At 68.2% G+C, this 54,846-nt stretch carries 57 protein-coding genes (2 of these 57 only partly in view); 34 read left to right on the plus strand and 23 right to left on the minus strand.

The window, feature by feature from the left end; genetic code table 11:
* The 3 genes from ACFPJ1_RS30535 to ACFPJ1_RS30545 all read left to right on the plus strand — a co-directional run.
* Window positions 1-162 carry the 3' portion of a GuaB3 family IMP dehydrogenase-related protein gene (locus tag ACFPJ1_RS30535; RefSeq protein WP_132190709.1) on the plus strand. Its footprint begins 945 nt before the window's first position, so only the last 162 of its 1,107 coding nucleotides appear in the window; its start codon lies beyond the left edge, outside the window; the stop codon is at window positions 160-162.
* The gene (locus tag ACFPJ1_RS30540) at window positions 159-884 is read left to right on the plus strand and encodes an acyl-CoA thioester hydrolase/BAAT C-terminal domain-containing protein (protein ID WP_380109136.1); all 726 of its coding nucleotides are present in this window, start codon (window positions 159-161) and stop codon (window positions 882-884) included. The genes ACFPJ1_RS30535 and ACFPJ1_RS30540 overlap by 4 nt, the downstream gene beginning before the upstream one ends.
* A 75-nt stretch (window positions 885-959) precedes the next feature.
* Complete coding sequence (locus ACFPJ1_RS30545) at window positions 960-1,361, plus strand: hypothetical protein (RefSeq protein WP_380109139.1); 402 nt, start codon at window positions 960-962, stop codon at window positions 1,359-1,361.
* On the opposite strand, the gene ACFPJ1_RS30550 is transcribed toward ACFPJ1_RS30545, so the two are convergent.
* Together ACFPJ1_RS30550 and ACFPJ1_RS30555 are read right to left on the minus strand one after the other, a co-directional pair.
* Window positions 1,358-2,275, minus strand: a complete 918-nt coding sequence (locus ACFPJ1_RS30550) for a TIGR03086 family metal-binding protein (RefSeq protein ID WP_380109141.1) — start codon at window positions 2,273-2,275, stop codon at window positions 1,358-1,360. The genes ACFPJ1_RS30545 and ACFPJ1_RS30550 overlap by 4 nt on opposite strands.
* A gap of 68 nt (window positions 2,276-2,343) precedes the next feature.
* The gene (locus ACFPJ1_RS30555; protein WP_380109142.1) at window positions 2,344-3,789 is read right to left on the minus strand and encodes a tetratricopeptide repeat protein; all 1,446 of its coding nucleotides are present in this window, start codon (window positions 3,787-3,789) and stop codon (window positions 2,344-2,346) included.
* A gap of 138 nt (window positions 3,790-3,927) precedes the next feature.
* Between ACFPJ1_RS30555 and ACFPJ1_RS30560 the strand changes: the two genes are divergently transcribed.
* The 12 genes from ACFPJ1_RS30560 to ACFPJ1_RS30615 all read left to right on the plus strand — a co-directional run bounded on the left by ACFPJ1_RS30560 (window position 3,928) and on the right by ACFPJ1_RS30615 (window position 15,976).
* Window positions 3,928-5,520, plus strand: a complete 1,593-nt coding sequence (locus ACFPJ1_RS30560; RefSeq protein WP_380109144.1) for a succinic semialdehyde dehydrogenase — start codon at window positions 3,928-3,930, stop codon at window positions 5,518-5,520.
* Entirely contained in the window at window positions 5,517-7,238 is a 1,722-nt protein-coding gene (locus tag ACFPJ1_RS30565) for a GMC oxidoreductase (protein WP_380109145.1), read from the plus strand. The genes ACFPJ1_RS30560 and ACFPJ1_RS30565 overlap by 4 nt, the downstream gene beginning before the upstream one ends.
* 583 nt (window positions 7,239-7,821) lie before the next feature.
* Window positions 7,822-8,817: a biotin synthase BioB gene (gene bioB / locus ACFPJ1_RS30570; RefSeq protein WP_380109146.1), complete on the plus strand. Its 996-nt coding sequence runs from the start codon at window positions 7,822-7,824 to the stop codon at window positions 8,815-8,817.
* A gap of 2 nt (window positions 8,818-8,819) precedes the next feature.
* A complete protein-coding gene (bsaP, locus tag ACFPJ1_RS30575; RefSeq protein ID WP_380109148.1) occupies window positions 8,820-9,008 on the plus strand; it encodes a biotin synthase auxiliary protein BsaP in 189 nt (62 codons plus the stop codon).
* Window positions 9,008-10,315 carry an adenosylmethionine--8-amino-7-oxononanoate transaminase gene (locus ACFPJ1_RS30580; protein ID WP_380109150.1) on the plus strand — a complete coding sequence of 436 codons (1,308 nt, stop codon included), beginning with the start codon at window positions 9,008-9,010 and terminating at the stop codon, window positions 10,313-10,315. The genes bsaP and ACFPJ1_RS30580 overlap by 1 nt, the downstream gene beginning before the upstream one ends.
* The gene (locus ACFPJ1_RS30585) at window positions 10,315-11,436 is read left to right on the plus strand and encodes an 8-amino-7-oxononanoate synthase (RefSeq protein ID WP_380109152.1); all 1,122 of its coding nucleotides are present in this window, start codon (window positions 10,315-10,317) and stop codon (window positions 11,434-11,436) included. The genes ACFPJ1_RS30580 and ACFPJ1_RS30585 overlap by 1 nt, the downstream gene beginning before the upstream one ends.
* Window positions 11,433-12,110 (plus strand): dethiobiotin synthase, encoded by a 678-nt coding sequence (bioD, locus tag ACFPJ1_RS30590; RefSeq protein WP_380109154.1) that lies wholly within the window; start codon window positions 11,433-11,435, stop codon window positions 12,108-12,110. Before ACFPJ1_RS30585 ends, bioD begins: the two co-directional genes overlap by 4 nt.
* Window positions 12,110-13,204 (plus strand): cytochrome P450 family protein, encoded by a 1,095-nt coding sequence (locus ACFPJ1_RS30595; protein WP_380109156.1) that lies wholly within the window; start codon window positions 12,110-12,112, stop codon window positions 13,202-13,204. The genes bioD and ACFPJ1_RS30595 overlap by 1 nt, the downstream gene beginning before the upstream one ends.
* Window positions 13,205-13,233: 29 nt before the next feature.
* Complete coding sequence (locus tag ACFPJ1_RS30600) at window positions 13,234-13,614, plus strand: VOC family protein (protein ID WP_380109158.1); 381 nt, start codon at window positions 13,234-13,236, stop codon at window positions 13,612-13,614.
* A gap of 22 nt (window positions 13,615-13,636) precedes the next feature.
* Entirely contained in the window at window positions 13,637-15,193 is a 1,557-nt protein-coding gene (gene guaA / locus ACFPJ1_RS30605; protein WP_380109160.1) for a glutamine-hydrolyzing GMP synthase, read from the plus strand.
* Between the two features lie 73 nt (window positions 15,194-15,266).
* Complete coding sequence (locus ACFPJ1_RS30610) at window positions 15,267-15,521, plus strand: amphi-Trp domain-containing protein (protein WP_380109163.1); 255 nt, start codon at window positions 15,267-15,269, stop codon at window positions 15,519-15,521.
* 116 nt (window positions 15,522-15,637) lie between these two features.
* The gene (locus ACFPJ1_RS30615) at window positions 15,638-15,976 is read left to right on the plus strand and encodes a TraR/DksA family transcriptional regulator (protein WP_380109165.1); all 339 of its coding nucleotides are present in this window, start codon (window positions 15,638-15,640) and stop codon (window positions 15,974-15,976) included.
* A 3-nt stretch (window positions 15,977-15,979) separates the two neighbouring features.
* On the opposite strand, the gene ACFPJ1_RS30620 is transcribed toward ACFPJ1_RS30615, so the two are convergent.
* The gene (locus ACFPJ1_RS30620) at window positions 15,980-18,634 is read right to left on the minus strand and encodes a hypothetical protein (RefSeq protein ID WP_380109167.1); all 2,655 of its coding nucleotides are present in this window, start codon (window positions 18,632-18,634) and stop codon (window positions 15,980-15,982) included.
* Window positions 18,631-20,418, minus strand: coding sequence for an HSP90 family protein (locus ACFPJ1_RS30625; protein WP_380109169.1), 1,788 nt, complete (start codon window positions 20,416-20,418; stop codon window positions 18,631-18,633). The genes ACFPJ1_RS30620 and ACFPJ1_RS30625 overlap by 4 nt, the downstream gene beginning before the upstream one ends.
* A 199-nt stretch (window positions 20,419-20,617) precedes the next feature.
* Between ACFPJ1_RS30625 and ACFPJ1_RS30630 the strand changes: the two genes are divergently transcribed.
* Window positions 20,618-20,809: a polysaccharide deacetylase family protein gene (locus ACFPJ1_RS30630; protein WP_380109171.1), complete on the plus strand. Its 192-nt coding sequence runs from the start codon at window positions 20,618-20,620 to the stop codon at window positions 20,807-20,809.
* Window positions 20,810-20,824: 15 nt separating this feature from the next.
* A complete protein-coding gene (locus ACFPJ1_RS30635) occupies window positions 20,825-21,499 on the plus strand; it encodes a polysaccharide deacetylase family protein (protein ID WP_380109174.1) in 675 nt (224 codons plus the stop codon).
* On the opposite strand, the gene ACFPJ1_RS30640 is transcribed toward ACFPJ1_RS30635, so the two are convergent.
* A complete protein-coding gene (locus tag ACFPJ1_RS30640) occupies window positions 21,471-22,127 on the minus strand; it encodes an alpha/beta fold hydrolase (protein ID WP_380109175.1) in 657 nt (218 codons plus the stop codon). The two genes, ACFPJ1_RS30635 and ACFPJ1_RS30640, sit on opposite strands and share 29 nt — an antisense overlap.
* A 269-nt stretch (window positions 22,128-22,396) precedes the next feature.
* Here ACFPJ1_RS30640 and ACFPJ1_RS30645 point away from each other — a divergent pair, with 269 nt between their 5' ends.
* Window positions 22,397-23,263, plus strand: coding sequence for an endonuclease/exonuclease/phosphatase family protein (locus ACFPJ1_RS30645; RefSeq protein WP_380109177.1), 867 nt, complete (start codon window positions 22,397-22,399; stop codon window positions 23,261-23,263).
* Between the two features lie 122 nt (window positions 23,264-23,385).
* Here the strand turns inward: ACFPJ1_RS30645 and ACFPJ1_RS30650 are convergent, their stop codons facing one another.
* Window positions 23,386-24,174, minus strand: coding sequence for a TetR/AcrR family transcriptional regulator (locus tag ACFPJ1_RS30650; protein WP_380109179.1), 789 nt, complete (start codon window positions 24,172-24,174; stop codon window positions 23,386-23,388).
* Window positions 24,175-24,309: 135 nt separating this feature from the next.
* Between ACFPJ1_RS30650 and ACFPJ1_RS30655 the strand changes: the two genes are divergently transcribed.
* Both ACFPJ1_RS30655 and ACFPJ1_RS30660 read left to right on the plus strand, forming a co-directional pair.
* Window positions 24,310-25,143, plus strand: a complete 834-nt coding sequence (locus ACFPJ1_RS30655) for an NmrA family NAD(P)-binding protein (RefSeq protein WP_380109182.1) — start codon at window positions 24,310-24,312, stop codon at window positions 25,141-25,143.
* 60 nt (window positions 25,144-25,203) lie between these two features.
* Window positions 25,204-26,409 carry an Rv2578c family radical SAM protein gene (locus tag ACFPJ1_RS30660; RefSeq protein WP_380109184.1) on the plus strand — a complete coding sequence of 402 codons (1,206 nt, stop codon included), beginning with the start codon at window positions 25,204-25,206 and terminating at the stop codon, window positions 26,407-26,409.
* A gap of 25 nt (window positions 26,410-26,434) precedes the next feature.
* Here ACFPJ1_RS30660 and map read toward each other — a convergent pair whose 3' ends face one another.
* A complete protein-coding gene (map, locus tag ACFPJ1_RS30665) occupies window positions 26,435-27,202 on the minus strand; it encodes a type I methionyl aminopeptidase (RefSeq protein ID WP_380109186.1) in 768 nt (255 codons plus the stop codon).
* 53 nt (window positions 27,203-27,255) lie between these two features.
* Here map and ACFPJ1_RS30670 point away from each other — a divergent pair, with 53 nt between their 5' ends.
* From ACFPJ1_RS30670 to ACFPJ1_RS30680, 3 genes are all read left to right on the plus strand, one after another.
* Window positions 27,256-27,534 (plus strand): helix-turn-helix domain-containing protein, encoded by a 279-nt coding sequence (locus ACFPJ1_RS30670; RefSeq protein WP_380109188.1) that lies wholly within the window; start codon window positions 27,256-27,258, stop codon window positions 27,532-27,534.
* Window positions 27,535-27,620: 86 nt separating this feature from the next.
* Window positions 27,621-28,769 (plus strand): CapA family protein, encoded by a 1,149-nt coding sequence (locus ACFPJ1_RS30675; RefSeq protein ID WP_380109190.1) that lies wholly within the window; start codon window positions 27,621-27,623, stop codon window positions 28,767-28,769.
* Between the two features lie 101 nt (window positions 28,770-28,870).
* Window positions 28,871-29,428, plus strand: coding sequence for an rRNA adenine N-6-methyltransferase family protein (locus ACFPJ1_RS30680; RefSeq protein ID WP_380109192.1), 558 nt, complete (start codon window positions 28,871-28,873; stop codon window positions 29,426-29,428).
* Between the two features lie 1,125 nt (window positions 29,429-30,553).
* Here ACFPJ1_RS30680 and ACFPJ1_RS30685 read toward each other — a convergent pair.
* Window positions 30,554-32,290, minus strand: a complete 1,737-nt coding sequence (locus ACFPJ1_RS30685) for an ABC transporter ATP-binding protein (protein WP_380109193.1) — start codon at window positions 32,288-32,290, stop codon at window positions 30,554-30,556.
* Window positions 32,287-34,008 (minus strand): ABC transporter ATP-binding protein, encoded by a 1,722-nt coding sequence (locus ACFPJ1_RS30690; RefSeq protein WP_380109196.1) that lies wholly within the window; start codon window positions 34,006-34,008, stop codon window positions 32,287-32,289. Before ACFPJ1_RS30690 ends, ACFPJ1_RS30685 begins: the two co-directional genes overlap by 4 nt.
* Before the next feature lie 184 nt (window positions 34,009-34,192).
* On the opposite strand from ACFPJ1_RS30690, the gene ACFPJ1_RS30695 reads away from it, so the two are divergent.
* Window positions 34,193-35,158 carry a glycerophosphodiester phosphodiesterase gene (locus ACFPJ1_RS30695; protein WP_380109197.1) on the plus strand — a complete coding sequence of 322 codons (966 nt, stop codon included), beginning with the start codon at window positions 34,193-34,195 and terminating at the stop codon, window positions 35,156-35,158.
* On the opposite strand, the gene ACFPJ1_RS30700 is transcribed toward ACFPJ1_RS30695, so the two are convergent.
* Both ACFPJ1_RS30700 and ACFPJ1_RS30705 read right to left on the minus strand, forming a co-directional pair.
* Complete coding sequence (locus ACFPJ1_RS30700) at window positions 35,155-36,432, minus strand: M48 family metalloprotease (protein ID WP_380109199.1); 1,278 nt, start codon at window positions 36,430-36,432, stop codon at window positions 35,155-35,157. The genes ACFPJ1_RS30695 and ACFPJ1_RS30700 overlap by 4 nt on opposite strands.
* A gap of 172 nt (window positions 36,433-36,604) precedes the next feature.
* On the minus strand, window positions 36,605-36,925 hold the full coding sequence (locus ACFPJ1_RS30705; protein ID WP_241995717.1) for a PspC domain-containing protein: 321 nt from the start codon (window positions 36,923-36,925) through the stop codon (window positions 36,605-36,607).
* Between the two features lie 151 nt (window positions 36,926-37,076).
* On the opposite strand from ACFPJ1_RS30705, the gene ACFPJ1_RS30710 reads away from it, so the two are divergent.
* Window positions 37,077-37,418 carry an MmcQ/YjbR family DNA-binding protein gene (locus ACFPJ1_RS30710; protein WP_380109201.1) on the plus strand — a complete coding sequence of 114 codons (342 nt, stop codon included), beginning with the start codon at window positions 37,077-37,079 and terminating at the stop codon, window positions 37,416-37,418.
* A 9-nt stretch (window positions 37,419-37,427) separates the two neighbouring features.
* On the opposite strand, the gene ACFPJ1_RS30715 is transcribed toward ACFPJ1_RS30710, so the two are convergent.
* From ACFPJ1_RS30715 to ACFPJ1_RS30725, 3 genes are read right to left on the minus strand one after another with little or no spacing between them, the layout of a single operon-like run.
* Window positions 37,428-37,655: an alpha/beta hydrolase family protein gene (locus ACFPJ1_RS30715; RefSeq protein ID WP_380109380.1), complete on the minus strand. Its 228-nt coding sequence runs from the start codon at window positions 37,653-37,655 to the stop codon at window positions 37,428-37,430.
* Window positions 37,649-38,254 (minus strand): alpha/beta hydrolase fold domain-containing protein, encoded by a 606-nt coding sequence (locus ACFPJ1_RS30720; protein ID WP_380109203.1) that lies wholly within the window; start codon window positions 38,252-38,254, stop codon window positions 37,649-37,651. The genes ACFPJ1_RS30715 and ACFPJ1_RS30720 overlap by 7 nt, the downstream gene beginning before the upstream one ends.
* On the minus strand, window positions 38,251-39,150 hold the full coding sequence (locus ACFPJ1_RS30725; protein ID WP_380109205.1) for a GlxA family transcriptional regulator: 900 nt from the start codon (window positions 39,148-39,150) through the stop codon (window positions 38,251-38,253). The genes ACFPJ1_RS30720 and ACFPJ1_RS30725 overlap by 4 nt, the downstream gene beginning before the upstream one ends.
* A 98-nt stretch (window positions 39,151-39,248) precedes the next feature.
* On the opposite strand from ACFPJ1_RS30725, the gene ACFPJ1_RS30730 reads away from it, so the two are divergent.
* Window positions 39,249-39,677 (plus strand): Rid family hydrolase, encoded by a 429-nt coding sequence (locus ACFPJ1_RS30730; protein WP_380109206.1) that lies wholly within the window; start codon window positions 39,249-39,251, stop codon window positions 39,675-39,677.
* Here the strand turns inward: ACFPJ1_RS30730 and ACFPJ1_RS30735 are convergent.
* Complete coding sequence (locus tag ACFPJ1_RS30735; RefSeq protein ID WP_380109207.1) at window positions 39,655-40,236, minus strand: GNAT family N-acetyltransferase; 582 nt, start codon at window positions 40,234-40,236, stop codon at window positions 39,655-39,657. The genes ACFPJ1_RS30730 and ACFPJ1_RS30735 overlap by 23 nt on opposite strands.
* A gap of 259 nt (window positions 40,237-40,495) precedes the next feature.
* Here ACFPJ1_RS30735 and groL point away from each other — a divergent pair, with 259 nt between their 5' ends.
* Both groL and ACFPJ1_RS30745 read left to right on the plus strand, forming a co-directional pair.
* Complete coding sequence (gene groL, locus ACFPJ1_RS30740) at window positions 40,496-42,121, plus strand: chaperonin GroEL (protein WP_132298513.1); 1,626 nt, start codon at window positions 40,496-40,498, stop codon at window positions 42,119-42,121.
* 306 nt (window positions 42,122-42,427) lie between these two features.
* Complete coding sequence (locus ACFPJ1_RS30745; RefSeq protein WP_380109208.1) at window positions 42,428-42,886, plus strand: dihydrofolate reductase family protein; 459 nt, start codon at window positions 42,428-42,430, stop codon at window positions 42,884-42,886.
* 302 nt (window positions 42,887-43,188) lie between these two features.
* Here the strand turns inward: ACFPJ1_RS30745 and mraY are convergent, their stop codons facing one another.
* From mraY to ACFPJ1_RS30760, 3 genes are all read right to left on the minus strand, one after another.
* Window positions 43,189-44,274: a phospho-N-acetylmuramoyl-pentapeptide-transferase gene (gene mraY / locus ACFPJ1_RS30750; RefSeq protein ID WP_380109383.1), complete on the minus strand. Its 1,086-nt coding sequence runs from the start codon at window positions 44,272-44,274 to the stop codon at window positions 43,189-43,191.
* A gap of 600 nt (window positions 44,275-44,874) precedes the next feature.
* Window positions 44,875-45,018, minus strand: a complete 144-nt coding sequence (locus ACFPJ1_RS30755; protein WP_380109210.1) for a hypothetical protein — start codon at window positions 45,016-45,018, stop codon at window positions 44,875-44,877.
* 30 nt (window positions 45,019-45,048) lie between these two features.
* Entirely contained in the window at window positions 45,049-45,633 is a 585-nt protein-coding gene (locus ACFPJ1_RS30760; RefSeq protein WP_380109212.1) for a dihydrofolate reductase family protein, read from the minus strand.
* Window positions 45,634-45,862: 229 nt separating this feature from the next.
* Between ACFPJ1_RS30760 and ACFPJ1_RS30765 the strand changes: the two genes are divergently transcribed.
* On the plus strand, window positions 45,863-46,768 hold the full coding sequence (locus tag ACFPJ1_RS30765; protein ID WP_380109213.1) for an aminoglycoside phosphotransferase family protein: 906 nt from the start codon (window positions 45,863-45,865) through the stop codon (window positions 46,766-46,768).
* Between the two features lie 178 nt (window positions 46,769-46,946).
* On the opposite strand, the gene ACFPJ1_RS30770 is transcribed toward ACFPJ1_RS30765, so the two are convergent.
* Window positions 46,947-47,918, minus strand: coding sequence for an NAD(P)-dependent alcohol dehydrogenase (locus ACFPJ1_RS30770; protein ID WP_380109214.1), 972 nt, complete (start codon window positions 47,916-47,918; stop codon window positions 46,947-46,949).
* On the opposite strand from ACFPJ1_RS30770, the gene ACFPJ1_RS30775 reads away from it, so the two are divergent.
* Both ACFPJ1_RS30775 and ACFPJ1_RS30780 read left to right on the plus strand, forming a co-directional pair.
* The gene (locus ACFPJ1_RS30775) at window positions 47,814-48,062 is read left to right on the plus strand and encodes a hypothetical protein (RefSeq protein ID WP_380109384.1); all 249 of its coding nucleotides are present in this window, start codon (window positions 47,814-47,816) and stop codon (window positions 48,060-48,062) included. The two genes, ACFPJ1_RS30770 and ACFPJ1_RS30775, sit on opposite strands and share 105 nt — an antisense overlap.
* Window positions 48,063-48,129: 67 nt before the next feature.
* On the plus strand, window positions 48,130-48,834 hold the full coding sequence (locus ACFPJ1_RS30780) for a hypothetical protein (protein ID WP_380109215.1): 705 nt from the start codon (window positions 48,130-48,132) through the stop codon (window positions 48,832-48,834).
* A 27-nt stretch (window positions 48,835-48,861) separates the two neighbouring features.
* Here ACFPJ1_RS30780 and ACFPJ1_RS30785 read toward each other — a convergent pair whose 3' ends face one another.
* Entirely contained in the window at window positions 48,862-49,758 is an 897-nt protein-coding gene (locus tag ACFPJ1_RS30785) for a LysR family transcriptional regulator (RefSeq protein ID WP_380109217.1), read from the minus strand.
* Between the two features lie 74 nt (window positions 49,759-49,832).
* On the opposite strand from ACFPJ1_RS30785, the gene dapA reads away from it, so the two are divergent.
* On the plus strand, window positions 49,833-50,741 hold the full coding sequence (gene dapA / locus ACFPJ1_RS30790; protein WP_380109218.1) for a 4-hydroxy-tetrahydrodipicolinate synthase: 909 nt from the start codon (window positions 49,833-49,835) through the stop codon (window positions 50,739-50,741).
* 8 nt (window positions 50,742-50,749) lie between these two features.
* On the opposite strand, the gene ACFPJ1_RS30795 is transcribed toward dapA, so the two are convergent.
* Entirely contained in the window at window positions 50,750-51,313 is a 564-nt protein-coding gene (locus tag ACFPJ1_RS30795) for a DinB family protein (protein WP_380109220.1), read from the minus strand.
* A 250-nt stretch (window positions 51,314-51,563) separates the two neighbouring features.
* Between ACFPJ1_RS30795 and ACFPJ1_RS30800 the strand changes: the two genes are divergently transcribed.
* Window positions 51,564-52,496: a GNAT family N-acetyltransferase gene (locus ACFPJ1_RS30800; RefSeq protein WP_380109222.1), complete on the plus strand. Its 933-nt coding sequence runs from the start codon at window positions 51,564-51,566 to the stop codon at window positions 52,494-52,496.
* A gap of 171 nt (window positions 52,497-52,667) precedes the next feature.
* Window positions 52,668-53,114, plus strand: coding sequence for a hypothetical protein (locus tag ACFPJ1_RS30805; RefSeq protein ID WP_380109223.1), 447 nt, complete (start codon window positions 52,668-52,670; stop codon window positions 53,112-53,114).
* On the opposite strand, the gene ACFPJ1_RS30810 is transcribed toward ACFPJ1_RS30805, so the two are convergent.
* Both ACFPJ1_RS30810 and ACFPJ1_RS30815 read right to left on the minus strand, forming a co-directional pair.
* Window positions 53,115-54,341 carry an epoxide hydrolase family protein gene (locus tag ACFPJ1_RS30810; protein ID WP_380109224.1) on the minus strand — a complete coding sequence of 409 codons (1,227 nt, stop codon included), beginning with the start codon at window positions 54,339-54,341 and terminating at the stop codon, window positions 53,115-53,117.
* Between the two features lie 49 nt (window positions 54,342-54,390).
* A protein-coding gene (locus tag ACFPJ1_RS30815) for an FHA domain-containing protein (RefSeq protein ID WP_380109226.1) crosses the window boundary here: on the minus strand, window positions 54,391-54,846 show its 3' portion. Its footprint extends 261 nt past the window's final position; the window shows 456 of its 717 coding nt (coding positions 262-717); the start codon falls outside the window, past its right edge; it ends in the stop codon at window positions 54,391-54,393.

Below are 54,846 nucleotides of genomic sequence, written 5' to 3' on the forward strand. Positions count from 1 at the left end.
GTCGAGGTCGGCGTGACCGGCACGATGGAGCAGATCCTGTTCGGCCCGTCCTGGGTGCCGGACGGCACGATGAACCTGGTCGGCGCGCTCAAGCGAGCGATGGCGACCACCGGCTACACGGAGCTGAAGGAGTTCCAGCGGGTCGAGGTCGTCGTCGGGTGACCACCGGCGTCCTGCTGCTGCACGGCTCGAGCGGCAAACCCGACCTGGATCGGGTGCAGGTGCTGGAAGCCCAGGGGTACGACGTGATCGCGCCGCAGTGGTTCGGCGACCGGATCAGCGAGATCCCGCTGGAGTCCTTCCCACTGGACGAACTGGCGGCGCGCAACGACCGGCTGGTCACCATGGGCATGTCGCGTGGTGCCGAGGCGGCGCTGCTGCTCGGGACCCTGGATCCGCGGGTCGACGCGGTGGTCGCGATCGCTCCCAGTGCGTATGGGTGGGGCTGGATCGAGAACGGCGTCCAGACCTCGCCGTGGACCTGGCAAGGTGAGCCGCTCCCGTTCGTTCCGTTCGACCTCGACTGGAAGCCCGACGACGACCCGCCGAGCTATGTCGGAATGTACCGCTCATCAATGAAGAAGTTTCCCGACGAGGTCGAGCCGGCGCGGATCCCGGCCGAGCGGTTCACCGGTGAGCTGCTGCTGCTCGCGGGCGGCGACGACAGGCTCTGGCCATCGGTAGAGTTCGCGCAGGAGATCGCCCTCCGCCGCGGCGGGCTCACCCAGGTGCTGATCTCGGGCGAGGCCGGCCACCGCCTGATCTTCCCCGGCGAAGAGCCGAAGACCACCGGACAGCGGATGGCCCGCGGCGGCACCGAAGAGGCCGACCGAGCCTTCGGCGCCGAAGCCTGGCCGCACGTCCTCCGCGTTCTCGAGAGCTGAAAGACACCTCCCGGAGGAAGGCACGACACCTGCGGCAGGTGCTCGGGGTTTGAGGGGTTCTGGAAGGATTGCGACATGGGATTGTTCAGCCGGAACAGCAGCAAGGACACCGACAACGTTGCCCTCGCCGCCGCGCGGGCCCGACTCTCCACCGAGGATGTCGACCAGGTTCGCTTCCTGATCACCACCAAGAAGAACCTCTTCGCGGTCAAGCTGGTGCACGAGCGGACCGGCCTCGACCTCAAGCACGCGAAGGACCTGGTCGACGAGATCAGGCTCGGCCGCTACGTGCCGCCCGTGACCGACACGCCCGTCGTCCGCAGGCCGGGCGCCAACCTCGCCGAGCGCACCCGCGCACTCAAGGCCGCCGGTGAGCTTCACCAAGCGACCGCCCTGGTCGTCAGCGAGACCGGCATGACCGAACTCGAGGCCGGCCTCTTCGTCGGCGCCCTGAAAAGCGAAGCCCAGGACTCCTAGCCCTTCACGTAGGACAGCTTCTCGGCGATCTTCCCGTCGCGCAGCTGGATCACGTCGACCCCGCGCACGTGGCCGCGGCCGCCGTCCGCTTCGCGCCAGGAGAACCTCCACCGGACGACGGCCCGGTCACCCAGCACGGCCGACTCCTCGGTCTCGAACAACGCATCCGGAGTCTCGTCGAACAACTTCTGCCACTGCTCCCGTACTGCGTCCGCTCCCTCGAAGCGAGCCCCGTCCGGAGCCGGCGAGGTGGACTCGAACACGCAGTCGTCCGTCATCTGCGCCATGATCGCGTCGACATCCCCGCGCCCGAAGGCATCGCCGAGTGCGGCGATCGCCGCATGCGCCGGAGTCCAGGCCGGATCCCGCCCGAAGGCGCCGAGCAGCGAGTCCGCGGGATCCGAGAACCCGTTCACCCGATCGGCGATCGCGCCCCCGCCGCGGTAGAGATCCTCGCGCTCCTCGAACCACTGAGCGATCCCGTCCACCACCTTGGGATCCATCCGGGCGTCCGCACCGATCGCGACCGCCAGATCCCAGCCGTGGATGAGATGGTCCGCTGCCAGTTGATAGACGTACTCCGCCGCCTGCTCCTCGCCGTACGACAGTTGCACGGTGCCACCCCGCAGTACGGGCTCGGTGATCGCGTTCTGCGCGGCGCGTGCGGCGTGCGCGGCAGCGGCGGCCGGGTCGTCGCCGAGCAGGTCACCTTCGAGCGAGTCGCCGACGTCCTCGATGGTCCGGCCGGCCATCAGCGGCACGGTCCAGCGCTCCTCGCCGACGACGTGGTTCACCAGCATCCGCACGTCCCACTCGGCGCACGGCGTCGGGTCGTCCCACTGATCGGGCTCGACCGCGGCGACATGGCGGACGAAGTCCTCGCTGGCCCGTCTGTGCAGCTCTACTACATCCATCACAACCGCCCCCTCGCCGTCAGACTGCGCCTGCCGGGGAGTGGCCGTCAATGGGGTCCGGACCCGCCCTACGTCTGCAGCTGCTGGGCCGCCTCGTGGGCATGCTGGGAGGCGGTGAAGTCGCCGGTCGCGGCGAGCAGGTCGCCGTGGTGCCGGTAGCAGGCGCCGGCCAGGTCCTTCACCTCGAGATCGGTCATCGTGAACGGGATCAGCGCCGTGGCCACGTCGGCGCTCCAGCCGGCCAGGTCGAGCGCCATGTCGGTCTGCCCGACCGCGTGGTAGGCCTCGGAGATGTCCAGCAGCACCTGCGCCCAGACCGGCGCGTAGGAGCTCGTCTCGTACCGCATCCGGTGCGACTCGCGCTCCGACGAGATCGCGAACAGGTAGTGCGCCTCGAGCCCGAGCGTCAGCGCGGTCTCCGCGTCGTGCTCTAGCATCGGCCGGACCAGCTCGGCCAGCTCGGTGGCCCGGACCGCGGCCGACTCGGGATCGGTACGGCCGGAGACGGTGGCCAGCGTCATCCCGGGTGCGGGCTCGCTCAGCGCCAGCAGCCGATGGTACTGCTCGTACGGCCCGAGCTTGATCTCGGCGGTCTCCAGCGCGGTGGTCAGCGACGGCGGGATGCCGCGGTCGATCTCCTCGGTGACCAGCGCGGCGGTCGCCGGATCGGTCGCGAACGCGGTCCGCAGACAGTTCTCGCCCTCGATGACCCGGCCGACGACGCCCAGGTGCTTGCCCTTGCGGGTCAGTGCGGAGACGAGCGTGCGCAGGTCGGTCGCGGACTCGGAGTCGGCCAGCGTGTCAGCGGTGTTGAGCCCGATCTCGTCCGCCTCGAGCGCCAGGTCGAGCCGTCCCTCGGCGGCGTGCACGTCGGCTGAGACCGCGGTGGCCGAGCAGAGGTAGCGCGCGTACGACAGGGACTGTGGGCTCGCGTTGATCTGGTCGGCGAGCTGGAGGAACAACTGGGTGGCCGCGTCCGCGGAGGCGACGGCCAGGTCGGGGTCGCCGTACCGGCGCAGGATGAGCGCGTTCATCGCCAGCACCCGGGCGAAGTCGGGCTGGTGCAGCACGCCGTCGTCGCCGCCGACCAGTTGGCCGTAGGCGATCACCGCGCCGTCCATCTCCAGTACCGCGGTCGCGCCGTAGCCGCGGTGTGCCTGGGTCATCGCGCGCCGCGCGCGGACATCGGCCAGGAAGGAGGCGGCATCCAGCTCGCCCGCGTCGCTGAGCTCGGTGTAGCCGAGTTGGGCCTCGTGCAGGGCGGCAAGCGCTTCCTCGTGACGACCCGACGCATTCAGGGAGCCGGCCAGCTCATACTGCGTCGCCGCCATCAGGTGCCTGGCCTCGTAGTGGTCCGGGCGATCCCCGGCTCGCTCCCTGGCCAGCTCGATCACACGCTGCTGGTACGGCCCGGCCTCGTCGGCTCGACCCTCTTCGATCAGCACCTGGGCTGTCTGCAGAGCCTCGCCGAGCTCATCCTCAGGAGGCGTCCAGAGCCCCCCGCTGTCCACCATCTTTACAACCCACCCCTTCACACGCTCAGTCGCTCACCTTAGCGCTATCTTTACCGAACTCGCTCGTGATCCGGGCCGGGACATCAGTGCCGTGGCCAAGTACTGACACGAGCTGTTACCGACAGGTAGCCTGGGTGAATGAGCGAGCAGACCTCGATTCCTGCTGACCCCGAGCTCGACCCGACCGCGTCGTACGCGACCGACCAGTCGGTCATCCGCCGCCTGGCCGGTCTGTTGCGCGCGTCGGCGGGCACTCGGACGACCTACGCGCCCGCGACCGGCCAGCCGATCGCGGAGCTGCCCCTGTCCAGCCCGGAAGACGTACTCGCCGCGGTCCGGTCGGCGCGTCGCGCCCAGCGCGGCTGGAAGAACGTCTCGCTTGCCGATCGAGCCGCCATCCTGCTGCGCTACCACGACCTGGTGCTGGACCATCGGCACGAGCTGATGGACCTCGTCATCGTCGAGTCCGGCAAGGCGCGCAAGCAGGCGTTCGAGGAAGTCGCGCACGTCGCCATGACCGCCCGGTACTACGGTCGCAAGGCCGCCGAGCTGCTCGAGCCGCAGCGCAGATCCGGCATGTTCCCGCTCCTCACCCGGGCCGAGCAGCGGTTCGTGCCTAAAGGTGTCGTCGGCATCATCTCGCCCTGGAACTACCCGCTCAGCATGGCGATGGCCGACGGTCTCCCGGCGGTGCTGGCCGGCAATACCGTGGTCCACAAGCCCGACAGCCAGACCCCGCTGACCGGGCTCCGGGCGCTCGAGCTGCTTTACGAGGCAGGGCTGCCCCGGGACGCCTGGGTGCCGGTGAACGGCGACGGCCCGACGGTCGGCGGCGCGATCATCCAGAACACCGACTACGTCTGCTTCACCGGCTCCACCAAGACCGGCCGCCTGATCGCTCAGCAGGCCGGCGAGCGCTTGATCGGCTGCAGCCTGGAGCTCGGCGGCAAGAACCCGATGCTCGTACTCCGGGACGCCGACGTGCACCGGGCTGCCGAGGGAGCTGTCCGGGCGTGCTTCAACAGCGCAGGCCAGCTGTGCGTCTCGATGGAGCGGCTGTACGTCGCGGACCAGATCTACGACACGTTCGTCACGGCCTTCCTCGATCGGGTGAAGCGGATGAAGATCTCGGCCGGGACCGGCTGGGACGTGGACATGGGCTCGCTGGTCTCCAAGGCCCAGCTCGAGACCGTGACCCGTCACGTCGAGAACGCCCGGGTCAAGGGGGCCGTCGTCCTCGCCGGCGGCAAGCCCCGGCCGGACATCGGGCCGCTCTTCTACGAGCCGACCGTGCTGTCCGGGGTGACGCCGGAGATGGAGTGCTTCGACGCCGAGACCTTCGGGCCGGTCGTCTCGATCTACCGCTTCTCGGACGAGGCCGAGGCAGTCGAGCGCGCCAACGAGGGCGAGTACGGGCTGAACGCGAGTGTCTGGACGCGGGACGCTCGCCGGGGTCGTGCCGTCGCGGCCCAGCTGGTGGCCGGCTCGGTCAACGTGAACGAGGCCTACGGCGCGACCTTCGGCTCTCTCGACACCCCGATGGGCGGCATGCGCGCCTCCGGGCTCGGTCGCCGCCAGGGCGTCGAAGGCATCCGCCGGTACGTCGACCCGCAGGCGATCGCGACCCAGCGCCTCCTCCCGATCGCCGCCTCGCACGGCATCAAGGACGAGACCTACGCGGAGTTCATGACCGGAGCCCTGCGGGTCTTGAAGAAGCTGGGGCGTGCATGAGGTTCGACCACGACGTCGTGATCATCGGCTCGGGCTTTGGCGGCAGTGTCAGTGCGCTTCGCCTGGTGGAGAAGGGATATGACGTCGCGGTGCTGGAGGCCGGCGCCCGCTTCGAGGACGCCGGGTTCGCGAAGAACTCCTGGGACAAGAACAAGTTCCTCTTCGCCCCGAAGCTCGGCTGGTACGGCATCCAGCGGATCAGCGCGCTGCGCGACGTGATCATCCTGTCCGGCGCCGGAGTCGGCGGCGGCAGCCTCGTCTACGCCAACACCCTGTACGAACCGTTGCCCGCGTTCTACTCCGACCGCCAGTGGGCCCACATCACCGACTGGAAGGCCGAGCTCGCCCCGTACTACGACCAGGCGAAACGCATGCTCGGGGTCACCACGTACCCCGGGTTCACGCCGGCCGACGAGGTGATGAAGCAGGTCGCGGACGACCTCGGCGTGGGCGACACGTTCCACCCGACGCCCGTCGGGGTGTTCTTCGGCGAACCGGGGGTCGAGGTGGACGACCCGTACTTCGGTGGCGCCGGCCCCCGCCGTACCGGCTGTATCGACTGCGGCGAGTGCATGACCGGCTGCCGCCACAACGCGAAGAACACGCTCACCAAGAACTACCTGTACCTCGCGGAGAAGGCGGGCGCCGAGGTCTACCCGATGACCACGGTGACCTCGGTCGAGCCGCTGCCGGGCGGCGGGTACGCGATCGAGACGCGGCGGACCTCGAACCGGAAGCAGACGCGCAGATTCACTGCCCAGCAAGTGATTTTCGCCGCCTCGGCGCTCGGCACCGCCAAGCTCCTGCACCGGCTCCGGGACGAGGGCAAGCTGCCGAACCTGTCCGACCGGCTCGGCGTGCTGACCCGGACCAACTCAGAATCGTTGCTCGGGGCAATCGCCAGGGATCGGTCGGTGGACTACACCCGCGGCGTCGCGATCACCTCGTCGTTCCACCCGGACGAGATCACCCACATCGAACCGGTCCGGTACGGGCGGGGCAGCAACGCGATGTCGCTGCTGCAGACCGTGCTGACCGACGGCGACGGGGACAAGCCGCGCTGGCGGACCTGGCTGCGCGAGCTGGGGGTGCAGCGCAAGAGCCTGCGCCGCCTGTACGACCTGAAGCACTGGTCCGAGCGGACCGTGATCGCGCTGGTGATGCAGACCGCGGACAACTCGATCACCACCTTCGGCAAGCGGGACCGGCTCGGCCGCTGGCGCTTGACCTCGAAGCAGGGCCACGGAGCGCCGAACCCGTCCTGGATCCCGGTCGCCAACGAGGTCGTCCGCCGGATGGCCAAGATCATGGGCGGTACGCCGGGCGGCACCATCGGCGAGCCCTTCAACGTGCCGATGACGGCGCACTTCATCGGCGGCTGCGCGATCGGGGACTCGGTGGAGACCGGCGTGGTGGATCCGTACCACCGGGTGTACGGGTACGAGGGGCTGCACATCTTGGACGGCTCGGCGATCTCGGCCAACCTGGGCGTCAACCCGTCCTTGACGATCACCGCGCAGGCCGAGCGGGCCCTGTCGTTCTGGCCGAACAAGGATGAGGAAGACGCCCGGCCGGCCCTCGGATCGGAGTACCGGAGAGTGGCACCGGTCACACCGGTGAAGCCGGTGGTGCCTGCGGAGGCTCCCGGAGCCCTTCGGCTGCCGATCGTTCAGATCACCAACCGCACGACCGCGAAGCAGGCTGTGACGGAACCGTGACGCAATGACAACAATGTCCCGTGACCAGTGATGGTCAGGGGACAGGAATAGCCTGGAGTGAAAATGAGAAAGCCTCAGGCAATGGCCTGAGGCTCCAATTACTTCCAGGGCTGTGTTCAACCTTGGCCAGACTGTGTTGATCTTCCTCCAGAAAAGGGAGCAGGTCCCTCGGGAACGTTTCCGCCCAAATCGTTTCCCGAGGGACCCACTCAAGCCGGGGTGAGGCGCCCGGCGCTTTGGGATCGGGTCACCAACCATAGCTGGCGACCCGAGCTCATATGCCTCACTCTACTACCGATTCGAGGCATTTCTACCTGCAGAGAGTGGTCGTAACCACTCTGCGTGCCGATCGTAATGTGCGACCTTTCAGTCGCTCCTCGTTACCGGGAAGCGGTGTTCTTGCGATCACCCGCCTCTGCACACATCAACGAGAGGTCTCACAGAAGGTCACGAGGTTCCGCAGATTTGTTTTCCCGGGTCCCTGAGGCAGTTCGGCGACGGGTGTTCCAGGTGACGCCCCTCGCAGTGCGGGGCGGGCCGGCTGCCTTACTGTGGGCCGACCGTTCGATGAGGCAGGAGAACCATGAACGACATCCTCGAGGTGGCGCGTGAGCAGGTCCTGGAACGAGGCATCGGCCTCTCCCAGGAGCAGCTGATCGAGGTCCTGCGATCGCCGGACGAGCAACTGGACGACCTGCTCGCCCTCGCGCACGAAGTACGGGTCAAGTGGTGCGGCGAGGAGGTCGAGGTCGAGGGCATCATCTCGCTGAAGACCGGCGGCTGCCCCGAGGACTGCCACTTCTGCTCCCAGTCCGGCCAGTTCACCTCCCCGGTCCGTTCGGTCTGGCTGAACATCCCGGAGCTGGTCGAGGCCGCGAAGGAGACCGCCAAGACCGGCGCGACGGAGTTCTGCATCGTCGCCGCCGTCCGCGGCCCGGACGACCGGCTGATGTCCCAGGTGAAGGCCGGCATCGAGGCGATCAACGCCGAGGTCGACATCAACATCGCCTGCTCGCTCGGCATGCTCACCCAAGAGCAGGTCGACGAGCTCAAGGCGATGGGCGTGCACCGCTACAACCACAATCTCGAGTCCGCCCGCTCGTACTTCGGTGACGTCGTCACCACGCACTCCTTCGAGGAACGCTGGGAGACCTGCGTGATGGTGCGCGAGTCCGGGATGGAGCTGTGCTGCGGTGGTCTGGTCGGCATGGGCGAGTCCCTGGAGCAGCGGGCCGAGCTCGCCGCCCAGCTGGCCGAGCTGGAGCCGCACGAGGTCCCGCTGAACTTCCTCAACCCGCGTCCGGGCACGCCCTTCGGCGACATGGAGATCATGGCCGGCAAGGACGCGCTGCGGACCATCGCCGCGTTCCGGCTGGCGATGCCCCGGACCGTACTGCGCTACGCGGGCGGGCGTGAGCTCACGCTGGGCGACCTCGGCACCCGCGAGGGGTTGCTCGGCGGCATCAACGCGGTCATCGTCGGGAACTACCTGACCACGTTGGGCCGCCCGGCGACCGCGGACCTGGATCTGCTGGCCGACCTCAAGATGCCGGTCAAGGAACTCCAGAAGACGCTGTGACCGTGACTACCGTTCTCTACTGCGGCCACTGCGGCCGCGAGTTGGCCGACGGCAGCCACGACGACTGCCGCCAGGCCCTGACGCTGGAACCACCCCGGTACTGCGACCAGTGCCGGCGGCGGATGGTCGTCCAGGTGCACCCGATGGGCTGGACGGCCCGGTGCTCCGCGCACGGCGAGGTCACGTCGTGATGGACAGCTCCGACCTACTCGCGCGCGACTCCGAGTTGCTCTGGCACCCGTACTCGTCGCTGACCTCGCCCGCACCTGCCCGGCTGGTCCGCGGGACTTCTGGGACGCGGCTGAGCCTCGACGACGGTGCCGGGGGACAGGTCGACGCGATCGACGCGATGTCGTCGTGGTGGTGCATGATCCACGGCTACCGGCACCCGGTGCTGGACGATGCCCTGCACCGGCAGATCGACGACTTCAGCCATGTGATGTTCGGCGGCCTGACCCACGAACCCGCCGTACGGCTGGGTGAGCGGTTGGTCGAGGTTGCTCCGGACTCGCTGCGGCACGTCTTCTTCTGCGACTCCGGATCCGTCTCGGTCGAGGTCGCGATCAAGCTGGCCCTGCAGTACCAGGTGTCCCGCGGTCGCACCGGCCGGACCAGGATGCTCACCGTCCGCGGCGGGTACCACGGCGACACGTTCGCGCCGATGAGCGTGTGCGACCCGGTGAACGGGATGCACACACTTTTCACCGGAGCACTGAAGGAGCAACTGTTCGGACCGCGGCCCCCGGCCGGGTACGAACGGACCGCGGACGACCCCGAGCTCGCCTCCTGGATGACCGTGATGAGCGCACTCGCCGACGAGTTCGCGCACGAGATCGCCGCGATCATCGTCGAGCCGATCCTGCAGGGCACCGGCGGGATGTACCCGTACAGCCCGGACGCGTTGAAGTTCCTCCGCGCGCTCGCCGACCAGCACGGCCTTCTGCTGATCCTGGACGAGATCGCGACCGGTTTCGGCCGGACGGGGACGATGTTCGCCTCCGAGCACGCGGGGATCGAGCCGGATATCCTCTGCGTCGGCAAGGCTCTCACCGGCGGATACATGTCGATGGCCGCGATGCTCTGTACGTCGGAAGTCGGCGAGGTGGTCTCCAACGGTCCGGGTGGTGCGCTGATGCACGGGCCGACCTTCATGGCGAACCCGTTGGCGTGTGCCGTCGCCCTGGCCAGCCTGGACCTGCTGCTCTCGCAGGACTGGGGCGAGGGGATCGCCAGGATCTCCGCGGGTCTGGCCGCCGGGTTGAAGCCGGCGGCGGATCTGCCCGGGGTGAAGGACGTCCGGGTGCTCGGCGCGGTCGGCGTCGTCCAGCTCGACCACCCGGTCGACGTACCGCGGATGACCGATGCCGTGTTGAGCCGCGGGGTCTGGGTGCGCCCGTTCCGCGATCTCGTCTACACGATGCCGCCGTACATCTGCACCGACGAGGACATCGCCGCGATCGGCGCCGCGATCACCGGTGCCATTGCCGAGGGCAACTGATGCTCGAGGACTGGCTCGCTCCGAAGGCAGCGGCGTTGGAGTCGCGCGGGCTGACTCGCCGGCTCCGGCCGCGCGTCTCCGGGGAAGTGGTCGTCGATCTGGCCAGCAACGACTATCTCGGGCTGGCCCGCGACCCGCGTGTGGTCGAGGCGGCTGTCGACGCAGTACGCGAGTGGGGTGCGAGCGCGACGGCATCCCGGCTTGTGACCGGGACGACCGCTTTGCACGCCGAACTGGAATCTGCGCTCGCTGAGTACGTCGGTCAGGAGGCGGGTCTTGCCTTCTCCTCCGGCTACCTCGCCAACCTCGGCGTGATCACGGCACTCGGCGGACCCGGAACGCTCCTGGTCTCCGACGACCACGTGCACGCCTCGATGGTTGATGCCTGCCGGTTGTCGCGCTCCCGGGTCGAGGTCACGCCGCACAACGACGTCGAGGCCGTCGCCAAGGCGCTTGCCGAACGCAACGAACCGCATGCCGTCGTCCTGGTCGAGTCCGTCTACAGCGTGCTCGGTGACGCGGCGCCGCTGACCGAATTGGCGGCGCTGGCTCTCGCGCACGACGCCGTGTTGCTGGTGGACGAGGCGCATGGGTTGGGTGTCACCGGCAATGGTCGCGGTTCGGTCGCGGCCGCCGGACTGGCCGGCGCCGAGCACGTGATCGTGACCATGACGCTGTCGAAAGCGCTCGCGAGTCAGGGCGGTGTCGTGCTCGGTCCGGCTCTTCTGCGTGACCATCTGATCAACCGCGCCAGGGCTTTCATCTTCGACACCGGCCTCAACCCCGCAGCCTGCGGCGCCGCGCTGGCGGCGTTGCGGATCCTGATCGGGGAGCCTTCGCGTCCGGAGGCCATCCACATCACTGCCGCCCGGCTCGCTGCTGCCTGCGGCGTCACCACGTCAAGTGGTCCCGTCGTTTCGGTTCCGATGCCTGGCCCACGCGAGGCTGTCCGGGCCGCCGATCTCTGCCTGGCGAACGGCGTACGGGTGGGCAGCTTCCGTCCACCTTCCGTGCCCGACGGCATCAGCCGCCTCCGCCTCACCGCCCATGCGGGGCTCTCCACACCCGACCTCGACCGTGCGTGCGAGGTCATCACCACCGCAATCCGGGAAGCCTCATGAGCCGCGTCCTCCTCATCACCGGCACCGACACCGGCGTAGGCAAGACAGTGGTCACCGCCGCACTCGCGTCCCGCGCTGCATCCTCGGGCACTGTCGCCGTCGTGAAGCCGGCGCAGACAGGGGTGACTGCTGACGAGGCCGGGGATCTCGACGAGGTTCGTCGGCTGACTGGGGTCACGGACCTGCACGAGGGCGTCCGGCTGCTCGACCCGCTGGCGCCGACGACGGCCGGCCGTCGCCAACGGCTCGCGCTACCGAGCGTCGAAGCCCACGCGAAGACCATCGAAGACCTGGCAGCCGCCCGCGATCTGGTGCTGGTCGAAGGCGCAGGCGGGCTACTGGTCGGGCTGGATGAAGACGGCAGCGACTTGGCCGATCTCGCGGCGCACCTCGAGACCGAGTTCGCCTTCGTCGTGGTCGCCCGGGCCGGCCTCGGCACCCTGAACCACGCGGGCCTGACCGTCGAAGCCCTCCGTACGCGGGGTCTGCCGATCGCCGGACTCGTGATCGGCTCCTGGCCCGCCGAACCGGATCTCGCCGAGCGGTGCAACCTCGACGACCTCCCGGCCACGACCGGAGCACCGGTGATCGGTTGCCTTCCCGCCGGGGCAGGAGCGCTGGATCAGGCGGCGTTCACAGCGGCGGCGCCTGGCTGGTTCTTCGAGGAGTTCTGATGTCTGGCTGTCCCGCCCGGTACGACGAGACGCTCGGCATGTGGGTGCTCGACGAGCCGGACGAGGTCCGAGAGGTGTTGCTCGATCCGGAGACCTTCCGGCCGGACAACGCCGTACTGGCTCATACCGCGTTGAGCGTGAAGGCGTTGCGGGTGCTGCAAGGGGCCGGGTTCGCGCTGCCGTCGACGTTGGCGAACAACGCCGGGCCTTCGCATCGGCCGATCCGTGCCGCTGTCGCCCGGTTCTTCAGCCCGGCGCGGGTCGCTGCTGTGGAGCCCCTTGCGCGCCGGCTGGTCGCTGAGAGAGTCACCCTGGCGGAGGCTGGGTTGCGGTCGGGCGCGGTGGATCTCGTCGAGGTGGTCGCTGCGGAGCCGCCTGCGCTGGTGTTGCTGGACCTGCTCAAGCTGCGCGACGTCGACGTACCGGCTTTGAAGGCGTGGAGCCGGGAGTCGCTGGAGTTGTTCTGGGGCTGGCCGGACGAGGATCGGCAGTTGGAGCTCGCGCACAGCGCCGCGGAGTTCTACACGTGGTTGCGTCGGCGGGTGCTCACGGCTCGGCGGCGGCCGGGGGACGACCTGTTCGGCGTACTGGTCGGGTTGGGGTTGAGTGATGAGGAGGTGTGTGCGGTCGCCTACTTCCTGCTCATCGCCGGGCAGGAGACGACGACCCAGCTGATCTCGACGACCTTCCGCCGGCTGATCGGTCAGCCTCTAGACGATGCGGCCGCTGTGGTCGAAGCCATCCTGCGGGAGTCGTCGTCGGTGCCGACCTGGCGACGGATCACGGCTGCGCCCGTGTCTGTCGGTGAGGTCGAGTTGCCCGCGGGTCAGCCGGTGCTGCTCGGGCTGACCGGGCACGGCGGTCCGGCGGATCTCGCCTTCGGGCTGGGGATTCACCGTTGCCTCGGCGCGGGTCTGGCCCGCCTGGAGGCCCGTGTCGCTGTCGAATGCGCCGGGCCCCTGCTGAGCGCAGTACAAGCTGTTGAGGCTGATCCGCCGATGATCGACCTGCTGTCCTTCCGAGCCCCGAAGCGGCTGCTGGTGACACTGCCTGGTGGGCAGGCCCTGATCAGGACTAACGTCGATCGAGACTGACTGTCTGCATCAGTGGGAGGCTGATTGCGATGACCGGACGCGTGGTGCATTTCGAGATTCCATACGACGACGGAGATCGGGCGCGAGCGTTCTACGCGGAGTCGTTCGGGTGGGAGATCCACCTCATGCCCGAGTTGCAGTACACGACGGTGTCGACGGGGCCGGTGACCGAGCAGGGGATGCCTGCCGAGCCCGGCTACCTCAATGGTGGCATGTTCGACCGCTCCAACGGGCCGACGAACAGCCCGGTGGTCACTGTCGAGGTCGACGACATCGACGCGGCACTGGAGAATGTCGAGCGACACGGCGGCAAGGCGGTGGTCGGCAGGACGGCAGTCGGCGAGATGGGTTTCAGTGCCTACTTCGCCGACCCGGAGGGCAACGTCCTGGGCTTGTGGCAAAGCCGCTGAGCTGCACCGATACGCTTTGTCGGTGACTGTTGCTGAGCATGACCTCGTACTCGTCGTCGACTTCGGTGCGCAGTACGCGCAGCTGATCGCCCGCCGGGTGCGCGAGGCGAAGGTGTACTCCGAGATCGTGCCGCACTCGATGCCGGTCGAGGAGATGCTCGCGCGGAACCCGAAGGCGATCATCCTGTCCGGCGGACCGCAGTCCGTGTACGCCGAGGGTGCGCCGAGGGTCGACTCCGGGCTGTTCGAGGCGGGGGTCCCGGCGTTCGGCATCTGCTACGGGTTCCAGGCGATGGCGCAGACGCTCGGCGGCGACGTACGGCGGACCGGGCTGCGCGAGTTCGGCCGGACCCCGGTCACTGTGAGCGAGTCGGGCACGCTGCTGGCCGGCATCCCCGAGGACCTGAACGTCTGGATGTCCCACGGAGACGCGGTGCACGCGCCGCCGGCCGGCTTCGCAGTACTGGCTGCTTCGTCGGGTGCGCCGGTTGCTGCTTTCGAGGACCTGGATCGGCGGCTGGCCGGTGTCCAGTGGCACCCGGAGGTGCTGCACTCGCAGGCCGGCCAGGCGGTGCTCGAGCACTTCCTCTACGACATCGCGGGTTGCACCGGCGACTGGACGACCACCAACGTCGTCGACGAGCAGGTCGAGCTCATCCGTCAGCAGGTCGGCGACAAGCAGGTGCTCTGCGCGCTGTCGGGTGGCGTCGACTCCGCGGTCGCGGCGGCCCTGGTGCACAAGGCGATCGGCGACCAGCTGACCTGCGTGTACGTCGACCACGGTCTGCAGCGCTCGGGCGAGTCCGAGCAGGTCGAGAAGGACTACGTCGCCGCGACCGGGATCCGGCTCGAGGTCGTCGAGGCCGAGGACCAGTTCCTGACCGCGCTGGCCGGCGTCACCGACCCGGAGCAGAAGCGCAAGATCATCGGCCGCGAGTTCATCCGCACCTTCGAGGCGACCGCGCGGCAACTCGATGCCGAGCGGCACATCGAGTTCCTGGTGCAGGGAACGCTCTATCCCGACGTGGTCGAGTCCGGCGGCGGCACCGGCACCGCGAACATCAAGTCCCACCACAACGTCGGCGGTCTGCCGGACGACCTCGAGTTCGACCTGATCGAGCCGCTGCGGACCCTCTTCAAGGACGAGGTCCGCGAGCTCGGCCTGGCCCTCGGACTGCCCGAGGCGATGGTCTACCGGCACCCGTTCCCCGGTCCCGGCCTCGGCATCCGGATCGTCGGCGAGGTCACCAAGGAGCGCCTCGACATCCTCCGCGCCGCCGACCTGATCGCCCGCACCGAGATCACCGCGGCCGGTCTGGACCGCGACATCTGGCAGTTCCCGGTCGTCCTGCTGGCCGACGTCCGCTCGGTCGGCGTCCAGGGCGACGGCCGCACGTACGGCCACCCGATCGTCCTGCGCCCCGTCACCAGCGAGGACGCCATGACCGCCGACTGGGCCCGCCTCCCCTACGACGTCCTCGAAAAGATCTCCACCCGCATCACCAACGAGGTGGACGAGATCAACCGAGTAACCCTCGACATCACCAGCAAGCCCCCCGGCACCATCGAGTGGGAGTAACCACTCCGACCCGCCACTGACTAGTCCGCTGTGGAGGTCGCCGTCTCCCGGTGGGGTCTGTGACGATTGCGGCATGACGACTGACAGGGATGTTGAGGTTGAGTATCCGCTGACGGAGTTCGTGGCCAAGCTTCGGCGGTTGGCGGATGCGTTGGAGAGCGGGAAGCCGTTCCGGATCCAGGTGCAGAACAAGCGGTTCACCGTGCCGCGGAGCGCGCAGTGGAGTGTCGAGCACGAGGCTGAGCACGGCGAGGTGGAGGTCGAGTTCCAGTTGAAGTGGAAGGTGGCGGACGCCCCGGACAAGCCGGAGCACGACGACGAGGTCTGATCCGAGGTCCGTACCGGATGACGGTTCAGCCATAATCCGGTACGACGCTCGCCCAGAACCTGGTACGCCGACCTACCTTGGGAGGGGAGTCCCGGAACGCGGAGCAGGTGTGGCTGATGGATGAGCAGGTGCAGGACGTGCTGGCGGCCGAGCGGGAGACCACGGCCGAGAGGCTGGCCGCGCTGGAGCGGGACCTCGAGGGAATCGTCGAGTCGGGCCGGCTGGTCGCCACCGATGACGAGCATGATCCCGAGGGGGCGACGATCGCGTTCGAGCGGTCGCAGACGGGCGCGTTCATCGAGGACGCGCGCAAGCACCTGGCGGATCTCGACAGTGCGCTGGAGCGGATCGCCACAGGGGAGTACGGGATCTGCGAGAAGTGCGCGCAGCCGATCGCGGCCGAGCGTCTGATGGTCCGCCCGACCGCGAAGACCTGCATCAACTGCGCCGTCTGAGGTCTACGACGTCAGCCGGGCTTCCAGGGCTTCGGCCTCGGTCGGGCGGTCGAGGCCGCGGAGGCGGTCGGCCAGGAGGTAGCCGGCCCGGTGCCACTGGTCGTGGCCGGTCGGAAGGCTGGCGAAGATCTCCTGCAGCATCTGGTCGTCGGTGGTGCCGTGCTCGGCGATCAACAGCCGCGCGTTGAGGTGCTGGCCTTCAAAGCCACCACGCTCGTACGACTCCGCCGCCTGCCGCGCGTAGTCCACGGCAGCAGGGATCTCGCCCCGCTGCATGGCCAGCATCGCGAGGTCCCAGTGGACTCCGGCCTGCTGGAACAGCACGGTCTCGTCTGCCGACGGCAACGAGTCGAGCACAGGGCGCACCCGGTCGAGGAGTTGCGGGATCAGGTCGAAGTCCCCGGAGTAGCGGGCTGATTGCGCCGCAAGCCGCACAGCCTGGACGTACTCGATCGGCATTTCGGCCGTCTCGAAGTGCTCGGCCGCGGCCAGGAAGACGTCCACGGCCTCCTTGTCCCGATCAAGCCGTTCGAGGAGCAGGCCCTCGTCCTGTCGCGTCATCCCGAGCCAGTGCGGATGCGCCTCCTCGGGAGCGTCGGCCAGCAACGCACGCACCTGCGCCAGCGCCGGCTCCAACTCCCCGAGCGCCCGATAGGCGTCAACCAGCACCCCGCGTACGTCGATCCGGATGCTCGCGAGTTCGGGCGCTCCCACCGCGGCGAGTGCCTCCTCGGCAGTCTCCGCCGACTCGAGCGGGCGGCCGGTGAGGAGATAGGCGCGAGCGAGTTCGAGCCGGCAGATCGCCACGTGGATCTCGGCATCTGGAGTACCCGCCGCCAGCGCGATCGCCTCCTCGAGGTCATCCACCGCCTCGGCCGGACGGTCCAGGGCGTTCCGGATCCAGCCACGTTGGCGGAAGGCGTACGACCGGGGGAGCTCGTGCTTCGTCGCGGTTCCCGCGCCGGCCGCCTCTTCGGCATCCTCCAGCCGCTCGAACTGCAGGAACAGGCTGCACTGCAGGATGCCCGCGCCGGCCTTGAGCTCATCCTCGGTGTCGGCCGAAGCGCGCAGCGCCGTCGCCTCGGTCAGCGCCTCCTCAGCGCGCCCGGCCTCCGCCAGCATGGCGGCCAGCGAGTACTGCCAGCCACCTCGCCGCCGCGGTTCGTCGTTCGCGATCAGCCAGCGGAGAGGCTCCTCACCCGTGGCGAGAGCTTCCTCGATCTGCCCTTGCTCGCAAAGGATCCGGGAGATCCGGCCGCGGTCGCGCAGCAGGCGGACCTCCTCGCCCAGCTCGGCGTACAGGCCGAGCGCCTCGCGCCAGGACTCCAGCGCCACCTCGTGCTCGTCCTTGGAGGCGAGGCCGCGGCCGTCGAGCAGCCTGGCCTGGTCGAGCTTGCTGCGCCCGGCCTCGGGGACTTCCTGCTCGAACGCCTGCCAGTCGGCAACGGCCTCGTCGCGGCGATCGTTCTGCCAGTGCTCCTCCGCCCGATCGAGCCAACCACTGCCGGTCGGAGCCGGCCCGTCGGAGACGGCCGCGGGCTCTTGAGTTTGCTGGACGGCCTGCCGACGAGCGTGGGTCCGCCGCGCGGTCTCGGACAGCGGCAGGTAGTCGATCCACGGCTCGGCGGTCAGCGTCGCCCGAACCATCTCAGTACGGAAGCCCGTCCCGTTGCGGTCGTCGAAGCGCGCCGCCAGTTCCAGAGCTCGCGCTGCCAGGTCCTCGGCCAGCTGGGCGGACGGCGCGTCATCCGCCTTCGGCTGCCGGATCATCAGGTCAACCTTGCTCAGGGCAAGCGATGCCGCGGCCGCGAACTCCAGCTCGGCCAGGGGACTCGGCGGATCCTCGAGATCGCCGAGGTGCCGTTCCACCAGCTCGACGGCCCTGGTCTCGTTGCCGGTCCGGGCCAGGAAGACGATGTGGTCGGCGTAGGAACCCAGCTCGCCAGGCTCGGCCCGCTGGATCCGGTAGGCCCGGCGATGCGCGTCCACCGCCTCGGAGTACATGCCCTCGGCAACATAAGCCGGCAGCAGCGCGGTCAGCATCTGCTGCGGCTGCTCGTTGCAGGTCAGCTGCCCGTCCAGTACGCCGACCGCCAGCGCGACCGCCTCGGCGGTCTGGCCGATCCGGGTCAGGTGCCGCACCTTCGAGGTCGGGTCGCAGCCGACGCAGTCCGACAGGTCGTCCCGCGGCGCGGTCGACCACAGCCGGAAGTGCTCGGCGGCCGCGTCCGCGTCACCGATGTGGTTGGCGACGAGCCAGCGGTGCTGGTGCACGGCGTGCATGCTGTGGCCGCCGACGCGCCAACGCCGCTCCATATCGTCCAGTACGCCGTACGTCTGCGCCAGCGGGACCTCGGGGAACCGGGTCAGCGTGCTCGGCGCGTACTTGAAGCACCAGTGGAACGTGTGCGAGTGCTGCTGGTACTTCCCCGGATCGGCGTCCCAGTCCGCCACGCAGCGCGCGAACGGCACCAGCGACTTCCGCGGCTCACCGCCCATCACGTACGCCGTGACGAGTTGCAGGCGGGCGTAGAACGCCAGGTCCTCGTCCTCACCGGCATCCGCGCGGCGGACCACGTCCTCCAGCAGGGCCGAGCGGGCCTTGCCGTACGGCGTGCTCTCGGCGCGGTGGAGTCGTTCCAGCAGGTCGTCGCTCATCGGGTCGGATCCTCCTGGTTGCGGTCGTTCAGGGTGGGCACGGCCTGGTCTAGCAGGCCGAGGAAGGACCGGTTCACCAGCGCCGAATCCGCCGGGCCGATCGGGTGGTACCCGAGCATCAACGCGTGCCCGTACAGGCCTTCCACCGCCAGCCGGGCCAGTTCGGGATCACCGAGGCCGGCCATCCGCCGTACCAGCGGGCTGCGGTGGTTGAGCACGAGCTGCGGCCGGCTGTCGTCGTGAGTGTCGAGCGCGCCGAGTACCTCGGACCACAGCGCGTCCGCCTTGCTCTTCGTACTGCGGAGCTCGGCGGCGAACTGGGCGGACCGGTCGACCAGGTAGATCGCGGGGAGGTTGGCCGGGTCGAACGCGCGGACCACCACCTCGCAACCGACCGCATCCAGAGCCTCCTGGGCCAGCCGGACGAACGGCCTGAGCTGGAGCTCGGTCTCCGGGTCCAGGCTGTCGAAGCTGGTGCTGAGCTCGGTCGGGTCGAACCTGCTGGTGACGAGGTCGGGAACCACCTCGGGCAGCCGCTCGATCAGCTCGCTGTCGTAGGTGTACCCGCCGTTCACGACGGTGATCTGCTGGGCCGCGGCGACCGCCGCCAGCTGGCGGAACTCCTCGATCGTCGCGACGTAACGGATCTCGCCGTGCCGCTCCTGCAGTTCGGCGGCGGTCATCCGGCCGTGGTTCGTCTCGAACCGGAGCCAGCGGTGGACCAGCCGGAGCATCTCGTCGTCGTGCAGGGCCAACGCCTTCACGCCGAGTTGGTGGATGCCGAGGAAGCGGTCGAGCTTCTGCGGATCCGTGCTGCCGAGGCGCACCAGCCAGCCGCGGAGCTGGGCGCCCAGGGCGTCCCGGGTGGCCTCGAGGTTGCCGTCGTCGAAGAGCGCCTCGCGGCTCGCGGTCGGGCGGAGCTCGGAGGTATCGATCACGGCCCGGACGAAGAACGCCCAGTCCGGAAGGAGGCCCTCGACGCCTTCGGCGAGCAGCATGCGCTTGAGGTAGACGCGGTGGGTGGCGCGCTCGGCGGGATTCGCCGGGAACGGCAGTACGAACGCGACGCCGTTCAACCCGGCGGCCGGGATGCTCAGCGGGATCACGTCGAACGGGGTGAATCCCAGCTTGTCCTGCGCGTAGCCGACCAGCTCGGCGCGTTGCGCAGTACCGGTGCCTTCCCAAGGTGCGCGGCCGTCGGTGACGCGCTCGCCGTTGACGCGGATCTCGAGCGGGAGCAGGGCGCCGAAGAGCCGCACCAGCTCGACGACAGTGGCCTGCTTGAACCACTGCTCGGCTCCACGTCTCGCCTTGAGGGTGACGGTAGTGCCGACCTCTGTCGTGGGTTCTGCCTCGGTGATGGTGTAGCGGCCGTCCGCAGTACCGATCCAGAGCGTGGTGGGGCCGCCGGCGGGGTGCGTGACCACCTCGATCTCCTCGGCCACCATGAACGCCGACAGCAACCCGATCCCGAACTGCCCGAGGAATTCCGTCCGCGCGAACCCGATCTCGTCCCGCTTCGAGCTCCGCCCGATGGTGGCGAGCAACTCCCGCACCTCATCAGGCCGCAACCCGATCCCGCGGTCGGTGATGCTCAAGCGTTTGTCGTCGATCTGGACGTCGATCCGCGCGGGTGCGTCCGGCTCGTGCGCCTGGCGTGCGGTGATCGCATCCACCGCGTTCTGCAGCAGTTCCCGCAGATAGACCCGCGGACTGCTGTACAGGTGATTGCTCAGCAGATCGACGATCCCGTGCAGATCAACCTGAAAATTCTCGCTACCCATCCCAGCCCTCTCTCAACACCCCCCGGCGCGCTGGCCCACGGTACTAGTACTCCGGTCCGCACGCCGCTCCACGCCAGGTGAGCTGGCCTGATGCACTCCCAGCACGAACATCTGAGGCCGTCCCTCCATCGGGGGTTGACCTTCACATTCATGTGAAGGTTTCAGGATGAGTCTTACCGCTCACGACTGAGGAGAACTGATGGAGAACACGCTTTACGAGTACTCGCCGATCACGGACCGCGCGCCGATCCACTGGCCCGATGGCAAGCGGGTCGCCTTCTACGTCGGCCTGAACATCGAGCACTTCCACGTGGACAAGCCGTCCACCACCATCTACGAGGGCACCGCCTCGCTTCTTCCGGACGCGCTCAACTACGGATGGCGCGACTAGGGCGTACGCGCCGGGGTGTGGCGGCTCATCGAGGCCCTGGACCGGCACGGAATCCGTGCCAGCGTCCTGCTCAACTCTGAGGTCGCCGAGTGCTACCCGCAGATCATCGAGGCCGGACACCGGCGGGACTGGGCGTGGCTCGCTCATGGCAGGACCAACTCCGTGCTCCACACCGACCTCGACGTCGAGGCCGAGCGCAAGGAACTCCTCGACATCGTGGACACGATCGAGAAGGCCACCGGCCAGCGGCCCCGCGGCTGGATGGGGCCAGGGCTCACGGAGACGTTCAACACGCCCAGGCTCCTCAGCGAGCTGGGTCTTCAGTACGTGCTGGATTGGACGAGCGACGATCAGCCCTTCCCGCTGTCCGTCCCCGGAATGCTGAGCGTGCCCTACACGGTGGAGTTGAACGACCTGGGCATCTTCGGCTTCAAGGGCCTCACCGGGCCGCAGTTTCTGCAGATGTTCACCGATCACCTCGATCAGTTGGTGGCGGACTCCGGCGACAGCGGACGAGTCATGGCGCTCGCCCTGCACCCGTTCGTCATCGGTCAGCCGTTCCGCCACAAGTACCTCGACCAGGCGCTCGCCTACGCGGCCAACCACAGCGACGTCTGGTTGACGACGAGTGACGAGATCGCCGACCACTACGCGCGGACCGTCAGTGCTTCTGGTCGAGAAATGCGGTGAGTGTCGCCACGAATTCCGTCGGCGCCTCTCGGTGGACGCCGTGGCCAACCGGGATCTCCTGGAAGGTGCCGCGGGGGATCCGGTCGGCCATCGCACGCATCTGTTCCTGCGGGAAAGGACTGGTAGGACCGCCGCCGACGACCAGTGCGAGAGCTCGGATTGCGACGAGCTCGTCGAGCCAGCCTGGATCGGGGGCGTTGACCTGCCCGACGAGAGCGACCCGTGCGGCCCAGTCGTACTCGATCGGGCCGTCCGGGCGCTCCGGGACCGGCCGGTACTGCGGGAACGGTGGCGGTGGCTCGACGAGCACGAGTGGACCGGCGCGGTCCGGGCGCCGGGCGGCGTGCAGGTAGGTCGCGACCGCGCCCATCGAATGACCGACCAGGATCGGCGCGGTGAGGTCGTGCGCATCGAGGAACTCGCCCAGATCCGCGGCCAGCAGCTCGAATGTGTAGGCGTCGGCGGGTCCGGTCCGACCGTGGCCGCGCTGGTCAGGCACGTACACCCGCCACTTTTCGGCAAGCGCGCCGACGACCCAATCGAACGACGACCCATCCGACGTCAACCCGTGCAACAACACCAACGGCTCTGCGCCGACCGGCCCGTGACTTCGGAACTCGAGTCGCATGGCCCGCATCCTGCCACGCACAAAGACGACCGGGCCCCCACCATGCAGTGGCCCTGGCGTGGGAGGGTCTGCAGGTGTCCTTCGATGTCTACTTCCAGCGGCGCGGTCATGGTGACGAAGAGTGCTGGTGGCCGTACGGTTTGGGTACAGCACGAGGCCTGGGGAGTAATTGATGGCGCTGACGGTGGGGACTTTCAATCTCAACAACCTGTTCGACCGGTGGAACTTCGCCGGGGCCGGTGGAGGTGCTGGCGGCGGGGACGAGCACGGTGCCGGCGACTTACACCTTCGATGACGAGCATCGGCGGCGGTTGCAACTCGACGGGCGCGGCAAGTTGCTGGTGTCGAAGCCGGCCGAGGACACGAACCGGATCGCCGAGCGGTTGCTCGGGGCGGATGTGGACGTGTGGATCGTGCAGGAGGTCGAGAACGTCGACGTACTGCGGGAGTTCAACCGCGAGCACCTGAACGGGTCCTACCAGCACGTGATGGTGATCGACGGCAACGACTCGACCCGGTTCATCGACATCGGGATCCTGTCGCGGCGGCCGCTCGGTGGGGTGACGAGCTACCAGCGCACGTTCCACCCGGACGACTCGTCCCGGCCGATCTTCTCCCGCGACCTGGTCGAGGCGGAGATCCTGGACTCCAAGGGCCGGAAGGTGCTGACCGTGTTCGGGACGCACCTGAAGTCGAAGTTCGTCGACTTCACCGTGCCGAACCCGGTCGAGGCCGCGGCCGCCGCGGAACTCCTGCGCCGGCGACAGGCCGAGACGATCGTCCGGATCATCGCGAACCGGACCAGCACCCGCCAGCGGTACCTGCTGTGCGGCGACATGAACGACACCCCGGACTCGTCGGCGCTGGTGGCGTACGAGCAGGCCGGGCTGGTCAACGCGCTGCTGACGCCGACCGAGGTGGGGATGGTGAAGACGACGGTCGACCTGCCCGCGAGCCCGGCGTGGACGTCGACCTTCAAGGAGTCCGGCCAGCCGCGCACGTTCGATCTGATCGACCAGATCTGGCTGTCACCCGGGCTGGCGCCGAGGCTGACCGGCGCGTTCATCGGCCGCCGCCGCAAACTGGCCCGCGACGGTACTGACCACGACCCGGCCTGGATCTCCCTCGACATCTGAGCATCCAGGCGAGCGCCTACAGTTCTGGAGTGGAGCTCTACGAGTCGATCGGTCAGCTCGAAAGTGCCTCCAACGCCCGCAGTAATGTCGCCAGCCGGCAGGCCACGCTCAGCGAGTAAACCTCAGCGTTCGTTCGCCGTGAGGGCCTCGATGCCGTCGAGCAGGCGGTCCAGGCCGAAGCGGTAGGACTCGTCTGCGGCCTCACGGGTGCCGTCGCCGTACCCGTTCGCGTTCCAGATCGCCGTCATGGTGGGGTGCCGCTCGACGTCGAAGTACGTCTCCCACAGGTCGTTCCGCTCGTGCCACCAGGCGTCGTTGCTCTGCCCGGTGGTGCGCTCCACCTGTTCGCTCTCGGCCTCCAGCCCGGCCGCGGAGTCGACGTACGTCGTGATCGCCAGCGCGGCGGTGTTCGTCTGACGCGCGGGCAGTCCCAGTACTGCGCACGCGGACAGCAGGTACTCCCGGCCGGCGAGCATGCCGGGACCGACGGGCGGGCGGATCGTGGAGATTCGCGCGAGCCAGGGGTGCCGGTGGAACATCGCGCGGGTCTGCTCGGAGTACAGCTCGATCTGGTCGCGCCAATCGGCCGGGCGTGGTTCGCCGGGGCCGGGAAGTTCGCGTCCGCCGAGGACCTGGTCGACCATCAGATCGAGCAGCTCATCCTTGGACGGCACGTACGTGTAGAGCGTCATCGTGCCGACCCCGAGCTCCTTCGCCACCCCGTTCATCGAGGCGGCGGCAAGACCTTGCGCGTCGGCCAGCGCGATGGCCGCGGTGACCACCGCGTCCAGGTCCAGGGTCGGCTTGCGCCCCAACCTGGGCGGGACCTCCTCAGCCGTTCGCTCGCGGTGATTCCGCCAGAGCAACGCGAGCGTCCGCCCTGCCGGCCCCCCACCACTGCGCTCCACCATCCCAAACCTCCCCGCCATGCGCGCCGTCCAGCCGATCGACGAGTCGTGCACTGTCGTCGCCGAACTTTCTCATAGGCGCTGCGAGGCTATTCTCGTATACCCTACGAAAACTGGACCGGAGTGGAGGAGGGGCTGATGACGATCCTGGTGACCGGGGCGACGGGCAGCGTCGGGCGGCTGCTGGTCGATGAGTTGGTGGCGGCGGGTGCGCCGGTGCGGGCACTGACGGCGAACCCGGTGAAGGCGACCCTGCCAGGCGGAGTCGAAGTGGCCGAGGGGTATCTGGGGCGTCCGGCGACGCTGCCCGCCGCGTTGGCCGGGGTGGACACGGTGTATCTGGCGCCGCTGCCCGCGTATGTGGACGACTTCGTCGCCGCTGCGCAGGGGGCCGGCGTACGGCGGGTCGTCGTGCTGTCGGGGGAGCCCGCGGAGTACGAGGCGCAGGGGGATCCCGCGGCGTGGCACTACTACAAGGTGGAACGGGCGATCGAGGATGCCGGGTTCGAGTGGGTGCATCTGAGGCCGGGGCAGTTCATGAACAACACGCTCGACTGGGCCGGCTCGATCAAGGCGGAGGGGATCGTCCGGGCGCCTTATCCGGCGGCCGTGCAGACTCCGATCGACCTGGCGGACATCGCGGCAGTGGCCCGCGTGGTCCTGCTCGACGAGAGTTACACCGGGCGGAAGTTGACCATGAGCGGGCCCGAGGCGATCACCCAGCCCGAGGAGGTCGCGGCGATCGGCGCGGCGATCGGGCGGGAGTTGAAGTTCGAGGAGTTGACCCACGCGCAGGCGCTGGAACTCTGGACGCCGGTGATGGGGCCGGAGTCGGCCGAGTGGTTGCTGGACGGGTTCCGGATGATGTCGGAGTTCCGGATGACGCCCGAGACGACCGTGCTGGACGTGACGGGGCGCCCGGCGACGACGTACCGGGAGTGGGTCGAGGCCAATGCGGACGCATTCCGCTGACCGGACGGCCCGGCGGTGGGCGAGTTGAAAGCCCGGCGAACATGTGTTCGACTATAGTCCATGCGATGGGCCGGGCAGCGAATCGAAGCGGAGACACCGGGGACGTTGCCGGGCCTGGGGTCGATCGCCGGGCTGGTCCGGAGTGTGACCACGCCGGAATTCCAGGGGATCACTTTCCACGAGGTGCTGGCGCGCTCCGCGCTGAACTCGGTGCCGGGGACGGGGTTGCCGTTCAACTGGACGATCAACCCGTACCGCGGCTGCACCCATGCCTGCCGGTACTGCTTCGCCCGGCCGACCCACCGGTACCTCGAACTGGACCAGGGACTCGACTTCGACCAGCAGATCGTGGTGAAGACGAACGTCGCGGACGTACTGCGGCGCGAACTGGCCCGGCCGTCATGGCGTGGTGAACAGGTTGCCCTGGGCACCAATACGGATCCGTACCAGCGGGCCGAGGGGCGCTACCGGCTGATGCCCGGCATCATCGAGGCGCTGGCCGCCTCCGGTACTCCGCTGTCGATCCTGACCAAGGGGACTCTGCTCAGGCGCGACCTGGATCTGCTGGTGGCCGCGGCCGAGCAGGTCCCGGTCGGGCTCGGGGTGTCGCTCGCGCTCGCCGACGAGGAGCTCCGGCGGCTGGTCGAGCCGGGGGTTCCGTCGGTGCGCGGGCGGCTGGAGCTGATCCGCGCGATCCGCGAGGCGGGGTTGCCGTGCGGCGTGATGGTCGCCCCGGTGCTCCCGTGGCTGACGGACTCGTCGGAGCAGCTCGACCACCTCTTCGGCGAGCTCGCCGCGGCGGGCGCCACCGGAGTCACCACGCTGGTCCTGCATCTGCGGCCCGGCGTGAAGGAGTGGTTCATGTCCTGGCTCGCGCAGGAACGCCCCGACCTGGTGAGCCGCTACGACCAGCTCTACTCGCACGGCACCAACGCCCTGCCCAGCTTCCGCAACGCCTTCGAGGACAAGGTCCGCCCACTCCTCGACAAGCATGGCTTCGGCCGAGCCTCCCGCCACCGATCGAGCTCCGCCTCGGAGTCCCGGTCCACCACGGCGATGGGTGCCGGCATCCGCTCGACCAACGGCGTCGTCGAAGCCTCCGGCCCAGGCTCAGACTCCGGCTGGGGTGAACCAGACCCTTCCGACGACCGCTTCCGAGGCCCGAACCGCCGGCCCGACCGCGGCCGCTCTGGCGGCAGGTCCCGCCACCCAGCAGCCCCCGTCCCGGCCGCCACCCCAGGCCCAGAACAGCAGCCGCTCTTCTAGCGCCAGTCATCTGGTGGCCTGCGGCTCAGCGGGCGGTGAGGATTTCTGGGCCGTGGTCGGTGATGGCGACGGTGTGTTCGGCGTGGGCACCGCGGGTGTGGTCGGCGGAGCGGAGGGTCCAGCCGTCCTCGTCGATGACGTAGACGGTGCCGGGGCCCTGCCAGAACCACGGCTCGATCGCGATCACGTGGCCGGGACGGAGCTTGAGGCCGCGGCCCGGCTGGCCGCCGTTGGGAATGTGAGGGTCCTCGTGCATCCGGCGGCCGATCCCGTGGCCGCCGAAGTCCAGGTTGGTGCCGACGCCGGCGGCATGTCCGACAGCGCCGATCGCGGCGCCGACGTCACCCAGTCGTCCGCCGGGGACAGCCGCGGCGATCCCGGCCGCGAGCGCCTTCTCCGTGGTAGCGATCAACTCGAGGTCCTCGGCCCGCGGCGTACCGACGACGAAGCTCATGGCCGAGTCCGCGCACCACCCCTCGACCGAGGCGCCGCAGTCGACGTTCAGCAGGTCGCCGTCCGCCAGCCTTACGTCGCTCGGCAGTCCGTGCAGCACCGCGTCGTTGACCGACGTGCAGATGACTCCGCTGAACGGGCTGGTCGCGAAGCCGGGCTGATACCCCTCGAACAGCGAGACCGCCCCGGCCGTCCGCAGTACGTCGCGGGCGACCTCATCCAGTTCGCGCAGAGAGACGCCGACGGCAGCCTCTTTCTTGACCGCGGTGAGCGCGGCGGCGACCACCTGGCCGGCGGTGCGCATCTGCTCGATCTCCGCCGCCGTCTTCAGTTCCACCATCTTCTGAGTCCTCAACTTCGCGTGATAGTTATACCGGTACTATTATCACGCTCATGGTTCGACCACCGCTCTCCAGTTGGGACCGCGAACGCGGACGGCAACTCGGCGCCCTGCTGCGCGAGGCCCGCGGCGAGCGGAGCATGGTCGACGTCGCCGCCGCCTGCGGGGTGTCCGTCGACACCCTCCGCAAGATCGAGACCGGCCGGATCCCGACCCCCGCGCTGTTCACCGTCGCGGCCGTCGCCGCCACCCTCGACCTGTCTCTCGACGACCTGGTGCTGGCCTGTCAGGACACCAAACCAGCCAAGCGCAAGAGCGGCCTGATCGCCTAGCTCCTTCAACTTTCGCGTCCTCCAAGACGTCTCACCAGCAAGCCGGCGAGCAAGCACCGGCAACTCCGGGGACGAAGGACGACGGCGTGAAGACACGGTTGCTGGCAGCAATCCTGCTGCTCGCGGGCACGACGGCTCTGACCGGCTGCATCGCGGACACACAGGCTGCGGAGACCACCCCGTCGGCCAGGACCTCGACCGCGTCGAAGGGCACCATCCCGACAGCCAAGAGCGAACCTGACCGGATCACTTTGGTGGCGACCGGTGACGTCCTGCTGCACGAGCGGTTGTGGACGACGGCCAAACGCGACGGCACCAACGGCGCCTGGGACTTCGCTCCACTGCTGGCCGGTGTCAAACCCCTGGTCGAGTCGGCCGACCTGGCCGTCTGCCACCTCGAGACCCCACTCGGTACGCCGTACTCCGGCTACCCGCTCTTCCAGAGCCCGCCGCAGATCGTCCCGGCGCTCAAGCAGACCGGGTACGACGCCTGCTCGACCGCCAGCAACCACAGCTTCGACAAGGGCGCGACTGGCGTGGATCGCACGCTGGACACACTCGACAAGGCAGGCCTGAAGCACACCGGTACCGCGCGTACTCCAGAGGAAGCGGCGACTCCCACGATCGTCAGCGTGCAAGGCGTCAAGGTCGCTCTGCTCAGCTACACCTACGGCTTCAATGGCATGCCCTATCCAGACGGCGAGACCTGGCGGGCCGGGAAGCTCGACGTACCCAAGATCAAGGCGATGGCACACAAGGCCCGGGACAACGGTGCCGAGATCGTCGTGGTCAGCTGCCACTGGGGCGACGAGTACTCCAAGTCCGTCAACTTCCAGCAGCAGGACGTGGCTGCCCAGTTGCTTGCCGACAGCGACATCGACCTCGTGCTCGGGCACCACGCGCACGTAGTACAGCCGCTCCAGCAGCTCAACGGGAGGTGGGTCGCCTACGGCCTCGGCAACCTCGTCGCCGCGCATCGCGAGCCGGACAGCCCGAAGGCGGAGGGATTGCTGGTCCGCTTCGCCTTCCAGAGGTCGGGGGACCGCTGGAAGGTCGAGCAGGCGGAGTACGCGCCGCTGCTGATGACGGACGCCCTGCCCGTCCGCGTTCTCGACGTACGGCGTGAGCTGGCGAAGCCCGGGATCTCGGACACCCGCAGGTCCCGGCTGGAGCTGGCCGAGCGGCGGACCACCGCGACTGTCGAGTCGCTCGGCGCGGCGCCGGAAGAACTCTGAAGCCCCCAAGATTCGGCAGGGCGGTGAAAATGCTTTGAAAGCAAGGCGATCCGCACTCTAGGGTCGATGCATGTCTAACAACTTCTTCGTGATGGTTCGTCGTGCCCGGCTCCGGGCAGGCGAGGGGTGCCTGGGGATGGCATCCGCTCGATAGTCGTTGGGCCCAACGCGTCGTGGACGAAGCCGGGGTCAGACCCGGTGAACTCGTCCTCGACGTCGGTGCCGGCCTCGGTGCGCTGACCGCGCCGCTGGTACGGGCCGGAGCCCAGGTGGTCGCCGTAGAGCTCCACCCTGGTCGTGCCGACCGGTTGCGTCGGCGGTTCGCGGATTCGCCGGTGACGGTGGTTCGTGCTGATGCTGGTGATCTCCGGCTGCCCAACAGGCCGTTCCGGGTCGTCTCCAGCCCGCCGTACGGGATCTCTACCGCTCTGCTGAAGAGACTGCTCAAGCCCGGTTCACGCCTGGTGTCGGCGGATCTCGTGCTGCAGCGCCAATTGGTGAACCGCTGGGCCAACCACGATGCGCCCGCGGCTGCCCGCTGGAGCCGGTACTACGACCTGTCGATCGGGATTCGCCTTCCCCGCAAGGCTTTCACCCCACCACCCCATGTCGATTCCGCCGTCCTGGTCCTGCGCAAGCGTGGCCGGACCAAATCCTAGCGCCCTGCGTCGGATGTTCTTCGGCGCTTGCGGCGCCCAGGCACGCACCCGACCACCGCAATCACTCAAACAACATCCGACGCAGGGCGCTAGCGGACCCCAGGAGGGCGCGAACCCTCGCCCGCGCAGCCGCACAGTGTGCTCCGCCCGTGCCGTGGGGGTTCGCCCACTGTCAGAGCAGTGGGGTAACCCCCAGAGCAGTGGGGTAACGCCCAGAGCAGTGGGGTAACGCCCAGAGCAGTGGGGTAACGCCCAGAGCAGTGGGGTAACCCCCAGAGGAGGCAGCGAACCCGCAGAGCACCAGTGCACCCCCGGAGGGCGCGAGACCTCGTCCGCCGCAGCCGAAGAGTGTGCTCCGCCCGTGCTGTGGGGGTTCGCCCACTGTCAGAACAGTGGGGTAACCCCCCGAGGAGGCAGCCAACCCCCACAGCACTAGCGGACCCCCCGAGGGCGCGAAACCTCGCCCGCGCAGCCGCAGAGTGTGCTCCGCCCGCGCCGTGGGGGTTCGCCCACTGTCAGAACAGTGGGGTAACCCCCAGAGCAATGGGTAACCCCAGGGCAGTGGGGTAACCCCCAGAGGAGGCAGCGAACCCCCACAGCACCAGGGAGGCTTCGCCTCTGACCGCCGAGTGTGGGGCTGGCGTGGGTGCCATGGCGCGGGACAGCCTGGGCTATGGCGACGGTGACGACCTCGCCCCCCTCCGCCTCAACCGGCTCATCCAGCGACGGCAAGGAACCAACACCTACGACCTCACACCCGACGGACCGATCGGCACGGTGCTCTTCCCGATCGGACAACGAGTCGCGATCTTCTCCACCAAAGTCCACGACCGCCTCCTCAGCCCCCTCCTCGCCGACCACCCCCCGCCCCCACCGAAGCCCGACAAGCACTGGCCACCATCGACCGCCACGTCCGCAGCCGCATCGACCACGAACGCCTGCAAAGGCCGCCTGAAAACTCACGACAAACGCCACACTCCTAGCGGCCAAGCACCGCTAGGAAGCCGAAGGGCCCTGCTCCTCGGCGGGTTCACATGGTCGTCGAGGAGCAGGGCCTTTCGCGTTTACCGACCATGCGGGCTCAGCCGCGCCTGCTCAGCCGCGCCAGCTGACCGTGCCTGGAGCTCAGCCGTGCCAGGAGTTCCAGAGGGCGGCGTACGAACCCTGCCGCGCGACCAATTCGTCGTGGCTGCCGAGCTCGCTGATCCGGCCGTCCTCAACCACGGCGACCCGGTCCGCGTCGTGCGCGGTGTAGAGGCGGTGGGCGATCGCGATCACCGTACGACCCTCGAGCACCGCTGCCAGCGAACGCTCCATGTGGCGAGCGGCTCGCGGGTCGATCAGCGAGGTCGCCTCGTCGAGCACCAGCGTGTGGGGATCGGCCAGCACCAGCCGGGCAAGTGCCAATTGCTGCGCCTGCGCCGGCGTCAACGCGACCTGCCCCGAGCCGACCCGAGTGTCCAGCCCGTCGGGCAGAGCCTCGGCCCACTCACGAGCATCCACAGCCTCGAGCGCATCGAGCAGGTCGCCGTCGGAGGCGTCTGCGCGCGCCATCACCAGGTTGTCCCGCAGCGTGCCGACGAAGACATGGTGCTCCTGGGTGACCAGCGCGACCTGCTTGCGCAGCTCGTCCAGCGGTAGTTCGGTCATCCCGACGCCGCCCACCGTGACGGAGCCCGTGCGCGGCGGGTGGATGCCCGCGACCAGCCGGCCCAGGGTGGACTTGCCCGCGCCGGACGGTCCGACCATCGCGATCCGTTCGCCCGGCTGGACGGTGAGCTCCACCCCGTGCAGCACGTCCCGGCCGTCGACGTACGAGAAGCGAACGTCGCGTGCGGCGACCACCTCGCCGTCGGGAGCGCGTCCCGAGGGCGTCCGGTCGTCCGGCACGTCGGTGATGCCGAGCAGCCGGGCCAGTGAAGCCGCACCAACCTGCAACTCGTCCATCCAGGAGATCAGCCGGTCCACCGGATCGATCAGCTGGTTCACATACAGCACAGCTGCGGTGACCGCGCCGAGCGAGACGTGCCCGTTGATGTGCAGCCAGCCGCCGAAGAGCAGCGTGCCGACGATCGGGACGAGATACCCGACCTCCACCACCGGGAACCACACCGTGCGCAGGTGCAACGTGTACCGCTCGGCGTTGTACGACCCGCGGATGTCCCGGTCGGTACGCCGCACGCGGTCGTCGTACCGCTGGAGGGCCTCCACGGTGCGGGCGCCTTCGACGGTCTCGGCGAGCGAGCTCGTCATCTGCGCGTACGCCGCGTTCTCCCGCAGGTACCCGTCCTTGGCGCGGCGCAGGTACCACCGGGTGCTCAGCGCGAGCACCGGCACCATCGCGAGCAGCGGGACGAGCACCCAGACGCCGACGAGCAGGGTCGCGCCGACCGTGAACAGCACGGTCACAAACGCCACGATCGTCTCCGGCACCGCGAACCGCACGGTCCTCGACAGCGCGTCCACGTCGCGCGAGGTGCGCGACAGCAGGTCACCCGTGCCGGCTTGCTCGACCGTGCCGATCGGCAGCGCGAGGGCGTTGTCGACGAACTCCTCGCGTAGCTCAGCCAGCACCTGCTCGCCAAGCGCGAACGAGCGGTACCGCGCCCACCGGGTGAGCAGCGACTGCGCGACGATGAACACCGCGATCACCAGAATGATCTGGTTCACCTTGCCTGCGGTGGTGCCTTGCTGGACGTCCTCGACCAGCCTGCCGATCAACGGCGGCGCGGCCAGTCCGGACACAGCGGCCAGCGAGTGCAGCCCCATCGTGATCAGCAGCTCCCGCGGGTGCCGCCGGGCCAGTCGGCGGGCGTGACGGCGCACCTCGGCGGAGTCCGCCACGGGCAGCATCTGCCTCATGCGAGCACCTCCTCCTCTTCGGTCTGCCTGGTCACGGTCCTGCGGTACTGCCGATCGGTGTCGAGCAGCTCGCGGTGCTCGCCAACAGCAACCACTCGGCCGGCCGCCACGAAGATCACCTCGTCGACGCGGTCGAGAAGCAACGGGCTCGACGTAAGTACGACGGTGCTCCGCCCGGCGCGGTGCTCCCGGAGCCGCTCCGCGATCCGCGCCTCGGTGTGCGCGTCCACCGCGGAGGTCGGCTCCACCAGCACCAGCACCGACGGGTCGGCCAGCAGCGCGCGAACGAGAACCAGTCGCTGCCGCTGTCCGCCGGAGAATGAGCGGCCCTTCTCCTCGACCGTGGAGTCGAGCCCGTCGGTCAGCGCGACGAGCACGTCCTCGGCCGACGCGGTATGCATCGCGGCCATCAACTCCTCGTCGCTGCGCCGGCCGTTCGGGTCGAGCTCTTCGCGCAGCGTCCCGGTGAACATCTGCGCGCCGGTATCGCTGACGAAGATCCGCCCGCGCACATCCGCACGGGTCGCACTCGCCAGCGTGACCCCGCCGTAGCGGACCTCGCTGGAGTCGTCGTATCGGCCGAGGCGGTCGGCCAGCACTGCGGCGCGGTCGGGCTCGGCCGAGACGATCGCGGTCAGCAGGCCGTCGCGGGCACGGATGCCGGATACGGGGTCGACGAGGTCGCCACGATCCGGCAGCCCGACTGGGGTCGCAGGGTCGACGATGTCGGAGGTCAGCGACAGCACCCGGTTCACCCGGCGGGCGGCGACGAGGCCGCGCATCAGCTTGTCGGCGGCCTCGGTCGCGGTCCGCAGCGGCATCACCAGGAACGTCGCGTAGCCGTAGAAGGCGACCAGCGTGCCCGCGCTCAGCTCGCCCCGGAGCGCGAAATGCGCGCCGAGACCGACCACGATCACGATGAAGATGCCGGGCAGGAACACCTGGGCGGCGTCGAGCACCGACTGGATCCGGGCCACCTTCACGCCCGCGCCGCGAACCCGCTGCGACTCGCGCCGGTACCGCGTCGAGAACGAGTCCTCGCCGCCGATCCCGCGAAGCACCCGTAGACCGGCCACGATGTCCGAGCCGAGCGAGTTCAGCTCGCCGACCGCCTCGCGGTGCGCGGACTGCCGTTTGTGCAGCGGCCGCAGCATCGGGCCCAGGCAGAACAGCATGACGGGCACGCCGATCAGCACGACCAGACCGAGCAGCGTCGACAAGGAGAGCAGGATCACCGCGACCACGACGAAGGCGACGATCGCGCCGGCGAACCGGGCGACCACCTCGAGCACATTCCCGATGTACGCCAGGTCGCTGGCGCCGACGCTGACGACCTCACCGGTGGCCAGGTTCTTCGGCAGCGTGGCGCCGAGGTCCGCCGACTTGCGGGTGACGACCTGGACCGTGCGGTAGGCGCCGCTCAGCCAGTTCACCACCGCGAACCGGTGCCTCATGATGCCCGCGAGCGCTTGCAGCACGCCGACCGCGAACAGCGCGGTGGTCCACAGCAGCAGCCGCTCGGTGTCGCCCGCGGCGATGCCCTCGTCGATCGCCTTGCCGAGGATCGCCGGCACGAACGCCTGCGCTCCCATCCAGAGGATGCCGAACGCCATCCCGCCCACGAGCGTGGCCTTCTGACCGCTGGCCACCCACAACAGGTAGCGGGCCGGCGAGCGGTGATCAGGTGTGCCGGGATCGGCGACGGGAAGTTGTCTCATAACCCTTCGAGGCTATGCGTGGCCACCGACAAAAGCATTCGAATTAAAGGGCACCCGAGCGCCGGACGGTCACTTCCCAGGCCGTAGCCGACCGAGACCGGGAGAACACACTTGGTGTTCCGGCTTCATCTTGCGTTGGGCAACGAGTTCCTGGGCCGCCACCTGCACCGCCTGTGCTGGCTCCATGCTGGTGATCGCGCATCGGGGAGCGAGTGGCTACCGCCCGGAACACACGCCGGCGGCGTACCGCCTGGCTGCGGCCCTGGGGGCCGACTACCTGGAACCCGACCTGGTCGCCACGCTCGACGGCGTCCTGGTCGCCCGGCACGAGAACGAGATCTCCGGTACGACGGACGTCGCGGACCACGCGGTGTTCGCCGACCGCAGGATCACCAAGATCGTCGACGGCACCGCGGTCACCGGGTGGTTCGTCGAGGACTTCACCTACGCCGAGCTCAGCACCCTCCGAGCCCGGGAACGGATGCCCGCCCTCCGCGCGGCCAACACGGCGTACGACGGGCGCGAGCCGATCCCGACCTTCGACGACGTGGTCGCGATGGCCCGGCAGGAGTCGGCCCGGCTCGGCCGCCCGATCGGGGTGATCCCGGAGATCAAGCACCCGGCGTACTTTCGCCACCTCGGGCTGCCGCTGGAGGAACTGCTCGCGGAACGCCTGGACGCCCTCGGCCTGCACAAGGGCGAGGTGATGATCCAGTCGTTCGAGCCGACCAGCCTGCGCCGCCTCTCGGTGATGACCGAGGTCCCGCTGGTGCAACTGGTGGACTGCGAGAGCGCGCCCAACGACTTCCTCCGGCACGGCGACGGCCGGACCTTCGCCGACCTGATCGAACCCGCCGGGCTGCGCGAGATCTCGACGTACGCGCAGGTGCTGGCACCGCACAAGGACCTGGTCATCCCGCGGACCTCGGCCGGGTGCCTCGGCGAGCCGACCCGCCTGGTGGACCAGGCACACCGCGCCGGCCTGTCGGTTCAGCCCTGGACCTTCCGCGCGGAGCGCCGCTTCCTCCCGACCGGCCTCGACCTCGCCGGTGAACTGGACCGCTTCGCCGCCACCGGCATCGACGGCGTCTTCGCCGACCACCCCGACGTAGCGGTCGCCGTCGCAGCCAAGAAGACCCTCAAGGTCTAACGCGGCAACTCCTGCCGCAACTCTTCGAGCACAACCTCGGCCGTCGGCTTCAGCTCCTGGTCGATGGCCCGAGCCTGATCCGTCCCTAGTACTACGAGCGCGTGCTGGGCGGGCCTGGTCCGGACCAGCTTCGTGCGCAGGTACGTCGGCGGGTGCGTCGAGTCGATCTGGGTGTCGCGCAACCGGCTGAGGCGAACCTGTCGCTCGATCTCGCGGGCAGGGACCTCGGCGGCGGCCCGGCGTACCGCTTCCAGCGGTTCCACGTCCTTGTCGAAGCGCAGTGCGCGCTCGAGTGCCCGGCAGGAGGACTCAGCGAGCAACGTCCGCTCCAGCGCCCAGGCGGTCGCGTCGGAGCCGGCGATCTCCGCCGCCTTACGGTCCGCGAGGTACTCCGACCGCTGGTTGCTGCGGAAGTTCACCTTCTCCAACAGCCAGGCATAGCTGCGCGCCGCGCCACCGATAACGGCGTTCAGGATCCTGGTGACGAGTGCCGGGGTCGGATCGTGGTCCAGCCAGACTGCGTACGCGACGTCCTCGCGGTACCGGTCGTACGGCTGCTCGCTGAAGGTCTTCCGGAGTTCGTCGAGCACTTGGGCGGCCGCACCGACCACCCAGCCATGCCGGGCGTCGCCATTCTTGCCGTGCCCGAGCTCGTGCGCGAGGATCGCGACCCGCTCTTGCGGCCCGAGGCCGGTCCAGAGCGGCAGGCCGATACCGATCACCGGGCGGAAGCGCCAGCCGATCGGGGCGAACCAGATGTTCGGCTCTGCGTCGACGGTCACGGCTGCGATCGGCTTCGTCCCGATCGCCGCGGCGATCTCGTCCAGCAGCGCGAACAGGGCAGGCGCCTGCTCCCGGTACAGGAGGTGGGCGTCAGGGTCCAGCCGGTGGGCTCGGGGACGGAGGAGGACCGCCATGCCGAAGGGGATCACCGACAGCGGGATGCTGAGCCAGAGCGGGCGGTAGAAGGTCAGCAGGGCGACACCGCCGAGAAGGCCGGCCAGAGGAAGAAGTAGTACTAGTGCCGACAACAGGTATGCCCCGAGCCGGGCGGCGTCCCATCCCGGGCGGTGGATGCCACCGCGCTCGAGTTCGCGGTACAGCGTGTCGGCGAGGCGTTGCTCGAGCCGTTGTCGCCAGGCGGGCTGGTCGGCTTCAGCCGACGACGGGTCGACGTTCCAGTCGCACTTGTCGCACCAGGTGACGTATCGCCGGTCAAGGCGGATCTGCTGGGCGCATTGGGGGCAACGAGTGACGCCCTCTTGGGTCTGCACCGAAGCAGTGTGACACCGCTTCGGCTTGTTGCTTCGGATTGCTTCGGTTGGGGTTGGTGCCGTCTCAGGCGGATCGGCCTGAGACGGCCGGAGGGACGGACTGCACGGCAGCAGGGTGAGGGCGCCTCGGGCCTATCAGGAGGCTGGTCAGCTTGCTGCCGTGCAGGGACCGTCAGGCCGCCGGCGGCTTGTCGTCATAGATCCGGGCGGCGATGTCCGACTCGGGGTTGGACTGCTGGTGGTTCTGCTGGACGTTCTGCCAGACGGCCTTGCCGTCGGCCTCCGGCATCACGATCCACGCGATCACGTAGCCGATCAGCGCGGTACCGCCGGTGATCAGGGTCAGGCCGACGATGGCGAGCCGGACAAGCGTGGCGTCGATGCTGAAGTACTCAGCGAGGCCGCCCGAGACGCCCGAGAGCATCCGCTGGTCGCGCGATCGGCGAAGGGTCTTGCCGGACAGGTTCGAGAAGGGTGCGGTGGAGTTCGTCATGTCCATAAGGTTGCTGCACGCAGGCCCTGGTCCACATCAGGATCGGTACCGACCCGACCCTGGTCCCATCCCTGACCCCGGTCAGCGCCGGTCGTCGGCGCCCCTGACGACTTTCGTCAGGTTTGTCGGTGCCGGGTCTTACCGTCGGAGCATGGATGCTGCGGCTGTGCAGAAGCTGATGCTCGGGCTGCCCGGGGTGGAGGAGCACGAGGGCTGGGCGGGACAACCCGCGTTCAAGGTGAAGAACAAAGGGTTCGTCTACCTGTCCGGGGACGAGACCTCGGTGATGCTGAAGGCGCTGCGCGAGGAGCAGGAGGCGATGGTCGCGGAGGATCCCGAGGCCTACACGCCGTCCTGGTCCGCGGGCCGCTTCGGCTGGCTGGAGGCCGACCTCGCCGCTGCCGATGAGGACGAACTCCGCGAACTCCTCACCGAGGCGTGGCGCCTGACCGCCCCGAAGTACCTGATAGCCCAGCTGGACGAGCGGCCCTAGCCGTCGGGCTCAACGCAGTACTGCGCGCAGCCAGGCGGCCGTGGTCGCGAGGTTCGGCGGACTGTCGAACTCGGCATCCTCATGCCCGGCACCCGCCAGCAGTTCGAAGCGGCTCCGGGCGCCGGCCCGGGCGAGTGCGTCGTGCAGGGCGAATCCCTCCGCGGGAGGAACGATGCGGTCGCGGTCGCCGTGGACGATCATGAACGGCGGCGCCTGCGGTGAGACCCGCGTCAGCAGACTGAACCCCGGGCCCGCTCGGCCAGCTGAGCCGGATCGGCCGTGCCCAGCAGGTCTGCCTCGAACCGGAACGGCAGCAGCTGCGCCTCCAGTTCAGTGCGCGCCGCCGACGCCGCCAGATCCGTCTGCCCGAACCAATGCACCACAGCCTGTACTGCGCTGGGCTGGCCGTGGTTGCCGCCGACTGCACCTTCCAGTTCGCTGTCGCCGTCGGACAGGGCCAGCAAGGACCCGAGGTACGCGCCTGCCGAAGCACCCCACATCCCGATCCGGTCGGTAGAGAGCCCGAGGCTCGGCCCATGCGCCCGCAGCCAGCGCACGGCTCCTTTGAGGTCGTGCAGCTGCTGGGGGAACACCGCGCGCGGGGCGAGTCGGTAGTCGACAGACACCACGGTCACGCCGAACGCGGCCAGCGGGGCGAGTCGCTTGGGGCCGTCCTGGACCTTGTCTCCTATGCTCCACCCGCCGCCGTGTGCGTAGACGACGACCGGCGTATCGGGTTCGGCGGGACGGTAGATGTCGAGGCGCAGGTCCTCGCCCTCGACGGTCGCGTACGTCAGGTCCCGCTCGACCGTGACCTCATACTCTCCGGCGGTCATGCCTCATCCACCTGGCTCGACTTGCGGTAAGTGCTGGGGGTGGTGCCGACCTCGCGGCGGAAGGCCGAGCGGAAGTTCGCGGCGGTGCCGAAGCCGGTGGCGGACGCGATCCGCTCGACCGGCCAGTCCGACTCCTCCAGCAGGCGGCGGGCGCTGAGGATCCGCTGAAGGACGACCCAGCGCATCGGCGGTAGCCCGGTCTCGCGCTCGAAATGCCGGATGAACGTCCTGCGCGGCAGGTTGCCGTGATCGGCCGTTTGCTGCACGGTGAGCGGTTCCCCGATGTTCTGCATCGCCCATTCCCTGGTGGCGGACAGGTCCGAGCGCGGCGGGGTCAGGACGTCGACATACTGCCGTTGGTCGCCGCTGCGGGCCGGACCGGCGACGACGTGCTTCCCCGCCTCGTACGCCGCTGCCGCGCCGAAGTCCGACGCGATCACGTGCAGGCAGGCGTCGATCGCGGCTCCGCCACCGGCCGAGGTCAGGATCTTGCCGTCCTCGACGAACAGCCGGTTCTCGAGCACGTTCACCAGCGGATAGTCCTCGCGCAGGCAGGCGACGTACTCCCAGTGGGTGGTCGCGTCGCGTCCGTCCAGGATCCCGGCAGCCGCCAGAGCGAGGGTTCCGGTGCAGATGCCGAGGATGCGGGCGCCACGGTCGGCGCTGAGCCGGATCGTGTCGAGGTACTCCGCCGGGAGTGGCGCCTCCGGACGATCGAAGCCCGGCACCACCACGATGTCGGCGGTCGCAGCCGCGGACAGCGGATGGGTGGCCATGACCTCGCCACAGACGATCACCTGGTAGCCGCTGTGCCTGCCCAGGACGTGCAGGGGAATGCTGAGGTCGAGCGTGATGAGACGCGGTACGGCGAGGATCGCGACCGTCAGTCCGGACATGGCACCATCCTTGCTCACTTTGGCATCGCCCTCCCTGGTGACAGCGGTCCACGACTCCTACGGTTGATTCAGCATTCATCTTCTCCGTTGGGAGCAACGTGACCAGTACACGTGTGGAGAACCTCGGGGTTCCGTGGGAGGACGCCTACGGCTACGTGCAGGCGATCCAGCGTGGGGACACCATCTACGTCTCCGGGCAGTTGTCCCACCAGGGCAGCGACCTGGTAGCGCCGGCGCCGGTCGACGAGCACGGTGTGGTGACGGACTTCTCCGCGATGGGCGAGCAGATGCGCCAGACGTACCAGAACGCCGAGGAGTTGCTGCGCCGTTTCGGTGCCTCGCTCGACGACGTGGTCGAGGAGGTCCTCTACGTGCTCGACATCGACGCGGCCTTCGCGGTGGCGGGCCAAGTGCGCAAGGCGGCCTACCGGCGGGAGGACCCCCAGGTGGCGAGCACGCTGGTCGGTGTCACCAGGTTGGCCTTCCCCGAGCAACTCCTCGAGATCAAGTTCGTCGCGCGGGTCTAGTCGTCCGGCGGACCAGAACCCATTGTGGGGAAGTCCGGCTGACCTCCTTGAAGCCGGCTGCCAGGAACACCGACAGCGGACCGCGGTACAGGTCGGCGGACGAGGTTCTGCCGGTCGCGGCGGTGTCCACCGCGCAACCCTCGACGTGCTGTGCGCCCTGCTTGCGGGCGAAGTCGATCGCTCCGATCAGGAGTTCCCCGGCTACGCCCTGTCGCCGATGACCGACCGGTACGACGAAGCAGGTGATCGCCCAGGCGTCGGGATCGCCGCCGCGCCAGTTCGGGGAGGCGACCACCCGGGGGTAGGCGGAGCGTGGAGCCACCGCGCACCAGCCGACCGGCGTACCGGTTTCGTCGGTGGCCAGGACGCCGGGTGGGACGTCGGCGCAGACCTGGGACTCCAGGGCCGAGCGGTGGGCGGCGGGGGAGGCGTCGGACCACTTCTTGCCGCGGAGCCGGAAGTACTGACAGAAGCAGCGGGACGGGTCGCCGCGCTCGCCCATCACGGCGACCACGTCGTCCCACCGCTCCGGCCCGGCCGGCCGCACATCCAGAGTCACCGCAGCACGGTAGCGCCGGGTGGCGGCCGCTGTTCAGGGGATGGGGTCCGGCTTGCACTCGGTTGGGTCGAGTGCTAATACTTGGTTAGCACTCGCCGGGCGAGAGTGATAACCACCCACGCCCGGGAAGTGTGACCATAGACGGCCTCGATGAGGTACCGGAGGGGTGGCGGGACGTGACCGCCGCACCGAAAGTACCGTCCGTCGCGGGCATCCGGCCGGCTGAACCAAAAACTCGACGCGGGAGGACTCGCGGAGAATGCCCAAGCTGATTTCTTTCAATGAAGAGGCGCGCCGTGGCCTCGAGCGGGGTATGAACACCCTCGCCGACGCCGTGAAGGTGACGCTCGGCCCCAAGGGTCGCAACGTCGTGCTGGAGAAGAAGTGGGGCGCCCCCACGATCACCAACGACGGTGTCTCCATCGCCAAGGAGATCGAGCTCGAGGACCCGTACGAGAAGATCGGGGCCGAGCTCGTCAAGGAAGTTGCCAAGAAGACCGACGACGTCGCTGGTGACGGCACCACCACGGCCACCGTGCTGGCCCAGGCTCTCGTTCGTGAGGGTCTGCGCAACGTCGCCGCCGGCGCCAACCCGATGGGCCTGAAGAAGGGCATCGAGAAGGCTGTCGAGGCCGTCAGCGAGCAGCTGCTCGCGCTGGCGAAGCCGGTCGAGACCCGTGAGCAGATCGCGGCCACCGCCTCGATCTCCGCCGCGGACAGCCAGGTCGGCCAGATCATCGCAGAGGCGATGGACAAGGTCGGCAAGGAAGGTGTCATCACCGTCGAGGAGAGCAACACCTTCGGTCTGGAGCTCGAGCTCACCGAGGGCATGCGCTTCGACAAGGGCTACATCTCGCCGTACTTCGTGACGGACACCGAGCGGATGGAAGCGGTCCTCGACGACCCGTACATCCTGATCGTGAACAGCAAGATCTCCAGCATCAAGGACCTGGTCCCGGTGCTGGAGAAGGTGATGCAGACCGGCAAGCCGCTGGCCATCATCGCCGAGGACATCGAGGGCGAGGCCCTGGCGACCCTGGTCGTGAACAAGATCAAGGGCACCTTCAAGACCGTCGCCGTCAAGGCGCCGGGCTTCGGTGACCGCCGCAAGGCCATGCTCGTCGACATCGCCGTCCTCACCGGCGGCGAGGTGATCTCCGAGGAGGTCGGCCTCAAGCTCGACTCCGTGGACCTGGAGCTGCTGGGCCAGGCCCGCAAGATCGTCGTCACCAAGGACGAGACGACCATCGTCGAGGGCCAGGGCGACGCCGACCAGATCTCCGGCCGGGTCAACCAGATCCGCGCCGAGATCGAGAAGTCGGACTCCGACTACGACCGCGAGAAGCTGCAGGAGCGGCTGGCCAAGCTGGCCGGTGGCGTTGCGGTGATCAAGGTCGGCGCGGCCACCGAGGTCGAGCTGAAGGAGCGCAAGCACCGCATCGAGGACGCCGTTCGCAACGCGAAGGCGGCCGTCGAAGAGGGCATCGTCGCCGGTGGTGGCGTGGCTCTGCTGCAGGCGAGCGTGATCGCGTTCGAGAAGCTGGAGCTCGAAGGTGACGAGGCCACCGGTGCCGCCATCGTGCGGTCCGCGGTCGAGGCGCCGTTGAAGCAGATCGCCGTGAACGCCGGCCTCGAGGGCGGCGTCGTGGTGGAGAAGGTTCGCAACCTCGAGCCGGGTCACGGTCTGAACGCCGCGACCGGTGAGTACGTCGACCTGATCGCCACCGGCATCATCGACCCCGCCAAGGTCACCCGTTCGGCGCTGCAGAACGCAGCCTCGATCGCGGCGCTGTTCCTCACCACCGAGGCAGTCATCGCCGACAAGCCCGAGAAGGCCGGTGCCGCCCAGGGCGGTGCCCCCGACATGGGCGGCATGGACTTCTGATCCCCTGAAGTCCCGCAAGACAAGGGCGGTCCCGGGTTTCCCCGGGACCGCCTTCTTGTTGTTCTGTGCCTGCGGACCTGCAGGGAACCAGGTCGCCAAGGACGTTCGGGACAGAGCACGCCAGCGGATCCTGTTAGGCGGTGGCCACGACTGCCCAGCGCCGGATTCTTTCAATGGCTCTGTCAATGAAGACGAGTCGGAGCATGCCGCTCCAGCCTCGACGGCTTCGGCTCCTACAACAGCAGCGGCGACTGGGGCGGCTACTGGGGCAAACAAGGCCCCGAGTTCCTCGACCACCGCCTCGCCTTGTACGGCGAGGGGCAGCGGATGGTCCTCGGGGCCAACACCTATCGGCAATTCGTCCAGGCGCTCGGCCCGAGCACCGAGGAGTCCAAGGTGGACGACCCAGTGAACACCCGGATGATGAGCCCGCCGACAACCGTGGTGTCGACCACACTCGAAGGACCCCTCGACTGGCCGGACGCGACCCTCGTGAGCGGCGACGCCGTCGACCTTGTCGCCCGGCTCAAGGAGGAGTCCGAGGTGCCGTTGCGCTCCAACGGCAGCCTGTCGCTGAACCGGGCGTTGATGGCCGCCGGTCTGGTCGACCGCGTCCAGGTGACGATCTTCCCTGTGATCACCGGCCAGACCGGACTGGACCCGATCTTCCAGGGTGCGGCCGACTTCGACCTCGAGCTGATCGAGAGCCGGACGCTCGACGGCCACACCCAAGAGCTGACCTACCGGCCCACCCTGCATGTCTAAGTCCAACCCAGCAGAGCCGGCAGCCAGGAAAGCTCTGACCTGACGACACAGCTCGCTGCGACATGACTCGGCTCGTAACGCGAATGGCGTCAAACGGCGCTGGCAGAGGGGCTAGACGGGGTGAGAAACCGGACTAGCGGAGTCTGACGTTGTCCACCGGTGGTGCTGCCATGGCCCTCATAATCCCCTGCTCAAGGGGTCGAGTCCCGGGACCGGATGTCAACACGCGTCGGTGGGTGTTCATGTGCTTCCTCTTCTTCGTCCTCGAGGCTGTTTGAGACCGAGCTCAGTTGCTCTTGGGCTCAGGCCAGCCAAGAGGCATAAAAGATCCCGAGCCCGGTCGCGACGAAGATCCCGGCGACGATCCAGAAGCGGATCACTACGGTGACCTCGTCCCATCCCAGGTGTTCGAAGTGATGGTGAACGGGAGCGATTCGGAAAATGCGACGCCCCGTGCCCGTGAGTCGCTTGGTCAGCTTGAAGCAGATCATTTGCAGCAGCACGGACATGGTCTCGAGCACGAACAGTCCGGCGACGACGGCCATCAGGAGCTCGGTTCGAGACATGATTGCCAGACCGGCCAAGGCGCCACCGATGGCGAGGGAGCCGACATCGCCCATGATGATCCGTGCGGGCTTGGCGTTCCACCAAAGGAAGCCGATACAAGCTGCAGCGATGGCGGCCGCGAAGACCGCGAGGTCGAGAGGGTCGCGCACCTGGTAGCACTGTGACTCCACCACAGTGGGCCGCGAGGAGTCGCACAGCTGGTTGTTCTGCCAGATATTCACGATGGTGTACGCGCCGAAGATCAACGCCGAGGCGCCGGCGAGCAGCCCGTCGGCACCATCAGTGAGATTGGCGCCGTTGGAGGTCGCGGTGACGAGGAACCAGATCAATAGCAGGACCACGATCAGGGGCAGCTTGATCCCCCAGTCATGAGTGGTCGAGATGTACTGCGACGCCGGCCTGACACCGCGCTCGTCGGCGAAGAATTGCGTGGACAGGACCCCGAAGACGAGCGCGACCAGCGTCTGACCCGCCATCTTGGCCCGACTACTCAGACCCTGGTTGTTCTGGGTATAGACCTTGATGAAGTCGTCGAGGAACCCCACTACCCCGCAGCCGAAGAACAGCAACATCAGGAGCCAAGCGCTGGCACTCGGCCGCCCGCCGGTCAAGATCGTTGCCGTCAAATATGCCGCGGTGGCACTCAGCAGGATCACGAGACCGCCCATGGTCGGCGTACCCCGCTTGACATGATGTGTCGTCGGTCCGTCGTGCCTGATCGGCTGGCCGAAGCCGCGACGGGCGAACCATCCGATAGCGATCCGGGTCCCCAGCAGCGAGCAGACCGTCGCCAGCGCGCCGCTCAGGAGTATTGCCCGCATAACATTCAGCCCTCTCGGCCATTCGGGTGGTCGATCCCTTCGAGGCAAGAGGGAGTCGCCTCGCCGATTCTGGGGTACGAGAATCGGCAAGTCGGACAAACCTAGCGAAGATGCAGGTCCCAGCAGGCCGCGACGTGGATCGCACGTCTGTACCAAGGCGCCCGCGGCGCGCAGCGTGGCAGTGCGACCAGTTGACATCAGAACTGTTATCGGCTCGGCCGCAGGTTGTCTGGCTCCGCCTGCCCGATCCGAATCCGACTCGGCGTTCACAATGTCCGATACCGTTCGGGTCCAAGAACGCTCTGCCGTGCGGCCGAGACGGCCAGCCGTCGCGTGACGCGAGTCGTGACGCGAAATGGTGTCAAAGGGGCGATGGCAGAGGGCTAGATGAGGTCGGAAGCCCGACTAGCCGAGCCTGAAGTTGTCGAGTGGCGTGTTGCCATGGCTCGCATAATCCCTGGATCATCGGCTCGAGTCTCCGCGACCGCCAACGCTCGACCTCGTCGTGGAACGACGATGAGCGCGTCGAGCGTGCGCATGCACTACGCAACCGGGCGGTCGCCCGTCGTGCGAGACTTCGGCCGACCAGATGGTCGCCGGTCAGAGTCCTCCTGCTCCCCACTCGGACGACTTGCCCTCACCCTCGATCCTCACCTTCTTGGCGACCGCTCGAGGGTTGTTGTCCGTCAGCGGCGCCCGACGGTGCTTTATGTCGTAGACGATGGCCCAGATCGCACCTTGCATCTAGTAGGTACCTCTGTGCTCGAAGGGCGTCTAGCGAACCACACGGTAGTCGACGAGGAGGTGGCCACTAGGTGAGGCAGTGCTGCGGATCGTCTCGAGCCGTGTGGGCGGCAACCCGTCGAACAGTCGTTGTCCGCTCCCGACGATCGTCGGCGCGATAACGAGCCTGAGCTCGTCGACGAGGTCAGCAGCAAGCAGCGTCTGGGTGACCGAGATGCTGGCGTGGACGCCGATATCGCCGCCCTGCTGACCCTTCAGGTGCCGCACGAAATCGACCAGCCCGCCGTCGATCACGCGCGAGTTGGTCCACTCGCGTTCGAGCGGCGTCGACGTTGCGACGTACTTGGGAACGGCGTTGATGAAGGAGGCGAAAGGCTGGATCTCGCTGCCTGGCCAGAACGCAGCCCATTCGTCGTAGCTGCGGCGGCCGAGAATGACCGCGTCCTGGGTTTCGATGAGTTTGGCGCCGCTGGCATCCGTTTCGTCGTCCCAAGCGGTGATGAACCGGTCGGGAGCCTCAGCCACTCCATCGAGAGACAGGAAGTAACCGGCGACTACCTTGCGCGGGGCCTGGCCGGTCTTCTCGACGGTGTCGGGTTGGGCCTGGAACGACATGGTGGGGCTCCTTCGGAGGATGTCGTGAGTGGTTGATGGTCACCTCTACGTCGAACGTGGCACGTGCATTTCGACACCGATGCAGAGGAACTTCTCGCGCGCGTTCAGGTCAGCATGGTGGCAGGACCACGTTGCCGGACGCACCCTCATAGCCGCGATCCGTGCTGACCTGGGTTGAGTAGCGTCCCCTTGAACCGAGCCCGCTAGTCGAACGAAAGGTGCTCATGTCGTGGCGCCCAAGATGAATCCCGACGAGATCGATATCAGCCAGACCCTGGTAAGCGGGCTGATCACCAGCCAGTTTCCGGATTGGGCGCACCTGCCTCTTGCGAAGGTCAGCTCGGCTGGTACCGACAACGCGATCTACCGGCTGGGCGATGCGATGGCTGTACGCCTGCCGCGCCTAGGTAGAGCCGCCGCCATGGTGGCCAAAGAGCAACGGTGGCTACCGCGACTGGCTTCACAGTTGCCGTTGTCCATACCAGTGCCGCTCGCCGCCGGCGTCCCTGAAGGGGAGTTCCCCTATCCCTGGTCGGTGTATCGGTGGTTGGCCGGCGAAGATCTGGCAGCCCAGGCGGATGTGGACCTCTGCGACGTGGCCAGCCGGCTTGGCGAGTTCATCGCCGCACTCCGGCGCATCGACACCGCTGCCGCGCCAGTATCACCGCGGGCAACTCCGATCGACGTCCGTGACAACGAAGTCGTTCGCGTGACCATCCGTCGGTTGAGCGAGGAAGGCGATCTCGATGGAGATGCGGCGGTCGCGGTCTGGGAGTCGGCCCTGGCTGCTCCCGTCTGGAACCGTCCGTTGGTGTGGATCCACGGCGATCTGTTTCCCTCCAACCTGCTCGCCGTGCTCGGTCGATTGGCAGCAGTTATCGACTTCGGCCTACTAGGACTTGGTGATCCAGCGACCGACATGCTTCCGGCCTGGACCTTGTTGACTGCTCGGAGCCGTGAGTTGTTCCGTGCCGCTGTGGAAGTTGACGATGCGACCTGGGTCCGAGGCCGTGGCTGGGCGCTCAGTGCCGGGTTGGGGGCGGTGCGTGTCTATCGCAAGACCAACCCTGTCCTTGCGGCTGCCGGTCAGCACGCCATTGACCAGGTGGTCGCCGATCACCAGAACTCGACCTGATCAAACCAGCAGCACGACCTGCAAGCCGGGCAGAGGTTGGCCGTGCGATCAGCGTTCGATTGACGACGGCCAATCTGAGACACTGTGGACATCGCTGGGGCGTCATAAAGGTCACCCGTTTCTGACCGAACGTACAGCGACCGAGGAGTCTGTCCGGGCGAACTGCGCGCTGTGGGTGTTATCGCGGCGGCTCGACCTCGATCACGACGTTGCCGATCTTTTGCCCCGTCTCGACGTACCGGTAGGCCTCGACGATCTGGTCAAATTGGTAGCGCCTGTCGATGACCGGCCTGAAGATTCCCGACTCGATCAGTTCCTTCAGGTGCCTCACGATCGCTTGGCTGTCCCTCGGAGTCGGGAACCTGACTGTCTTGCCAGGAAGCAGCGGGGTGACGAGTGCGAGGACCGGGTTCTGGCATAGCGGACCGAGGTCGGAGGACAGATACGACCCGCCTCGTTTCAACAGTCGCCGACAGCGGCCGAAGGTGCTCTTGCCGACCGCGTCGAGCACCACGTCGTACTGCTGGTTGTCCTTGGTGAAGTCCTCCATCGTGTAGTCGATGACCCGGTCGGCTCCCAGGCCCCTGACCAGTTCGAGGTGGGCGGTGTCGCAGACGGCGGTCACCTGGGCTCCAAGCCCCTTGATGATCTGAACCGCCGCTGAGCCGATCGCTCCGGTTGCGCCGTTGACCAGGACGGCCTGGCCATGCTGGATCTTGGCCTTCCTGATGAACGCGAGGGCATAGTGCGCACCTTCGGTGCTCGGGGCAACCTCGACGAAGGTCAGGTTCGCCGGAATGCTGGCGATCGAACCGTTCACGGGAACGCTAAGGAGCTCGGCATGGCAGCCGAATCGTCCCTCGCTGTAGCCGAAGACGCGCTCACCGATCTTGAATGCGGTGACACCGGCTCCGACAGCCTCGACCACCCCGGCGAACTCGGTTCCCATGATCGTCACTCGTGGCTTTCTCAGTCCGGTGAAGAACCTCGTGATGAAAGGCCTGGCCGCCCGAAAGCCGCAGTCGGTTCGGTTCACCGTCGTCGCGTGGATCCTCACAAGCACCTCGTTCCCCCGAGGGACCGGCTCTTTCACCTCCTCGATCCGAACGACATCGGGTGGGCCGTACCTGGTGTGAACCGCTGCCCTCATGAACGAAGGCTACCGAGTGGCAAGGGCCTGGAGCTCGACTCGGTACTGATCGCCGCCCCCGCCGCGATCATCAGCGACATCAAGCAGGCGGCCCGGCACCCCGGCACCAGGTTTCAGATCTGCGGCGAGTGCGGACCGCGGTAACACTCGAGGCAGGTGGACCGATGTGACGTGCGCTGTACTTCGTCGTGGTAGTCGTCAAGGAGATCGCATGCGTCCGCTGGCCCTGATCGTTGCGCTCGTGCTGGCCGTCGCCGGCTGCGGCTCCCAGGCCGATATCGGCGACGAACAGCCAGGTCCCGCGAGCCCGTCGGCGTCGCAGGCTGCGGTGACACCCGCCGTACCGCTGTCCGCGGCACGATCATTGGCGGCAGCTCTTACGCTGCGGGATCTGCCGAAAGGCTGGGATGGGGGTGCGGCCGCGGATCCGTACCTGGGGACAGAGGTCAACGGGCGGCCAGGCGAGTTCGAGCCGGCGAAGTGTTCGGTGATCCTCCATGCGCACGACGAGCTGGGCAAGCCCCTGACAGCTGTCCGGGGTTCCTACTTCTTGAGGGCGGAGAGCCAGTCGATACTTCAAAACATTGGGTCCTGGCCCGAGCAGCAGCCGTCGCTCACGCAGAAGGTGACCGATGCGTTGACTGGCTGCACGAGCTTCAAGGTGACCGCCGCGCTGGTACTCGATGAGTCGAGCTTCACTACGAGGCGCCTGCCCCTTCCTGGCCTGGCTGACGCTGTTGCGGTGCGGCTCGACGGCACTGGTGAACTCGCCGGTCTCTGGAGGTACGTCATGTATGCCGTGAGAGGTGGCACCGTGCTCCACCTCGATGCGACAGGTGGTAAGGGGTTCGGAGACGCCGACTTTGCTCGGACGGCGGGCAAGGCGGTCGCGAGGCTCGACGCGGCAATCGGGTAGTACGCGGTCAGGCGTGGCGGCGTGCGGCTAGTGCGGGTCTCGGCACTCTGCGAGGACCGCTTGGATGGCTGGGCTGGCGTTGGCGCTGCGGCGCCAGGCCGCGTGGACCTCGCGCTTTGGTTGTCGCCGCAGGGGCCGGGCGACGAGGCCTTCTCCCAAAGGTGGGCGGGCGAGGCGGGGGATCAGAGCGATGACGTTGCCTGAGGCGACCAGCGACAACTGGGTGGCGAAGTCGTCGATCAGATGGCGTACGTCGGGGTCTTCGGCCACGTCTGCGAACAGGCGGCGGAACCACTGGTGGCACACCGAGCCGGGCGGGCTCGTCACCCACGCGTGGCCGGCCAGGTCGGCGCCGGCGAGTGGCCCGTCGAGCCGGGCGAGCGGATGCGTTCGGCTCATGACGACGTCGCCGACGTCGGTGTGCAGGTGGCGCTGGGTCAGGGACGGTGGCAGCGGAGCCGGTAGTCCGTCGGCGTCGTGGACGAGGGCAAGGTCGGCGGTACCGGCATCGACGCTGTGGAGGGCTTGATCGGGGTCCTGCTCGGTGATGTGCACGCGGAGGTCCGGGCAGCGCGTCGACAAGCGCGGAAGGGTAGGCGCGAGAAGCCCGCGGATGGCGGTCGAGAAGGCAACCACCCGAAGGATGCCACGCGGCGCGCCCTCCGAGACTGACTGAGCGGCCTCGGCGCAGCGCTCGAGCGCCTGGAACACCTCGGGCGCTGAGTCGACGATGGCCTGCCCGGCCGGAGTGAGCACGACCCCGCGGCCCGCCGGCGCAAGCACCGGCACACCGACCTGGCGTTCCAGCCTCTTGATCTGCTGCGACACCGCCGAGGCCGTGAACCCGAGCTCATCGGCGGCCCGTGCCAGCGTCCCGAGAGCAGCCACCGACCGCAACGCGCGCAAAGCTCCGACCTCAATCATGAAGGCAGGCTACGCAATACCGGCAAGAAAGCATCGCTGGACCACAGCTATCGGGCCGAGGCAGGATCCCAGCCATGACCGATCTGCAGAACCCTGCTGACCAACCCTTCGGCTCCAACCTCGTCGCCATGGTGACCCCGATGCACCCCGACGGCACGATCAGCGAACCTGGGGTCGCCAACCTCGTTGACCACCTGCTGACGACAGGGTGCGACGGAATCGTCGTCGGCGGGACCACCGGCGAGTCGCCCACTCTGACCGAAGCCGAGGCAGCCCGGCTCGTTCGTGCCGTGGCGGCCCAGTCCAACAACCGAGCCCGGGTGGTCGCCGGTATCGGCACCTACGACACGGCCGTCAGTATTCAGCGGGCCCGCGAAGCCGAGGCTGCCGGGGCGGATGCGCTGCTGCTCGTCTGCCCCTACTACTCCAGGCCCACTCAGGCTGGGGTGGTGGCCCATTGCGTGGCGGTGGCCGACGCCACCGAGCTGCCCGTGATGCTGTACGACGTCCCCGCCCGCGCAGGCATCGCGATGGAGGCGCCCACGCTGATCGAACTCGCCGGCCACCCCCGGATCCGAGCGGTCAAGGACGCCAAGGGCGACCTGTTCGAAGCGATGTCCGTGATGGCTCGTACGTCGCTTGCCTACTACTGCGGCATCGATGAACTCAACCTGCCCTACCTCGCATGCGGCGCCAGCGGTGTGGTCAGCGTCGTGGGCAATGTCGTTGCCGACCGCAACGCCGGCCTCATCCGAGCGGTTCGCAGCGGCGACCTCCACTCGGCGAGGGCGATCCAAGGTTCGCTGATTCCCTTGGTGGACGCCATCATGCGCACCTCCCAAGGGGCCGTCATGGCGAAGGCCGCGCTGGCGGAGCTCGGGATCATCCCGCACGCAACGGTGCGCCTTCCGCTGGTCGAGTCGCCGCCGCCTCACCTCCAGCGGCTTGCGGATGCGCTGGCGACCATCGCAGTCCCTGTCTGAGCGAGCACCTAGCCGGCTAGTGCCTCAGGATCAGCGGCTCGGATCAGGCGAAGCTGGCCTATCTCGGCGGCGTTCTTCGTGAGCTCGACGTTCACCCAGGCGAACAGGTCGGCGACCGAGCGGCCGGACTCGGGTGGCCAGGGGAACGCGATCGGCTTCGCCAGCCAGCTGTCGTCCGCATCCTCCAGGACGTGGGTCCACTCGTCACGCAGTACGCGCATCCAATGCAGGGTTCCGGCCAGGTCGCCGGGCCAGCGCACCGCGGTCCGCTCGGGCGGTACGACGCCCCGGGCATGGGCGATCGCGGTGGTCCACCACCAGCCGACGTGCCAGCTGAGCCAGCCGATGGTCGGTACCGGGATCGGGTCGAGCGCGTCGTCCGACCAGTCGGCCTGCCAGGTGCCCGCGACGTCGGGCCGGACCGTCCAGCACAGCGCCGCGGGCTCCCAGAGCAGATCGTCAGGGGTCAGCCGTTGCAGGTGGTACTCGAACAGCGCCCAGCTCACCTCGAACTGACCGAGCACGAGCTCCCTGATGCCTGACAGGCCTTCACCTCTGACCGGTACCGTCACCGGGGAATCATCTCAGGACTGCTCGTCCACCTCGCAGAAGGAGGCGTAGTGGTCGTCGGTGCGGCGGCGGCACATCCCAGCTGTGAAAATCGGTGGACTATGACCCCCTGCGGACCTAATCTCCTGGGCAGCGAGAACGAGCCCGAGTGGAAGGAGCGACCGATGAAGAGCACATCGTGTAGTCCGGCGCACCGGTTCCGTTCGTCCAGCTCGCACTGAGCGGAGCCCGGCGCCTCCTTCTGGAGGATTCGTGAAGATCCGTACCACCGTCGAGACCGATCTCGACACCATCCACACCCTGATCGCCGAGCAGTCGCTCAACACCGTCACCAGGAAACGCTTCGACGAGTACCTCGCGTCGGGCGCGTACCGCTACGACTGGTCCTGGGTCGCCGAGGAGGACGGCCGGATCGTCGGCCTGTCCATCTGGTGGGGCATGGAGCAGTCCGACCGCCCCTTCAGCATCGACGGCCTGTACTGCGTTCCCGGTGCCGACCGAGTCGCGGTCTGGACCGAGCTGATCCGGCACACCCTGACCGCGTTCCCGGCCGACGCGGAGCCGCCGGAGTACCACATCTTCCTGCCCAACGGCTGGCGTGATCGGCCGGACGTCGTCGCGGAGCTCGAGCCGCGGCTCACGGCTGCTGCCGCTGCCGGGTTGTCCGAACGCACGGAACGCCTGCGCTACGAGTGGCTCCCGGAGTACGGGCTGCCGGCCGGTTCGAGCCGGCTGCGGTTCGAGCCGGCCGACGATGAGGCGTTCGTCGACGTGTTCACCCGGGTGATCGAGGGCAGCCTCGACGCCGCGACCGCGCGGGATGTCGCCCGGCTCGGAGCCGAGGGCGCGGCCCGGCAGGACCTGGAGATCTACCAGTCCATGCCGGGCGACCGTTCCTGGTGGAGACTCGCGTACGACGCGGCCGGCGAACTGGTGGGGTTCGCCCTGCCTTCGGCGAACAACGGCGGTCCGGTCGTCGGGTACCTCGGCGTCCTGGCCGAGCACCGCGGCAACGGGTACAGCGACGACCTGCTCGCGGAGATCACGCACCTCCTGGTGGAGACCGGGGCCGAGCGGATCAGGGCTGACACCGACCTGACGAACAAGCCGATGGCGGCGTGCTTCGAGCGGCTCGGCTACCGCAACCACGAGGTCCGGCTGGTGCTCAGCTACCCGGTCGGCTGATCCTCGCCGCCGTCTGCCCCCGAGGCCGGGAAAGGTGCTGTTCCCGACGCCGGGAAAGCTGCTGGAAATAGCAGGCTTCCAGGGGCAGACGGCGGCAGCGGTGACCCCTATGATTCCGTGACATATCAGTCACCTCCGGTCGCCTCGGCCGGAGCCGAGGGGGAACCAGCGATGCGTGACATCGCGCTGATCCTGCATGTCTCCGCAGGAGCCGTCGCCGTAGTACTCGGGCCGTTCGCGATCGTCTACACGCTGAAGGCGCGCCGCCTCAACTGGGTCGGTGAGAGCTACCACTGGGCGATCGCCCTGCTCTGTGTCTCCGCGCTGGTGATGGTGCCCTACGACTGGGCCCGGCTGTGGATGTTCTGGCCGATCTCGATCGCGGCGTACCTGTTCGTCTACCTCGGCCAGCGAGCCGCGGAAGCACCCGGTGGTCTCTGGTATCGCGGGGTGCTTCGCGGCTACGGCGGTAGCTGGATCGCTTTGTGGACAGCGATTCTGGTGGTCAGCGCGCCGGATCATCCATGGACCTGGGCGATCCCGATCGTCGCCGGGACCGCCCTGATCGAAGTGCTCTGCTTCCGGCCGGCTCCGGCTTGGACCGAGGCCGACAGGTAGTCAGCGCAAGGGACGGAAGAAGGTCCGGAGGTCGTCGGTCAGCAACTCGGGGACCTCCATCGCGGCGAAGTGCCCGCCGCGCTCGTACTCGTTCCAGTGCTCGATCTTGCCTTCGGGATCGATGATGCTCTTGATCGCGGTCTCCGCGCCGAACACCGCCACCCCGGTCGGCGGCCCGGCGACCGCACCCCAGTCCCCGGACCCGCCGTCACCCTCGTCGGATCCCCAGCCTTCAGAACCGGCCGACTCCTGCTGGGCGACGAAGGCCTTCCACGCCTGCATTCCGTCGTACACGGCATGCGCGGTCGATGCACCCGAGCCGGTGAACCAGTACAGGCTGATGTTGGTGAGCAGTTGGTCGCGGTCGACCGCTTCCTCGGGGAGCTTGGCCAGCGGGTCGGTCCATTCGGCGAACTTCTCCACGATCCAGGCGAGCTGCCCGACGGGCGAGTCGTTGAGGGCATAGGCCAGCGTCTGCGGGCGGGTCGACTGCAGGATGAGGTAGCCGAAGCCCTCGTCGAGCATCCGGTTGAACGTCTCGCCGCGCGCCCGGTCGCTGTCGGAGAGGCCGTCCAGTGGGATCGGGCCCCCGAACGGTGTACCGCCGACCAGCCCGGCCAGGTGTACACCCGTCACGTGCTCCGGGTCGATCATCGGCAGCATCCCCACGACACCCGAGCCGGCGTCGGTCCCGTGCGCGGCGTACCGGTCGTAGCCGAGGCGCTTCATCAACTCGGCCCAGGCCATCGCGACACCGAACAGGTTGAACCCTCCTTCGCCCATCGGCGTGGAGAACCCGTACCCAGGCAGCGACGGTACGACGACGTGGAACGCGTCGGCCGGGTCGCCGCCGTGCGCGCGGGGATCGCTCAGCGGGCCGATCAGCCGCTGGAACTCGATCGGCGAACCGGGCCACCCGTGCGTCAGGATCAGCGCCTTCGCATCCGGCTCGGGCGAACGCTGGTGGAAGAAGTGGATCCGCTGGCCGTTGATCTCGGTGATGAACTGCGGGATCTCGTTCAGCGCCGCCTCCTGGGCGCGCCAGTCGAACCCGTCCGCCCAGTACTCCGCCAGTTCCTTGAGGTAGCTCACCGGGACGCCACGACTCCAGTCGTCCACCCGCGGCGTCACCGGCCACCTCGTGTTCCGCAACCGCGCCCGAAGATCGTCCACCTCACCCTGAGGAATCTCGATCCGGAAGGCCTCAACCTCGCTGCTGTTCGTCATGCTTCCAAGCTAGAACCAATAGCGGCGAACTTCCTTCCGCAATAGAAAATCAGGCTTGGCCGGCTTGTTCTTCGGGGGTGGCTTTGCGTACTACGAGGCGGGTCCAGGCGCCTACGTAGACGCGGTCGTCGCTGTCCAGTTCGTGGCGTTGGCCCGGGGGGATGGGGTCTTCGGGGAGAGGGCCTGAGGAGGGGCCGACGAAGGTGCCGTTGGAGGACTGGAGGTCTTCCACCCACCAGCGCTGGCCGTCGGTGGTCAGCTGGGCCTGACGGCGGCTCACGCCCGTGTCCTCACCGCAGTCGATCTCCGGGGTGATGCCGCGGCTCTTGGAGGGACGCCCGATCAGCACGCTCTTCGCGGTCACCGGGATGACCACCGGGAGGCCCGCGGACGGGCACGGGTCGTCGCTCTGCTGGACCTCGTACCAGTCGGGGTCGACCCAGCGCTCCACCACCCAGTCCGCGACCTGCTGGGGCGCCGGCGGCACTGGGGGCGGAGTACCGAG

Origin of the sequence: Kribbella qitaiheensis, from assembly GCF_042657745.1 — a bacterium.
Classification (GTDB): Bacteria; Actinomycetota; Actinomycetes; order Propionibacteriales; family Kribbellaceae; genus Kribbella; species Kribbella qitaiheensis.

Bases quoted from the DNA above. Each gene is read 5' to 3' on its own strand.
- ACFPJ1_RS30545 (WP_380109139.1), top strand. From the start codon at position 960: ATGGGATTGTTCAGCCGGAACAGCAGCAAGGACACCGACAACGTTGCC.
- ACFPJ1_RS30550 (WP_380109141.1), bottom strand. From the start codon at position 2,275: ATGGATGTAGTAGAGCTGCACAGACGGGCCAGCGAGGACTTCGTCCGC.
- ACFPJ1_RS30555 (WP_380109142.1), bottom strand. From the start codon at position 3,789: ATGGTGGACAGCGGGGGGCTCTGGACGCCTCCTGAGGATGAGCTCGGC.
- ACFPJ1_RS30560 (WP_380109144.1), top strand. From the start codon at position 3,928: ATGAGCGAGCAGACCTCGATTCCTGCTGACCCCGAGCTCGACCCGACC.
- ACFPJ1_RS30565 (WP_380109145.1), top strand. From the start codon at position 5,517: ATGAGGTTCGACCACGACGTCGTGATCATCGGCTCGGGCTTTGGCGGC.
- bioB (WP_380109146.1), top strand. From the start codon at position 7,822: ATGAACGACATCCTCGAGGTGGCGCGTGAGCAGGTCCTGGAACGAGGC.
- ACFPJ1_RS30580 (WP_380109150.1), top strand. From the start codon at position 9,008: ATGGACAGCTCCGACCTACTCGCGCGCGACTCCGAGTTGCTCTGGCAC.
- ACFPJ1_RS30585 (WP_380109152.1), top strand. From the start codon at position 10,315: ATGCTCGAGGACTGGCTCGCTCCGAAGGCAGCGGCGTTGGAGTCGCGC.
- bioD (WP_380109154.1), top strand. From the start codon at position 11,433: ATGAGCCGCGTCCTCCTCATCACCGGCACCGACACCGGCGTAGGCAAG.
- ACFPJ1_RS30595 (WP_380109156.1), top strand. From the start codon at position 12,110: ATGTCTGGCTGTCCCGCCCGGTACGACGAGACGCTCGGCATGTGGGTG.
- ACFPJ1_RS30600 (WP_380109158.1), top strand. From the start codon at position 13,234: ATGACCGGACGCGTGGTGCATTTCGAGATTCCATACGACGACGGAGAT.
- ACFPJ1_RS30610 (WP_380109163.1), top strand. From the start codon at position 15,267: ATGACGACTGACAGGGATGTTGAGGTTGAGTATCCGCTGACGGAGTTC.
- ACFPJ1_RS30615 (WP_380109165.1), top strand. From the start codon at position 15,638: ATGGATGAGCAGGTGCAGGACGTGCTGGCGGCCGAGCGGGAGACCACG.
- ACFPJ1_RS30620 (WP_380109167.1), bottom strand. From the start codon at position 18,634: ATGAGCGACGACCTGCTGGAACGACTCCACCGCGCCGAGAGCACGCCG.
- ACFPJ1_RS30625 (WP_380109169.1), bottom strand. From the start codon at position 20,418: ATGGGTAGCGAGAATTTTCAGGTTGATCTGCACGGGATCGTCGATCTG.
- ACFPJ1_RS30630 (WP_380109171.1), top strand. From the start codon at position 20,618: ATGGAGAACACGCTTTACGAGTACTCGCCGATCACGGACCGCGCGCCG.
- ACFPJ1_RS30640 (WP_380109175.1), bottom strand. From the start codon at position 22,127: ATGCGACTCGAGTTCCGAAGTCACGGGCCGGTCGGCGCAGAGCCGTTG.
- ACFPJ1_RS30650 (WP_380109179.1), bottom strand. From the start codon at position 24,174: ATGGTGGAGCGCAGTGGTGGGGGGCCGGCAGGGCGGACGCTCGCGTTG.
- ACFPJ1_RS30655 (WP_380109182.1), top strand. From the start codon at position 24,310: ATGACGATCCTGGTGACCGGGGCGACGGGCAGCGTCGGGCGGCTGCTG.
- ACFPJ1_RS30660 (WP_380109184.1), top strand. From the start codon at position 25,204: ATGCGATGGGCCGGGCAGCGAATCGAAGCGGAGACACCGGGGACGTTG.
- map (WP_380109186.1), bottom strand. From the start codon at position 27,202: ATGGTGGAACTGAAGACGGCGGCGGAGATCGAGCAGATGCGCACCGCC.
- ACFPJ1_RS30670 (WP_380109188.1), top strand. From the start codon at position 27,256: ATGGTTCGACCACCGCTCTCCAGTTGGGACCGCGAACGCGGACGGCAA.
- ACFPJ1_RS30685 (WP_380109193.1), bottom strand. From the start codon at position 32,290: ATGAGGCAGATGCTGCCCGTGGCGGACTCCGCCGAGGTGCGCCGTCAC.
- ACFPJ1_RS30690 (WP_380109196.1), bottom strand. From the start codon at position 34,008: ATGAGACAACTTCCCGTCGCCGATCCCGGCACACCTGATCACCGCTCG.
- ACFPJ1_RS30695 (WP_380109197.1), top strand. From the start codon at position 34,193: ATGCTGGTGATCGCGCATCGGGGAGCGAGTGGCTACCGCCCGGAACAC.
- ACFPJ1_RS30705 (WP_241995717.1), bottom strand. From the start codon at position 36,925: ATGACGAACTCCACCGCACCCTTCTCGAACCTGTCCGGCAAGACCCTT.
- ACFPJ1_RS30710 (WP_380109201.1), top strand. From the start codon at position 37,077: ATGGATGCTGCGGCTGTGCAGAAGCTGATGCTCGGGCTGCCCGGGGTG.
- ACFPJ1_RS30720 (WP_380109203.1), bottom strand. From the start codon at position 38,254: ATGACCGCCGGAGAGTATGAGGTCACGGTCGAGCGGGACCTGACGTAC.
- ACFPJ1_RS30725 (WP_380109205.1), bottom strand. From the start codon at position 39,150: ATGTCCGGACTGACGGTCGCGATCCTCGCCGTACCGCGTCTCATCACG.
- groL (WP_132298513.1), top strand. From the start codon at position 40,496: ATGCCCAAGCTGATTTCTTTCAATGAAGAGGCGCGCCGTGGCCTCGAG.
- mraY (WP_380109383.1), bottom strand. From the start codon at position 44,274: ATGCGGGCAATACTCCTGAGCGGCGCGCTGGCGACGGTCTGCTCGCTG.
- ACFPJ1_RS30755 (WP_380109210.1), bottom strand. From the start codon at position 45,018: ATGCAAGGTGCGATCTGGGCCATCGTCTACGACATAAAGCACCGTCGG.
- ACFPJ1_RS30760 (WP_380109212.1), bottom strand. From the start codon at position 45,633: ATGTCGTTCCAGGCCCAACCCGACACCGTCGAGAAGACCGGCCAGGCC.
- ACFPJ1_RS30770 (WP_380109214.1), bottom strand. From the start codon at position 47,918: ATGAGGGCAGCGGTTCACACCAGGTACGGCCCACCCGATGTCGTTCGG.
- ACFPJ1_RS30780 (WP_380109215.1), top strand. From the start codon at position 48,130: ATGCGTCCGCTGGCCCTGATCGTTGCGCTCGTGCTGGCCGTCGCCGGC.
- ACFPJ1_RS30785 (WP_380109217.1), bottom strand. From the start codon at position 49,758: ATGATTGAGGTCGGAGCTTTGCGCGCGTTGCGGTCGGTGGCTGCTCTC.
- dapA (WP_380109218.1), top strand. From the start codon at position 49,833: ATGACCGATCTGCAGAACCCTGCTGACCAACCCTTCGGCTCCAACCTC.
- ACFPJ1_RS30805 (WP_380109223.1), top strand. From the start codon at position 52,668: ATGCGTGACATCGCGCTGATCCTGCATGTCTCCGCAGGAGCCGTCGCC.
- ACFPJ1_RS30810 (WP_380109224.1), bottom strand. From the start codon at position 54,341: ATGACGAACAGCAGCGAGGTTGAGGCCTTCCGGATCGAGATTCCTCAG.